At 39.2% G+C, this 57,671-nt stretch carries 53 protein-coding genes, 3 tRNA genes and 1 pseudogene; 14 read left to right on the forward strand and 43 right to left on the reverse strand.

From position 1 onward, the window contains the following. A tRNA-Val gene (locus tag ABN236_RS15005) sits at positions 1-76 on the reverse strand. 321 nt (positions 77-397) lie between these two features. On the opposite strand from ABN236_RS15005, the gene gltX reads away from it, so the two are divergent. From gltX to ABN236_RS15020, 3 genes are all read left to right on the forward strand, one after another. Further along, positions 398-1,816, forward strand: a complete 1,419-nt coding sequence (gltX, locus tag ABN236_RS15010) for a glutamate--tRNA ligase (RefSeq protein ID WP_088495079.1) — start codon at positions 398-400, stop codon at positions 1,814-1,816. A gap of 157 nt (positions 1,817-1,973) precedes the next feature. Further along, positions 1,974-2,049 (forward strand) — tRNA-Ala (locus tag ABN236_RS15015). Positions 2,050-2,076: 27 nt separating this feature from the next. Continuing rightward, a tRNA-Ala gene (locus tag ABN236_RS15020) sits at positions 2,077-2,152 on the forward strand. A gap of 64 nt (positions 2,153-2,216) precedes the next feature. Here the strand turns inward: ABN236_RS15020 and ABN236_RS15025 are convergent. Beyond that, positions 2,217-2,312: pseudogene (locus ABN236_RS15025) on the reverse strand (SDR family oxidoreductase); the annotation flags it as partial. 22 nt (positions 2,313-2,334) lie between these two features. Here ABN236_RS15025 and ABN236_RS15030 point away from each other — a divergent pair. Continuing rightward, entirely contained in the window at positions 2,335-2,580 is a 246-nt protein-coding gene (locus tag ABN236_RS15030) for a winged helix DNA-binding protein (RefSeq protein ID WP_349474399.1), read from the forward strand. 2 nt (positions 2,581-2,582) lie between these two features. Here the strand turns inward: ABN236_RS15030 and ABN236_RS15035 are convergent, their stop codons facing one another. The 4 genes from ABN236_RS15035 to zipA all read right to left on the reverse strand — a co-directional run bounded on the left by ABN236_RS15035 (position 2,583) and on the right by zipA (position 7,490). Next, positions 2,583-2,798 carry a DUF3820 family protein gene (locus tag ABN236_RS15035; RefSeq protein ID WP_023581656.1) on the reverse strand — a complete coding sequence of 72 codons (216 nt, stop codon included), beginning with the start codon at positions 2,796-2,798 and terminating at the stop codon, positions 2,583-2,585. A gap of 166 nt (positions 2,799-2,964) precedes the next feature. Further along, positions 2,965-4,149 carry a NupC/NupG family nucleoside CNT transporter gene (locus ABN236_RS15040; protein ID WP_069367879.1) on the reverse strand — a complete coding sequence of 395 codons (1,185 nt, stop codon included), beginning with the start codon at positions 4,147-4,149 and terminating at the stop codon, positions 2,965-2,967. A gap of 228 nt (positions 4,150-4,377) precedes the next feature. After that, positions 4,378-6,405 carry an NAD-dependent DNA ligase LigA gene (gene ligA, locus ABN236_RS15045; RefSeq protein ID WP_349474326.1) on the reverse strand — a complete coding sequence of 676 codons (2,028 nt, stop codon included), beginning with the start codon at positions 6,403-6,405 and terminating at the stop codon, positions 4,378-4,380. Between the two features lie 56 nt (positions 6,406-6,461). Beyond that, positions 6,462-7,490, reverse strand: a complete 1,029-nt coding sequence (zipA, locus tag ABN236_RS15050) for a cell division protein ZipA (RefSeq protein WP_088495076.1) — start codon at positions 7,488-7,490, stop codon at positions 6,462-6,464. A gap of 223 nt (positions 7,491-7,713) precedes the next feature. Between zipA and cysZ the strand changes: the two genes are divergently transcribed. Further along, a complete protein-coding gene (gene cysZ, locus ABN236_RS15055) occupies positions 7,714-8,484 on the forward strand; it encodes a sulfate transporter CysZ (protein ID WP_088495075.1) in 771 nt (256 codons plus the stop codon). Between the two features lie 114 nt (positions 8,485-8,598). Here the strand turns inward: cysZ and ABN236_RS15060 are convergent, their stop codons facing one another. Then, on the reverse strand, positions 8,599-9,129 hold the full coding sequence (locus ABN236_RS15060; protein ID WP_349474327.1) for a hypothetical protein: 531 nt from the start codon (positions 9,127-9,129) through the stop codon (positions 8,599-8,601). Between the two features lie 235 nt (positions 9,130-9,364). Here ABN236_RS15060 and cysK point away from each other — a divergent pair, with 235 nt between their 5' ends. The 4 genes from cysK (at position 9,365) to crr (ending at position 13,331) form a co-directional block, all read left to right on the forward strand. Further along, positions 9,365-10,318: a cysteine synthase A gene (gene cysK / locus ABN236_RS15065; RefSeq protein ID WP_088495073.1), complete on the forward strand. Its 954-nt coding sequence runs from the start codon at positions 9,365-9,367 to the stop codon at positions 10,316-10,318. Between the two features lie 331 nt (positions 10,319-10,649). Then, positions 10,650-10,907 carry a phosphocarrier protein Hpr gene (gene ptsH / locus ABN236_RS15070; protein ID WP_006533407.1) on the forward strand — a complete coding sequence of 86 codons (258 nt, stop codon included), beginning with the start codon at positions 10,650-10,652 and terminating at the stop codon, positions 10,905-10,907. A 137-nt stretch (positions 10,908-11,044) separates the two neighbouring features. Then, on the forward strand, positions 11,045-12,772 hold the full coding sequence (ptsI, locus tag ABN236_RS15075; RefSeq protein ID WP_109393009.1) for a phosphoenolpyruvate-protein phosphotransferase PtsI: 1,728 nt from the start codon (positions 11,045-11,047) through the stop codon (positions 12,770-12,772). Positions 12,773-12,821: 49 nt separating this feature from the next. After that, positions 12,822-13,331 (forward strand): PTS glucose transporter subunit IIA, encoded by a 510-nt coding sequence (gene crr, locus ABN236_RS15080; RefSeq protein ID WP_036935451.1) that lies wholly within the window; start codon positions 12,822-12,824, stop codon positions 13,329-13,331. Between the two features lie 343 nt (positions 13,332-13,674). Here the strand turns inward: crr and cysM are convergent, their stop codons facing one another. The 8 genes from cysM to ABN236_RS15120 all read right to left on the reverse strand — a co-directional run bounded on the left by cysM (position 13,675) and on the right by ABN236_RS15120 (position 21,253). After that, complete coding sequence (cysM, locus tag ABN236_RS15085; RefSeq protein WP_349474328.1) at positions 13,675-14,559, reverse strand: cysteine synthase CysM; 885 nt, start codon at positions 14,557-14,559, stop codon at positions 13,675-13,677. A 233-nt stretch (positions 14,560-14,792) separates the two neighbouring features. Then, positions 14,793-15,881: a sulfate/thiosulfate ABC transporter ATP-binding protein CysA gene (gene cysA, locus ABN236_RS15090; protein WP_349474329.1), complete on the reverse strand. Its 1,089-nt coding sequence runs from the start codon at positions 15,879-15,881 to the stop codon at positions 14,793-14,795. Positions 15,882-15,912: 31 nt separating this feature from the next. After that, on the reverse strand, positions 15,913-16,755 hold the full coding sequence (gene cysW, locus ABN236_RS15095) for a sulfate/thiosulfate ABC transporter permease CysW (protein WP_088495069.1): 843 nt from the start codon (positions 16,753-16,755) through the stop codon (positions 15,913-15,915). After that, a complete protein-coding gene (gene cysT / locus ABN236_RS15100) occupies positions 16,755-17,588 on the reverse strand; it encodes a sulfate/thiosulfate ABC transporter permease CysT (RefSeq protein ID WP_088495068.1) in 834 nt (277 codons plus the stop codon). The genes cysW and cysT overlap by 1 nt, the downstream gene beginning before the upstream one ends. Then, positions 17,588-18,607, reverse strand: a complete 1,020-nt coding sequence (cysP, locus tag ABN236_RS15105; protein WP_194950858.1) for a thiosulfate ABC transporter substrate-binding protein CysP — start codon at positions 18,605-18,607, stop codon at positions 17,588-17,590. Before cysP ends, cysT begins: the two co-directional genes overlap by 1 nt. A gap of 237 nt (positions 18,608-18,844) precedes the next feature. Further along, positions 18,845-19,741 carry a Dyp-type peroxidase gene (locus ABN236_RS15110; RefSeq protein ID WP_075670506.1) on the reverse strand — a complete coding sequence of 299 codons (897 nt, stop codon included), beginning with the start codon at positions 19,739-19,741 and terminating at the stop codon, positions 18,845-18,847. Positions 19,742-19,861: 120 nt separating this feature from the next. After that, on the reverse strand, positions 19,862-20,479 hold the full coding sequence (locus tag ABN236_RS15115) for an RpoE-regulated lipoprotein (protein ID WP_349474331.1): 618 nt from the start codon (positions 20,477-20,479) through the stop codon (positions 19,862-19,864). Between the two features lie 336 nt (positions 20,480-20,815). Next, entirely contained in the window at positions 20,816-21,253 is a 438-nt protein-coding gene (locus tag ABN236_RS15120; protein ID WP_075670504.1) for a GNAT family acetyltransferase, read from the reverse strand. A gap of 133 nt (positions 21,254-21,386) precedes the next feature. On the opposite strand from ABN236_RS15120, the gene hemF reads away from it, so the two are divergent. The 3 genes from hemF to ABN236_RS15135 all read left to right on the forward strand — a co-directional run bounded on the left by hemF (position 21,387) and on the right by ABN236_RS15135 (position 23,120). Continuing rightward, positions 21,387-22,295 (forward strand): oxygen-dependent coproporphyrinogen oxidase, encoded by a 909-nt coding sequence (gene hemF, locus ABN236_RS15125; RefSeq protein ID WP_349474332.1) that lies wholly within the window; start codon positions 21,387-21,389, stop codon positions 22,293-22,295. 175 nt (positions 22,296-22,470) lie between these two features. Beyond that, entirely contained in the window at positions 22,471-22,821 is a 351-nt protein-coding gene (locus ABN236_RS15130; protein ID WP_194950860.1) for a type II toxin-antitoxin system RelE/ParE family toxin, read from the forward strand. Then, positions 22,821-23,120: a helix-turn-helix domain-containing protein gene (locus tag ABN236_RS15135; protein WP_088495064.1), complete on the forward strand. Its 300-nt coding sequence runs from the start codon at positions 22,821-22,823 to the stop codon at positions 23,118-23,120. The genes ABN236_RS15130 and ABN236_RS15135 overlap by 1 nt, the downstream gene beginning before the upstream one ends. A gap of 54 nt (positions 23,121-23,174) precedes the next feature. On the opposite strand, the gene ABN236_RS15140 is transcribed toward ABN236_RS15135, so the two are convergent. From ABN236_RS15140 to trmJ, 23 genes are all read right to left on the reverse strand, one after another. Next, positions 23,175-23,516, reverse strand: a complete 342-nt coding sequence (locus ABN236_RS15140) for a hypothetical protein (RefSeq protein ID WP_227718986.1) — start codon at positions 23,514-23,516, stop codon at positions 23,175-23,177. A 191-nt stretch (positions 23,517-23,707) separates the two neighbouring features. Then, positions 23,708-25,198, reverse strand: coding sequence for a ribosome biogenesis GTPase Der (gene der / locus ABN236_RS15145; protein ID WP_349474333.1), 1,491 nt, complete (start codon positions 25,196-25,198; stop codon positions 23,708-23,710). A gap of 119 nt (positions 25,199-25,317) precedes the next feature. Then, on the reverse strand, positions 25,318-26,490 hold the full coding sequence (gene bamB, locus ABN236_RS15150) for an outer membrane protein assembly factor BamB (protein WP_349474334.1): 1,173 nt from the start codon (positions 26,488-26,490) through the stop codon (positions 25,318-25,320). Positions 26,491-26,504: 14 nt separating this feature from the next. Continuing rightward, a complete protein-coding gene (locus tag ABN236_RS15155) occupies positions 26,505-27,125 on the reverse strand; it encodes a YfgM family protein (RefSeq protein ID WP_088495062.1) in 621 nt (206 codons plus the stop codon). A gap of 10 nt (positions 27,126-27,135) precedes the next feature. Further along, on the reverse strand, positions 27,136-28,419 hold the full coding sequence (hisS, locus tag ABN236_RS15160; RefSeq protein WP_075670494.1) for a histidine--tRNA ligase: 1,284 nt from the start codon (positions 28,417-28,419) through the stop codon (positions 27,136-27,138). A 122-nt stretch (positions 28,420-28,541) separates the two neighbouring features. Next, entirely contained in the window at positions 28,542-29,663 is a 1,122-nt protein-coding gene (ispG, locus tag ABN236_RS15165) for a flavodoxin-dependent (E)-4-hydroxy-3-methylbut-2-enyl-diphosphate synthase (protein WP_088495061.1), read from the reverse strand. Between the two features lie 47 nt (positions 29,664-29,710). Then, entirely contained in the window at positions 29,711-30,679 is a 969-nt protein-coding gene (gene rodZ, locus ABN236_RS15170; protein ID WP_349474335.1) for a cytoskeleton protein RodZ, read from the reverse strand. Between the two features lie 74 nt (positions 30,680-30,753). Beyond that, positions 30,754-31,188 (reverse strand): hypothetical protein, encoded by a 435-nt coding sequence (locus ABN236_RS15175; protein ID WP_088495059.1) that lies wholly within the window; start codon positions 31,186-31,188, stop codon positions 30,754-30,756. A gap of 88 nt (positions 31,189-31,276) precedes the next feature. Further along, the gene (rlmN, locus tag ABN236_RS15180) at positions 31,277-32,458 is read right to left on the reverse strand and encodes a dual-specificity RNA methyltransferase RlmN (protein WP_023581631.1); all 1,182 of its coding nucleotides are present in this window, start codon (positions 32,456-32,458) and stop codon (positions 31,277-31,279) included. A gap of 156 nt (positions 32,459-32,614) precedes the next feature. Then, complete coding sequence (gene ndk / locus ABN236_RS15185) at positions 32,615-33,040, reverse strand: nucleoside-diphosphate kinase (RefSeq protein ID WP_023581630.1); 426 nt, start codon at positions 33,038-33,040, stop codon at positions 32,615-32,617. A gap of 345 nt (positions 33,041-33,385) precedes the next feature. Then, positions 33,386-35,707: a peptidoglycan glycosyltransferase PbpC gene (gene pbpC, locus ABN236_RS15190; RefSeq protein ID WP_349474336.1), complete on the reverse strand. Its 2,322-nt coding sequence runs from the start codon at positions 35,705-35,707 to the stop codon at positions 33,386-33,388. 48 nt (positions 35,708-35,755) lie between these two features. Then, the gene (locus ABN236_RS15195; RefSeq protein WP_502929628.1) at positions 35,756-40,843 is read right to left on the reverse strand and encodes an alpha-2-macroglobulin; all 5,088 of its coding nucleotides are present in this window, start codon (positions 40,841-40,843) and stop codon (positions 35,756-35,758) included. Between the two features lie 294 nt (positions 40,844-41,137). Beyond that, the gene (locus ABN236_RS15200) at positions 41,138-41,563 is read right to left on the reverse strand and encodes an enhanced serine sensitivity protein SseB C-terminal domain-containing protein (RefSeq protein ID WP_088495056.1); all 426 of its coding nucleotides are present in this window, start codon (positions 41,561-41,563) and stop codon (positions 41,138-41,140) included. Between the two features lie 27 nt (positions 41,564-41,590). Then, positions 41,591-42,886, reverse strand: coding sequence for an aminopeptidase PepB (gene pepB / locus ABN236_RS15205; RefSeq protein WP_349474338.1), 1,296 nt, complete (start codon positions 42,884-42,886; stop codon positions 41,591-41,593). Between the two features lie 280 nt (positions 42,887-43,166). Continuing rightward, complete coding sequence (gene iscX / locus ABN236_RS15210; RefSeq protein WP_006533441.1) at positions 43,167-43,361, reverse strand: Fe-S cluster assembly protein IscX; 195 nt, start codon at positions 43,359-43,361, stop codon at positions 43,167-43,169. A gap of 15 nt (positions 43,362-43,376) precedes the next feature. Then, positions 43,377-43,712 carry an ISC system 2Fe-2S type ferredoxin gene (gene fdx / locus ABN236_RS15215; protein ID WP_006533442.1) on the reverse strand — a complete coding sequence of 112 codons (336 nt, stop codon included), beginning with the start codon at positions 43,710-43,712 and terminating at the stop codon, positions 43,377-43,379. Between the two features lie 2 nt (positions 43,713-43,714). Continuing rightward, positions 43,715-45,565, reverse strand: coding sequence for a Fe-S protein assembly chaperone HscA (gene hscA / locus ABN236_RS15220; RefSeq protein WP_349474339.1), 1,851 nt, complete (start codon positions 45,563-45,565; stop codon positions 43,715-43,717). Between the two features lie 11 nt (positions 45,566-45,576). Then, positions 45,577-46,098: a co-chaperone HscB gene (gene hscB / locus ABN236_RS15225; RefSeq protein ID WP_088495053.1), complete on the reverse strand. Its 522-nt coding sequence runs from the start codon at positions 46,096-46,098 to the stop codon at positions 45,577-45,579. A 48-nt stretch (positions 46,099-46,146) separates the two neighbouring features. Beyond that, the gene (gene iscA / locus ABN236_RS15230) at positions 46,147-46,470 is read right to left on the reverse strand and encodes an iron-sulfur cluster assembly protein IscA (RefSeq protein ID WP_006533446.1); all 324 of its coding nucleotides are present in this window, start codon (positions 46,468-46,470) and stop codon (positions 46,147-46,149) included. Positions 46,471-46,559: 89 nt separating this feature from the next. Continuing rightward, positions 46,560-46,946: a Fe-S cluster assembly scaffold IscU gene (gene iscU / locus ABN236_RS15235; protein WP_023581622.1), complete on the reverse strand. Its 387-nt coding sequence runs from the start codon at positions 46,944-46,946 to the stop codon at positions 46,560-46,562. Positions 46,947-46,970: 24 nt separating this feature from the next. Beyond that, the gene (locus ABN236_RS15240; RefSeq protein WP_072063243.1) at positions 46,971-48,185 is read right to left on the reverse strand and encodes an IscS subfamily cysteine desulfurase; all 1,215 of its coding nucleotides are present in this window, start codon (positions 48,183-48,185) and stop codon (positions 46,971-46,973) included. Between the two features lie 68 nt (positions 48,186-48,253). Next, on the reverse strand, positions 48,254-48,748 hold the full coding sequence (gene iscR, locus ABN236_RS15245) for a Fe-S cluster assembly transcriptional regulator IscR (RefSeq protein WP_006533450.1): 495 nt from the start codon (positions 48,746-48,748) through the stop codon (positions 48,254-48,256). Positions 48,749-48,879: 131 nt separating this feature from the next. Next, positions 48,880-49,608: a tRNA (cytosine(32)/uridine(32)-2'-O)-methyltransferase TrmJ gene (gene trmJ / locus ABN236_RS15250; RefSeq protein WP_349474396.1), complete on the reverse strand. Its 729-nt coding sequence runs from the start codon at positions 49,606-49,608 to the stop codon at positions 48,880-48,882. A gap of 124 nt (positions 49,609-49,732) precedes the next feature. Between trmJ and suhB the strand changes: the two genes are divergently transcribed. Continuing rightward, positions 49,733-50,536, forward strand: a complete 804-nt coding sequence (suhB, locus tag ABN236_RS15255; RefSeq protein ID WP_023581619.1) for an inositol-1-monophosphatase — start codon at positions 49,733-49,735, stop codon at positions 50,534-50,536. Positions 50,537-50,601: 65 nt separating this feature from the next. On the opposite strand, the gene ABN236_RS15260 is transcribed toward suhB, so the two are convergent. The 4 genes from ABN236_RS15260 to glyA form a co-directional block, all read right to left on the reverse strand. Further along, positions 50,602-51,273 carry a CerR family C-terminal domain-containing protein gene (locus ABN236_RS15260; RefSeq protein ID WP_088495050.1) on the reverse strand — a complete coding sequence of 224 codons (672 nt, stop codon included), beginning with the start codon at positions 51,271-51,273 and terminating at the stop codon, positions 50,602-50,604. A 26-nt stretch (positions 51,274-51,299) separates the two neighbouring features. Beyond that, positions 51,300-52,568: a M24 family metallopeptidase gene (locus tag ABN236_RS15265; RefSeq protein ID WP_349474340.1), complete on the reverse strand. Its 1,269-nt coding sequence runs from the start codon at positions 52,566-52,568 to the stop codon at positions 51,300-51,302. A gap of 167 nt (positions 52,569-52,735) precedes the next feature. Next, positions 52,736-53,890, reverse strand: a complete 1,155-nt coding sequence (locus ABN236_RS15270) for a 3-phenylpropionate MFS transporter (protein ID WP_349474341.1) — start codon at positions 53,888-53,890, stop codon at positions 52,736-52,738. A 92-nt stretch (positions 53,891-53,982) separates the two neighbouring features. Continuing rightward, entirely contained in the window at positions 53,983-55,236 is a 1,254-nt protein-coding gene (gene glyA / locus ABN236_RS15275; protein WP_088495048.1) for a serine hydroxymethyltransferase, read from the reverse strand. 366 nt (positions 55,237-55,602) lie between these two features. On the opposite strand from glyA, the gene hmpA reads away from it, so the two are divergent. Then, positions 55,603-56,802 (forward strand): NO-inducible flavohemoprotein, encoded by a 1,200-nt coding sequence (gene hmpA, locus ABN236_RS15280; protein WP_349474342.1) that lies wholly within the window; start codon positions 55,603-55,605, stop codon positions 56,800-56,802. Positions 56,803-56,892: 90 nt separating this feature from the next. On the opposite strand, the gene ABN236_RS15285 is transcribed toward hmpA, so the two are convergent. Continuing rightward, positions 56,893-57,540 carry a hypothetical protein gene (locus tag ABN236_RS15285; RefSeq protein WP_349474343.1) on the reverse strand — a complete coding sequence of 216 codons (648 nt, stop codon included), beginning with the start codon at positions 57,538-57,540 and terminating at the stop codon, positions 56,893-56,895. Positions 57,541-57,671 lie beyond the last annotated feature (131 nt).

Genomic DNA, 57,671 nt, shown 5'->3' on the forward strand with positions numbered 1-57,671 from the left:
TGGTGGGCGGTATTGGGCTCGAACCAACGACCTCCTCCTTGTAAGGGAGATGCTCTACCAACTGAGCTAACCGCCCGTCGTGATGGGGTGCATTATAGGGATACTGCGCTATGAGTCAACGATTTTTATCAGTTTTTTATCGCGAAAATGATCGTTCGTTTTATTTTTAGTCAAGATGCTTTTTTTAGCACCATAAGTGACACAGCAATTAACCAAAGTAATCCCACAGATACTCTTCGTCAAACAAAAAATCATCAATTTGAAAATTTTATCTCTGTTAAAAGCTTAATGGCATTGAGGAATTAGCATCCAGTGATAAAATAAGGCAACCATTTCGTTTTTTTGATAATCACGATTACTTATCTATATATAAGTAAGACGTACAAAGGCAATCCCAATGAGTAAAATAAAAACCCGTTTTGCACCAAGTCCTACTGGCTATCTACATGTTGGTGGTGCGCGTACCGCACTTTATTCCTGGTTATATAGCCGTCACAATAAGGGCGAATTTGTACTGCGTATAGAAGACACCGATTTAGAGCGTTCTACACAGCCAGCCATCGATGCAATCATGGACGGTATGAATTGGTTAAATCTGAATTGGGATGAAGGTCCTTATTATCAGACTAAACGCTTCGATCGCTATAACCAAGTGATTGATCAAATGTTATCTGCGGGTACTGCATACCGTTGCTATTGTTCTAAAGAGCGTTTAGAGCAACTACGCGAAGATCAAATGGCGAAAGGTGAAAAACCTCGTTACGATGGTTGTTGCCGTGGTGGTAACCATAATCACAGTGCTGATGAACCTCATGTTGTGCGTTTCTTAAACCCACAAGAAGGTTCTGTCATTTTTGATGACAAAATTCGTGGTCCAATTGAATTTAGTAACCAAGAACTTGACGATCTGATTATTCGTCGTACTGATGGTTCTCCAACTTATAACTTCTGCGTTGTTATTGATGACTGGGATATGGAAATCACTCACGTTATTCGTGGTGAAGATCATATCAACAACACACCTCGCCAAATCAATATTCTCAAAGCATTAGGCGCACCAGTGCCTGAATATGCTCACGTATCAATGATTTTAGGCGATGATGGTAAAAAACTCTCTAAACGTTATAACGCAGTCAGCGTAATGCAATATCGTGATGACGGCTATTTACCAGAAGCACTATTAAACTACTTAGTGCGTTTAGGCTGGTCTCACGGTGACCAAGAGATCTTTACTATTGATGAAATGATTGAGCACTTCACTTTAGAAGCTATCAGTAAATCAGCAAGTGCATTTAATACTGATAAACTGCTTTGGTTAAACCATCACTACATCAATACACTGCCAGCAGAGAAAGTGGCTGTTCATTTAGATTGGCATATCAAACAACAAAATATTGATACCAGTAATGGTCCATCATTAGTTGAGCTGATCAAATTATTAGGCGAACGTTGCAAAACATTAAAAGAGATGGCTGAAAGTTGCCATTACTTCTATGTTGATTTCGAAACCTTTGAAGAAACTGCAGCGAAAAAACATTTACGTCCAGTTGCTCGTCAACCATTAGAAGTCGTTCGCGATAAATTATCAGCAATTACGGAGTGGACAGCTGAAAATGTTCACCAAGCAATTCAAGATACTGCTGACGAATTAGAAGTGGGAATGGGTAAAGTAGGTATGCCATTACGTGTTGCTGTAACAGGCGCAGGTCAATCTCCTGGCTTAGATGTTACCGTTCACGCTATTGGTAAAACGCGTAGCGTTGCTCGCATTAATAAAGCATTAGACTTTATTACTGAAAGAGAAAACCAAGCTTAATTTACTTATTAATCTTGCTTATTGAGAAAGATACATTCCTAAAGTAGGGAATGTATCTTTTTTTTGTACTCTTTTTCAGCAATCAATAAATAATGTGAGATTAACTGATTGACAGTATTGTGCTTGTTGCCTATTATCAAGCCCGTTCCAGTATGTTGGGGCTATAGCTCAGTTGGGAGAGCGCTTGCATGGCATGCAAGAGGTCAGCGGTTCGATCCCGCTTAGCTCCACCAATATACTTCTAGAACAATCCAATATGTGGGGTTATAGCTCAGTTGGGAGAGCGCTTGCATGGCATGCAAGAGGTCAACGGTTCGATCCCGTTTAGCTCCACCAGAATTTTAAGATCCTGAAGAGAAATCTTCGGGATTTTTTGTTTTCTATACCCCTTTATTTATTTCTATTGCGCAGTGTAACCCCCATCAATGGCATAAAATGCCCCTGTTGAGAAACTGCTCTCATCTGAAAGTAAAAATGCGACCGTTTTGGCGATTTCAAGACAAAATTTGTCGAAATTTATGCGGGGATTAAAATCTTTAGGATTTATTGCACAGTATCGTTCTGAAAAAGACAAGCGTGAGCTTATTACCCATTTAACTGATGAGGGTCACGCTTTTTTGGCAAGAGCGGCATTAGGACGAAAACAGAATGCTGAAAAAATAAGTGAATGCTTAACGCTCGGAGAACAAACATTATTTATTGAATTAAATCAGAAAATCATTAATGCATTAACACCTGAAAAATCAGGTATGGATAATGATTAACATCACCGCTTTAATGGTTTTAATAGCCCTTCGAGGCCTTCAATTTTAATCGCTAGGGTCATCTCCATGAGTTGACCAAGCTTACCTTCAGGAAACTCGCCCTTCTTTGCAAACCACAATAAATACTCTTCAGGTAAATCAACCAGCATACGCCCTTTGTACTTGCCAAATGGCATTTGTGTGTTTGCTATATCGATAAGGTGCTGTTTCTCTAACATGTTCTCTACCACGTCGTCATTGAAGGGATAAAACCGATTATAGGGTAATTTAAAGATAAAAAAAGCAGTACCCGAAGGTACTGCTTCATTTTCTGTCACTTGATTGGCAAGTGACTCTGTTTACATTGTTATTTTATTCACATGCTATCTGTTTTATCTTCAGAGATTAAACAAACAGACCTGCGATAGCTGCTGATAAGAAGCTAACTAATGTAGAACCGAACAGTAATTTCAGACCAAAACGAGAAACAACGTTACCTTGTACTTCGTTTAGACCTTTAATCGCACCTGCAACAATCCCGATTGAAGAGAAGTTAGCAAATGAAACTAAGAATACAGATAAGATACCTACAGAGCGCGGTGAAATTTCCGCAGCGATATCTTGTAAGCTACCCATTGCAACAAATTCGTTAGACACTAATTTAGTTGCCATAACACTACCAACACGTAATGCATCTTGCTCTGGCACACCAATTACCCATGCTAATGGATAGAAAACGTAACCTAAGCAATCTTGGAAACTAATACCGAAAATCATGCTGAAAATCGCATTCACTGCAGCGATTAATGCAATGAAACCAATCAGCATTGCAGCAACGATTAATGCAACTTTGAAACCGGCTAAGATGTATTCACCTAACATTTCAAAGAAGCTTTGACCTTCATGCAAATTACCCATTTGGATCTCTTCTTCATTTTCAACAGAGTATGGGTTAATCACAGAAAGGACGATAAAGGTACTGAACATATTCAGTACTAGAGCAGCAACAACGTATTTTGGATCTAACATTGTCATGTATGCACCAACAATCGACATTGATACTGTCGACATTGCTGTTGCAGCCATGGTGTACATACGACGCTGAGACATTTTGCCTAATACATCTTTATAGGCAATAAAGTTCTCTGATTGACCAAGAACTAGTGAGCTCACTGCGTTGAATGATTCCAGTTTCCCCATACCGTTCACTTTAGAAAGCACAGTACCGATAATGCGGATCACGAAAGGTAATACTTTGATATGTTGAAGAATACCAATTAATGCAGAAATAAAGATAATTGGACATAAGACATTCAGGAAGAAGAATGCTAAACCACCTTTCATCATGCCACCGAATACGAATTCAGTACCTTGTGCGGCATAACCTAATAAGTGATCAAATAATCCAGCGAAGCCACGAACAAAGCCTTCACCAACATCAGAGTTGAGGAAGAACCATGCTAATGCGATTTCAATAACTAATAACTGCACGATATAACGCAGACGGATCCCTTTGCGATTGTTACTCGCAACGAATGCTAATGCGCCAATAACGGCGAGTGCTAAAACGAAGTGAATGATAGAGGACATGCATGCTCCAAAAATAAAAATAAATCTTGTAGAGCATTTTATGTAACGCGTAACATTAGGATGTGACTATTGTCACAATCTCATGAAACCGCATACACACTATTTATTAAATAAGATAAGTCGATCACACTTTGGAAGTTACTTAAGAAACATTAAATGTAAATTTAGCTTAAGTAAAAATGCCACTGAGAAAGTTTTCCCAGTAGCATTTATTAAATAGTAGGATGATTATTTCGATTGATCAAGTAATCGTATCATTTCATCTTCATCGATAACGGTTATCCCTAATTCGTTAGCTTTCACTAACTTAGAGCCTGCCGCTTCACCGGCAATTACCATGTCGGTTTTTTTAGAAACACTTCCGCTCACTTTTGCACCTAATGCAACTAATCTGTCTTTTGCTTCATCACGCGTTAACTGTGAAAGTGACCCAGTTAACACAACGGTTTTACCTGCAAAAGGATTATCACCCGCCTCATGAGTTACAATAACAGGCGCTTGCCATGTAATACCGGCATCATTGATCAATTGATCAATAACCGTTCTATTGTGTTCTTCTTGGAAGAAATTAACGACATGTTTAGCCACAATATCGCCCACATCAGGAACGGATTTTAGTGCTTCAATATCTGCATTTCGTAATGCATCAAGCGTTGAGAAATGTGTTGTTAATCCACTGGCTGTTGCTTCACCCACTTCTCTAATACCCAGTGCATAAATAAAACGTGCAAATGTCGTTGATTTAGCCTTATCCAAAGCCGTGATCAATTTTTTAGCTGATTTTTCGCCCATTCGCTCCAAACCAGATAGGATTTTTTCATCTAAAAGGAAGAGATCAGCGGGTGTTTTAACATATTCTTTCTCAACCAGTTGGTCGATAATTTTATCGCCCATTCCATCCACATCCATAGCACGACGTGAAACAAAATGTTTAAGCGCTTCTTTACGTTGCGCACCACAAATTAAACCACCAGTACAACGTGCAACAGCTTCGCCTTCAATGCGCTCAACATCAGAATCACAAATAGGGCAATGTGTCGGAAAAATAATTTCTTGAGCATCATCTGGACGCTTTTCTTCAATCACACTGACAACCTGAGGAATAACATCACCTGCTCGACGAATAACCACAGTATCGCCAATGCGTATTCCTAAGCGTTCAATTTCATCAGCATTGTGTAATGTTGCATTACTCACAACAACACCTGCAACTTGAACAGGCTCTAAGCGTGCAACCGGTGTAATAGCACCTGTACGCCCTACTTGGAATTCGACATCTTTGATAATCGTCATTTGCTCTTGAGCTTGGAATTTATAAGCAATAGCCCAACGCGGTGCTCTTGATACAAAACCCAGCTCTTCTTGTAGTGCAATATCATCAACTTTGATAACAACGCCATCAATATCAAAACCTAAATTAGGACGAATTTCTTCCACATGGTGATAAAAATCAAGGACTGTTTTGCTACCTGTGCAAAGTTTTACCTTATCACTAACAGGTAATCCCCATTTTTTAAATTGTTGTAGACGCTCATAGTGGCTTGTAGGTAATTCACCACCTTCAAGTACACCAACGCCATAACAGAAAAAGGTTAATGGACGTTTTGCTGTAATACGAGGATCAAGCTGTCTTAATGAGCCAGCGGCAGCATTACGAGGGTTAGCAAAAACTTTTCCGCCTGTACGTCGCGCTTCCTCGTTTAAATATTCAAAGCCTTTTTCATTCATAAAAACTTCGCCACGAATTTCAATACGAGCAGGAATATCTTCACCGTATAAACGCAATGGAATAGCTTTAATTGTTCTCACATTCTCAGTGATATTTTCCCCTGTCGTACCATCGCCACGCGTTGCAGCTTGTACTAAAATTCCATTTTCATAAAGTAAACTAACCGCTAATCCATCTAATTTTAATTCACAACAGAAAGTGATCTCTTCATTATTTTTTAAACGATCACGTAAACGCTTATCAAAAGCTAAATAGCTTGTTTCATCAAAAGCATTATCTAAAGAGAGCATCGGAATTTCATGTCTCACTTGCTCAAATGCTGTCAAAGGTAAAGCACCAACTCGCTGTGTTGGCGAATCAGAAGTAATTAATTCAGGGTGTTCAGCTTCTAATGCTTTTAGCTCATTCATTAAGCGATCGTATTCAGCATCAGGTATTTCAGGTGCGTCCATGACATGATAGAGATATTCATGGTGACGTAGAGTAACGCGAAGTTTATCAATTTTTTGTTGAGTATTTTTATTCATGATTATCACCAAAGAAGAAAAACCCCCGCAAGCGGGGGCTTTTTTACAGACAAAAGCTATTGATTTAAATCCAGCGTCCTACGGATCCTAGATTTATAAAGCTCGATTTTTTGTGGCGTTAAGAGTTTACGTTCATCATCCAGCACAACACCACCTACATCAGATGCGATACGTTGCGCCGTAAGTAACATCAATTTAAAGTTTTGGTTAGCATCACCATAAGATGGCACCATCATAAACATTGATACACCTGGTGTCGTTAATTCAGCCATTGTATCAATATTAAATGTTCCCGGTTTCACCATATTCGCTAAACTAAACAAAACAGGTCCATTCGCTGTTGGATTGAGATGACGATGGAAAATATTCATTTCACCAAACTGGAATCCAGCTTGAATAATACTTTGCATCAATGCTTCACCATCTAGCATTTGACCATGATGTGCACTTACGTTTAGAACGATAACCAGCTCTTTCTCTGCTTCTGTTGCTTGCGGAGCAGATTCAGCTTTTGGCTCTTCAGCCGGAGCATGATGCGAAGCCTCAGTTTCAACAGGAGTCACATGAGCCGTTGTCTCTGAAATTGACGGCTCAAAACTCGCAGATGGGCTTACTGTATTAACGTGTGATTTTATTTCACTCGCAACATTAACCACTGGTGCTTGTTTTGGCTCATCCCTAACAATCGGTACAGGCTCTTTTTCAATAACATCAAAAACACCAAGGCTAGGCTCTTGTTGTAATGAAGTATCGTGAGAGTTCCCTTTAGTTTGGGTTTCAGACATTAATGGATCTCTATCTACCACTGAAATTTCGGGTTCATGTAGAGGCTCCGATTTTATCGGTGGCTCACTCTCCCGCTTTTCAGTAGAGGATAAAGTTGATGTCTGATGACTAGCCTCAGCATATTGTGGTTCGTCATCGTTCTCATCTGACTGATAATTCTGTTTCTGACGTTTTACTGGGCGATTACGGAAAAGCTTAGAACGCTCTTTTCGACCAATCCATAAGCCGTGTAATAACAAAGCTATGATTAAAATCGCACCAACAACGATTAATATCAGACGCAAATTTTGCTGCATCATTTCTATCTCTGTTGTCTTGAGGTTTAATAGCCACGTTGGCAAATATTACTTTTTACTAAGAGTATTTGCCAATGCTCATAAGTGCAAGCCAATACTTAATTTTCTTGTCACAAAGATACACACATCAATCTCTTATGCGCGTTTTTTAGACAATTCATGACTAGTAAGGCTGATTATCTCCCTATATGATACTAGCTTGCCCTCATTGGAGAGAATAGGAAGTATGACAAATTTGACAGAAACGAATAAAAATTTAAATGGATTTCATTATTTTGCTCTTGGTTGGCGTTTAATTACACGCAAAGGGCTGAAACGTTTTGTTATCTTACCCCTACTTGCCAATATTATTATTCTCGGAAGCGCCTTTTGGTGGTTATATGGTCAAATCGGTGGCATGGTCAATTGGATGATGGAAAAAGTTCCTGATTGGCTACAGTGGCTGAGTTATTTAATCTGGCCATTATCCGTTATTTTTATTTTATTGGTGTTTACTTATTTCTTTAGTACTTTAGCCAATATTATTGCTTCTCCGTTTAATGGATTGTTGGCTGAAAAATTAGAAGGTCAAATAACTGGCATTGCACCACCAGATACAGGTGTTGCAGGTATATTGAAGGATGTTCCACGTATTTTAAAACGTGAGTTAACTAAAATAGCTTATTATTTGCCTCGTGCTATTGTCTTGTTATTGCTCTATTTTATTCCTGCTATCGGACAAACTGTTGCCCCTGTTTTATGGTTTGCTTTTGGTGCTTGGATGATGGCAATTCAATATAATGACTTCCCATTTGATAATCATAAAATTTCATTTGCTGCCATGAAATCTTCGCTGAAACAAGACAAATGGAATAATCTTCAATTTGGTATGGTTATTAATATTTTTACCATGATCCCTATTCTAAATTTAGTCATCATGCCGGTTGCCATTTGTGGTGCAACCGCAATGTGGTGTGATCGTTATCGTAAACAACATGTACAAGACGGGCAGTGGTAAATTTAATTTAACAATGTATCGATAAATGAGAAAAACCCCGTTTTATTAAGACGGGGTTTTATTTTATCGTTTTTTTTCTAGATCGTGATTTGGTTTATTTAGTTATTGAGTGCATTACTCAATTAATGAACAAATATAATCTTTCGTTTCTTCCTTATCCATCGGCTCACGCTCATTAATGCCCATTTCAAAGATATTCAATGCACCATCTAATTTTTCCATAATCTCTTCATCATCTCGAATACAGAAAATATAAGCATTTTCAAATGGTGTGAGATCCACTAATCGTAACCCTTTCTCTGTCAAAAAGTGGTTAATATATTCAAGGTAAGGTAATTCATAAGGCAACATATAAGGGTCTACGCTCACCTCATCCCAATCAATATTTTCAACTTGAGATAAAATCAACGCACTCGGTGATTCAGGCAAAGAGATCTGCTCTAACGATTTTAAATCAGGAATATCACCAAAATATTCTGTCCACTCCACATAGTCCATTAATCCTTGAGCTGAGAGTGATTCATATAACCAATTAAGGACATCTTCTTGAGCATCGGACTCGGGTAAATTTTCACGCAAAGCTTGCGCGTCTAATTCAGGCACAGCGAGTTCAAGTGCACTAATCAACTCTTCAATGGTTTCCATTATGACCCCTGTATTTACAATAAACGTAGTTAAAAATAGATTATCAGCCATCAATATACTGTACATCTCTTGATTTATTAATTTGTGAATCGTCTCACTGACTCTTGATTAGAACCTTTTGGAATAAAAAGATGAAAAAGTTATAAGTATATTCATAAAGCTTATTTCCATCTTTAGCTTGATGGCGTATGGTAATTTCATCTGACCTTATAAAAATCATGTACCGAGGATAAAAATGAGCAAGATTTTCGAAGACAACTCGCAAACTATTGGACACACTCCCTTAATTCGCTTAAAGCATTTCGGAAATGGCAACATTCTGGCTAAAGTGGAATCTCGTAACCCAAGCTTCAGTGTAAAATGCCGTATCGGTGCCAACATGATTTGGGATGCAGAAAAGAAAGGTATTCTTAAAGAAGGCGTTGAACTTGTAGAGCCTACCAGTGGCAATACTGGGATTGCTCTTGCTTATGTTGCAGCGGCTCGTGGCTACAAATTAACACTAACCATGCCAGACACCATGAGTGTAGAACGTCGTAAATTACTCAAGGCATTGGGTGCTAATTTAGTGCTGACTGAAGGCGCTAAAGGTATGAAAGGGGCTATTGATAAAGCCAATGAAATTCGCGATAGCGATCCTAAGCGTTACCTTTTACTACAACAGTTTAGCAACCCAGCTAACCCTGAGATCCATGAAAAAACTACAGGTCCAGAGATCTGGAATGATACAGATGGTGAAGTCGCTGCGGTTATTGCAGGCGTCGGCACGGGTGGTACTATTACAGGTATTGGCCGCTATTTGAAAAAGACCCAAGGTAAAGCGGTAACAATGGTTGCAGTTGAACCAACAGGCTCCCCTGTTATTACACAAGCCTTAGCAGGTGAAGAAATTAAACCCGGTCCACATAAAATCCAAGGTATTGGTGCTGGTTTTATTCCTGAAAACCTAGATTTATCGTTGCTGGATCGTGTTATTCAAATCACTAACGAAGAAGCCTTTGATACTGCTCGTGAACTTATGACTAAAGAAGGTATTCTCGCAGGTATTTCTTCTGGTGCAGCGATTGCGGCAGCAGTAAAACTCGCAAAAGAACCAGAATTTGCAAATAAAGAAATCGTGGTTATTTTACCTTCATCAGGTGAGCGTTATTTAAGCACCCCACTTTTTGCTGACATTTCTGACAGCTAAATCGCGTCATCTCAATTGTAAAATATTTATTAAAAAAGCACCTTAATGGTGCTTTTTTTGTGGTAGAGATCAAAGTTTGTCATCCAGACAGGTGATTTATTTCTTCGAGTTTAGTATTTAATCAATTAATTATTTCGAAGGTCGAAATTAATCAGAAAATAACCGAGATGACAAAAACGAACTCTTTTATCTTTCTGAACACTATTTTTATCAGATGACGCTTTACGACTTAATATTATCTGATATTGCTACGCAAAGCAGGACAAATTCATCTACACTTACTAAGTCCTGACTTAATGTGAACAATTGAGTTATAAAAGGAAAAAATCCTATGTACCAGCAAGAAGTTACTATTACAGCACCAAACGGCTTACATACTCGTCCTGCAGCACAATTTGTAAAAGAAGCCAAAACATTCTCTTCTGATATCACGCTTATCTCTAGCGGTAAATCTGCCAGCGCTAAGAGCCTTTTCAAATTACAAACTTTAGGCTTAACCCAAGGTACTGTAGTGACTATCTCTGCTGAAGGCGAAGATGAAAAACAAGCTGTTGAAGCGTTAGTAAAATTAATGGCGGAATTAGAGTAATTCGCGGTTAAGCTTTAACTCAGTACTTATTCCCCTGAAACCATTCAGGGGAGTTAATCTCAATGATGATTTTAAAACAACAGTATTTTGCAATCCTATTCTTTTAAGATTATCACCAGCAAGTCGTAGGATAAATTATGATTTCAGGAATTTTAGCATCACCCGGTATCGCATTTGGTCAAACCCTTCTCCTCAAAGAAGAACCTATCATCATTAGCCAACGTAAGATCCAAAGTGATGAGATTGAAAATCAAATCGAACGCTTTAAAGACGGCCGTAACAAATCAGCACAACAACTAGAAATCATTAAAGAGCGTGCGGAAAAAAACCTTGGTGCGGATAAAGCCGAAATTTTTGAAGGCCATATCATGTTGCTAGAAGATGAAGAGCTAGAACAAGAAATTGTTACTCTCATCAAAAGCGACAAAAAAACCGCTGAAGCGGCAGTTCAATCTGTTATTGAAGATCAAGCAACTGCATTAGAAGCATTAGACGATGAATACCTAAAAGAACGTGCAGCTGACGTTCGCGATATTGGTAAGCGCTTAATGCGCAATATCTTAGAAATGCCAATTATCGATTTAAGCGCTATCTCAGAAAAAGTGATTTTAGTTGCAACTGACCTTACCCCTTCTGAAACTGCACAATTAAGTTTAGACAACGTATTAGGTTTTATCACTGACTTAGGTGGTAGAACATCCCACACTTCTATCATGGCTCGCTCATTAGAAATTCCAGCTATTGTAGGAACATCTAATGCGACACAAACCATTAAAAAAGACGATTATCTCGTTCTTGATGCGATTAATAACAAAATCATTATTAATCCATCAGATGAGGAACTTGAAACATTAAAAGCTATCAAAGAAGAGTACCTGCACGAAAAAGAAGAATTAGCAAAACTTAAAGACTTACCTGCTATTACGCTTGATGGGCATCAAGTCGAAGTTTGCGCTAATATTGGTACAGTTCGAGATGTTGCTGGTGCTGAACGTAATGGTGCTGAAGGTGTTGGTCTGTATCGTACCGAATTCTTATTTATGGATAGAGACTCTTTACCAACAGAAGATGAGCAATTCCAAGCCTATAAAGCGGTAGCAGAAGCTGTTGGAAGTCCTGCGGTCATTATTCGTACTATGGATATTGGCGGTGATAAAGACTTACCTTACATGAACCTACCAAAAGAAGAGAACCCATTCTTAGGCTGGCGTGCAATTCGTATTTGTCTTGACCGTAAAGAGATCCTTCATTCACAATTACGTGCTATCTTAAGAGCATCTGCTTTTGGTAAACTACGCATTATGTTTCCAATGATTATCTCTGTTGAAGAGATCCGTGCATTGAAAGCAGAACTTGAAATACTGAAAAGCCAGCTTCGTGAAGAAAAGAAAGCTTTTGATGAATCTATTGAAGTCGGTGTGATGGTAGAAACCCCTGCCGCAGCAGTAATGGCTCGTCATATGGCAAAAGAAGTTGACTTTTTTAGTATTGGGACTAACGATCTAACACAATATACTCTGGCTGTAGACCGTGGAAATGAGCTGATATCTCATCTATATAATCCAATGTCACCTGCAGTACTCAACCTGATAAAACAGGTGATTGATGCATCACATGCTGAAGGTAAATGGACTGGAATGTGTGGTGAACTTGCTGGAGATGAACGAGCAACATTGCTCCTTCTTGGCATGGGATTAGATGAGTTTAGTATGAGTGCTATTTCAATTCCTCGCATCAAAAAAGTGATTCGTAATGCGAATTACGATGATGCAAAAGCACTGGCAGAACAAGCACTTGCTCAGCCAACTGCAAAAGAATTGATGGACTTAGTAGAAACTTTTACTAAAGAAAAGACACTGTGCTAATCGCATTAGCCAGAGCCCGGTCCCAACTACAATAATTAGGAGAAGATTCATGGGTCTGTTTGATAAATTAAAATCACTGGTTTCAGAGGAAAAGAAAGGCAGTGGCACGATTGATATTGTTGCACCACTTTCTGGTGAAATCGTCAATATCGAAGATGTTCCTGATGTTGTTTTCGCTGAAAAAATCGTAGGTGACGGTATTGCTATCAAACCTGCTGGTAATAAAATTGTTGCGCCAGTTGATGGTACTATCGGTAAAATTTTCGAGACTAACCATGCTTTCTCTATTGAGTCTGACAACGGTATCGAGTTATTTGTCCACTTCGGTATCGACACTGTTGAACTGAAAGGTGAAGGGTTTAAACGTATCGCTGAAGAAGGTCAGCAAGTAAAAGTCGGTGATACTATTTTAGAATTTGACTTGGCTGTATTAGAAGAAAAAGCAAAATCAGTTCTAACGCCAGTTGTTATCTCTAATATGGATGAAATCCAAGGTTTAACCAAAATGACAGGCCCAGTTACTGTTGGTGAAACCGTTATTATTCAGATTAAAAAATAATCTTCTGTAATATTCTCTATTTAAACCGCCACCCATATGTGGCGGTTTTTTTATATTCAAAAACCAAAATACTCTAACTAATTCAACAATGTCCTTACTCTAAATAATTCAACAATGTTATTACTATAAATAATTCAACAATATCATTACTCTAAATAATTCAAGATGTAGCTAGGCGACAAGTGAAAGAGTCACTAGGAGCATACATAAGTATGTGACTGGCGCGAATGAGCGCAGTCAACAACGCTACAACTTGAAGTATGACGAGTAAATAAGTCGCTAGGAGCATACACAAATATGTGACTAGCGCGAATGAACGCAGTCAACAACGCTACAGTTTGAATTATGACGAGTAAACGCCTGTCGACAAATAACGATCACCCCTATCACACACAATCGCAACAATCACTGCCCCTGGATTTTCTCTTGCAACGCGCAGAGCGCCAGCAACAGCGCCTCCAGAACTCACACCACAGAAGATACCCTCTTGTTTGGCTAAAAGGCGCATCGTTGATTCTGCTTCGGTTTGTGACATATCTATCACGCTATCCACCAGCTCTTTTTTAAAGATGCCCGGCAAATAAGCAGGTGACCAACGACGAATACCTGGGATCTGGCTTTTTTCTTCAGGCTGAAGACCTATAACTTGCACGCTATCAGATTGTGTTTTTAAGTAACTTCCCACACCGGTGATCGTCCCTGTTGTTCCCATACTCGAAACAAAATGCGTAATACGACCTTGTGTTTGTTGCCAAATTTCAGGGCCTGTAGAAATAAAATGAGCTCTTGGATTATCTGGGTTATTAAATTGGTCTAATACCTTACCTTCGCCCTGATGTTCCATCTGTTGTGCGAGATCTCGCGCACCTTCCATACCGACTTCACGACTGACTAAAATCAATTCTGCGCCATAAGCTTGCATTGATGCTTGACGCTCTTTACTCATATTTTCAGGCATTAACAACTTTAAACGGTAACCTTTTACCGCTGCAATCATCGCCAAGGCAATACCTGTATTACCACTGGTTGCTTCAATCAGCGTATCACCCGGTTTTATTTCACCACGTAATTCCGCTTGTTCAATCATCGATAATGCAGCTCTGTCTTTTACTGAACCTGCAGGATTATTGCCTTCAAGCTTAACCCAGATTTCAGCGTCCACCTCTTGTGTTAGTCGTTGTAGTTTTACTAATGGTGTATTACCAATAAATTGTTCTAACCCTGCCACAATAAGTTCCTGCTCATTTGTTTGTCTGTATTAATGAAGAAATCACATTTAACTTATTAACGCAATAATATTAACGTAATTCGACAAGTCTCTTTGTTTTCATAGAAACCAAAACACCCATACCTAAAATAAGCATGGGTGAAAAATCGCGAAATAAAACGATAGATTAATAATAAAATTAGCAAAATCTGCCGTAAACCCTCAAACCCTCACCCAATACGGGCGGGAAGCAGTCACGCGGTATAGGCTAACGACACCGTATTTAAGGGAGTATCTCCCGTATATAAACGGGCTTGAGCACCTCCCATATAATAGGTATTTCCTTTTGTTGGTGCCGAAGAAATATCATTCCAAACCGCAGTAATCGGTGTTTCACTCCATCCTAGTGGCTGTAAAATCAACTGCCAATAATGCCCTTTTGGCGATACCTCAATAACCTTAACAGGCAATCGGCAAACACTGTTGGCATGTACACTTAATGCTATTTCCCAAGGACGTAAAAACACATCTACCGAACCTTGATAAAGCGGTGTCACCGATAATGGCAAGTGATATCCACCAATCTGTAATTGAGCACCATTAATTTCACCTTTTAGATGATTTACATCACCTAAAAATTCTAAAACAAAGCGACTTTGAGGTGATTGCCATACCTCTTGTGGTGTTCCTACTTGCTCTATTTTGCCATTCCCCATAATCACAATGCGATCAGCCACTTCCATCGCTTCTTGTTGATCATGAGTAACAAAGACACTGGTAAATTTAAGCTCTTCATGCAATTCACGTAACCAACGGCGTAATTCCGTTCTTACTTTGGCATCTAAAGCGCCAAAAGGCTCATCGAGTAATAAAATTTGAGGTTCAACAGCTAAAGCTCTTGCTAAAGCGACACGCTGTTTTTGCCCACCCGATAATTGTGCTGGATAACGTTGTGCTAAATGAGGCAATTGGATCATTTCTAACAACTGTTGTACTTTTTTATGAATAGCTTCTTTGTTAGGACGATCTCGTCGAGGCAATACCGTTAGACCAAAAGCGATATTCTCAAATACAGTCATATGGCGAAACAGCGCATAGTGCTGAAAAACAAAACCGACTTTGCGATCTCTAGCATGTAATCGGCTAACATCTTGCCCCTCGAAACAAATATTTCCTTGGGTTTGATGTTCAAGGCCAGCAATAATACGCAAAAGCGTTGTTTTACCTGATCCTGAAGGCCCTAGCAGCGCCACCATTTCACCTGAAGCCACATCAAGGTTGACATCATGCAACACTTCAGTGCGATCAAAATATTTTGTGACACTATTAATTTCAATACTCATATTTTGCCTCTACTTTGTGTAAATAATAATGTCATTGCTGACGAGCTAAATGCCATTGCAACGCACTTTTAAACATTAAGGTGAAGATTGCCATCATCGCGAGTAATGCAGCTGCAGTAAATGCACCAACGGTATTGTAATCTTGATGCAGTAATTCAACTTGTAACGGTAGTGAATAGGTTTCTCCACGAATAGCACCAGACACAACAGAAACTGCACCAAACTCACCAATAGCTCTGGCGTTGGTTAATACCACGCCATATAACAATGCCCAGCGAATATTCGGTAACGTTACTCGCCAAAACATCTTCCAACCGCTCGCTCCTAATAACACGGCGGCCTCATCTTCTTGACTGCCTTGGCTCATCATCACTGGTACCAGCTCTCTCACTACAAAAGGACAAGTGACAAACACCGTAACTAGTACCATTCCCGGCCATGAGAACATCAATTGGATATCAAATTGAGATAACCATTGCCCAGCCCAGCCATTGCTACCGTAAAAAAGCAGATAGAGTAATCCAGCAACCACTGGAGACACTGCAAATGGAATATCAATCAATGTCATTAATAGTTGGCGTCCCGGGAAACGAAAACGGGTGACAAGCCATGCCATACTGACACCAAACAACATATTGACAGGTACGGTGATTAACGCGATGAGTACGGTTAACCAAACCGCGTGTAACATGTCACTGTCCAATAAGTTCTCAGTAAATATTTCAATACCTTTTGAAAACGCGGTCATAAAGATCCACGCAATAGGCACAACTAAAAATAAAATGGATAACACAACGCCCGTAAGGATTAACCCCCACTTCACCCAATCAATTTGGCGACGATAAACAGAGCGTTGTTGCATAATATCTGACATCAATGCCCCCTCAACCGTTGTCCAAATCGGCTTTGTAATCCATTAATTGAAAACAGTAAGACTAATGAAACAAGTAAAATTACAGAAGCAACGGCACTTGCCGCAGGATAATCAAATTCTTGTAATCGAATAAAAATCATCAAAGAAACAACTTCTGTTTGCCACGCAATATTGCCAGCAATAAAAATAACAGCGCCAAATTCACCTAAACTGCGCGTAAAAGAGAGTGCGGTTCCTGCTATTAATGCTGGCGACAACTCAGGTAAGACAACCTTACGAAAAGTCTGCCAACGACTCGCCCCTAGCGTTTCAGCCGCTTCTTCATACTCAGGACCTAATTCTTCAAGAACGGGCTGAACGGTTCTTACAACAAAAGGCAAACTGGTAAAAGCCATCGCAACAGCGATACCAATCCATGTGTTGATAACTTTGATATCAAATTTATCCAATACAAAACCGTACCAGCCTTGTGTTGAAAAAAGTGTCGCAAGTGTGAGACCCGCAACAGCCGTAGGCAAAGCAAAAGGTAAATCCATTAAACCATCAAGTAGTTGTCTACCCGGAAAACGGTAACGAGTAATGATCCACGCAAGCAACATGCCGAAAACTGCATTAAAAATACTGGCAACGGCTGCTGCGAGTAATGTGACTTTATAAGCAGCCACAATTTGAGGGTGCGTTATCACCGCCCAATACTGGGACCAACTCATATCAGAAAGTTGTACAACCAGCGCACTCATTGGTAACAGTAAGATCAAGCAGGTATAAAACAGTGTTCCACCTAAACTTAATCCAAATCCCGGTAATACCCGTTTGCTGGTTGTAGTAAACATTATTGACGTCCTTGCGCTAACAACTTATCAAGCATGCCATCTGTCGTGAAATGTGTTTTCATCACGTTATTCCAGTCACCAAATACCTCTTCAATCGTAAATAATGACGTTGCTGGGAACTGTGCTGACTTTTGAGCCATAACCGCTTTATCATTTACGCGATAATTAAATTGCGTGATGATCTCTTGTGCTCTAGGACTGTATAAATAATTTAGATAGGCTTTTGCCAATGCTTCGGAGTCATTACGTTGAATATTTTTATCAATCCAAGCGACAGGAAACTCAGCTAGAATATCAATAGGTGGCACAATAACTTGATATTCATCTTCGCCATATTGTTGACGAATGTTATTAACTTCAGATTCAAAACTGATCAGAACATCCCCAAGCCCACGTTCGATAAATGAGGTGGTGGCGCCACGCCCTCCTGTATCAAATACCTCAACATTCTTGAGGAATTTCTTCATCGCTTCCTGCGTCTTTTCATCATTACCATAAGCTTTTTCAAAAGCGCCCCACGCGGCTAAATAAGTATAGCGACCATTGCCAGAGGTTTTAGGATTAGGGAAAACCACTTTGACATCTTCGCGCGTTAAATCTTCCCATGAAGTAATGTTCTTTGGATTTCCTTTGCGTACTAAATACGCCATAGTGGAATAATAAGGCGAGCTATTATTAGGAAGGCGTTGTTGCCAATCAGCAGGAATTAATTTGCCTTTATCATGCAAAATTTGCACATCTGTAACTTGATTATAAGTCACTACATCCGCGGGTAAACCTTGTAATATTGCAAGTGCCTGCTTAGATGAGCCTGCATGTGATTGTTTGATGGTGACTTTATCATCAGGATGTTGAGCATCCCATTGCGTTTTAAAATCGCTATTTAGCTGTGTGAATAGCTCTCTTGCGATATCGTAAGAGCTATTAAGTAATTGAGCAGCCCCAGCATAACTACTAACAACCAAAGACAATGCTGCGGTTGCTTGTAATGCAAAGGTTCTGATTGTGTTTTTCTTCATCAAAAGTACCCATCATTGTAAGTTTTGTTCTAATGGTTACTCTATCGACTTTATTTATAACAGTGTAGTTAGCTTTTGTTATTTGATATAACCATAAGCTATTAAAACTGAATAAAACTCAGGCTAATTAATTAAATTTGCATCAATTACTCTTAACATGAAAAAAATTCAGACAAAAAAGCCTGCTTTTAAAGCAGGCATTTCATTAATAAAAACGTATTTAGTACGAGATAATGATTACAGTGCTTTTAATACTTCATAAGAAGGTGCGAAGTAATAACTCCCTGTTACAGGTTTACTCATACGTAATAGGTCGTCATGTTTGCCATCTAATTCACCAAACATACTCAATAGTTGTTGTTCGATATTATATAAACGACCACAGTAAGCTAAGAAATATAAACCGTGTTTACCGCTTGCAGTACCGTAAGGCAGGCTGTGACGTAGAATGGCTAACTCTTCACCATCTTCTTCAATCACAACACGAGAAACGTGAGATGTAACATTACGCTCAGATTCATCAAGTTCAACACTGTCTTTTTTAGTACGACCGATCATTTTTTCTTGGTCTGATTCACTAAAACGAGCCCATTTCTTCAGATTGTGCTCATAACGTTGAACTAAAACATAACTACCACCAGCATCAACACCGTCATTAATCAGTGCAACGCCATAACGCTCATCATCTTGTGGATTTTCTGTACCATCAATAAAACCACTTAAATCACGTTCTTCTATCCAACGGAAACCATGGATTTCTTCTTCAACTTTGATTGCATCACCAAAAGCAGCAATTGCCGCTTGTGCTAATGAGAAATTCACATCATGACGCATAGATTGAATATGAATAAGAAGATCACGCTGTGTTGCAGGCGCTAAACCTTTACCTAAAGGACGAAAAGGTTTCAGCTCTGGTGCGCTGTTTTCATCGGAAAGTTTTTTCCAAAGATCAGAGCCAAATGCAACAACTGCGCCTAGTGATGCATCAGGAAATTGTTTTTGTAAATCAGATAATGATTGCATGAATTTCTGGCACCCTTCACGCAGAGCTTCTAATTCACCTACGACCATTGCTTCAATAAAAAGACCAAATTTACTATGTGCGACTAAAATGCCACTTTGTGCATGAGACATATTGCTTTCCTAATCAATAATCAAAACACCTAGAATGATGTTAATTATATCGAATATTTTTTCCTGAATATTTGCCTTTTAACAAAAATCGGACAGTCTGATTATAAAATCTTCCTTATTTTATAAGGAATAGCGTGAAGGCGATTTGTTCTGCCAAATAATTTGCGTTAATGTCCAGTTAGATAAAACTTCATCAGGTGGCATCAATCCATCAGGACCATCCCATTGACCACTGAAGACATAACTCACCGATTTAGCTTCTGTGGATTGGCATAAAATAGTTCTCAGTTTTTCATCTTTAGGGCCTTTGCTACATGCACCAAATGCTTTTTTATAGATATCTTTAAATGGTGTACCCATCGTTGTGCCCCAATCCGTCGTTGCTTTGGCATCAAAGACTTCTATTTTTTCAACAGTGCCTTTTTCTTTGCCATAGAAAGCCACTTGAACGTTCTTATCTTCGAGAGCTTGAACGACAACAATAATATCGCTACCTTGCATCTCCATGCCTTCACGATAATTGAAGCTACCACCTAGCTCATTTTTTATTTCACTTTCTGTTATTTTTGTTGAACCGGTGATATTTCCTAATCCATTGGCAGAAACAGTCAGCGTATTATTTGAAAACCAATTCATCTGATTTAGTGCAGAAAAAGACATTCCTCCCATGGATGAACAGCCACTTAATAGCAAAACACTTGTGCTTAAACACAAGGGTAACCAAAACTTAGGCATCATTTGTTTCTCCGTTAAACTTTTTCGTCACACATTAAAATAGATACTGAGGTTATTTAGCACACCTTATCTTACTCTTTGTATCACCTCAATCATCAGGCTAAAACAGTCGTGATAAGTCAGCATAACAAAATATCTACTGATTTTATCTTAGATAACCACATGAAAAGAAAGCCTAGTTACGACCATTAACAGAACATTTTGTTCCACAGAAAAGGTAATATCAGATTTTACGCATAAATTAAGGGGGGACAAACGTAAGAATAGTCACAAGGAAAAAAGAGATAAATAGAAAGGGGAAAAGAAATAACCCCTAAAAATCAGGGGCTTTAAATACAATTAGAGATCAAAATCCTGATCAACAATTAATCGCTTAGTATAAGTTGTGCTTTCTTGGTTTTGATCTTCATACAATAACTTCTCAAACATACAAATTGTTGCATCATTTTCTTCTGGTACAACTAATGTAATTTGAGGGCACCCTTTCGCTATCAGTTTTTTCTCTAATCGAGAGATCAATGCGTTCGCAATGCCTCTTCCTCGAAAATCTGGGTGAACGCCTAAATAGTATAAAGAGCCACGATGACCATCGTAGCCTCCCATCACACTACCCACAATCTCACCAGCCACTTCTGCTATCAAAAATAAATCGGGTGAGTGGTTTAATTTTCTTTCAATATCAATTTCAGGATCGTTATCAGGCGATATCAAATCGCAACGCTCCCAAAGTGTAATAATTGCCTCAAAATCATCTTGGCGAAATACACGTATTTCCATGGTTTTGCCCATTATCGGTCATATAAATCTGAATTTATTATCGCTTGTTTGGTTTATGAATCAACTTGAAAATGAGAACATAGACAATATGGAGTTCTATTTTTAATAAATATGATAAAAATTGTAGGTTATTATGAATTTACCTGATATTCATCGCGTTAAAGAGTTTTTCTTATCACTACAAGATACGATTTGTCGCTCTCTTGAAAACATAGACCAAAAAGCCACTTTTCAGCAAGATAACTGGGAAAGAAAAGAAGGAGGTGGCGGTCGTACTCGCGTTTTAACCAATGGCGCTCTTTTTGAACAAGCTGGCGTTAATTTTTCGCATGTTTATGGTGACACATTACCAAAATCGGCCACTGCACATCGCCCTGAATTAGCAGGTCGTCGTTTTCAAGCTATGGGTGTTTCATTAGTTATTCACCCTCTTAATCCTTATATTCCGACTTCTCATGCCAATGTCCGTTTTTTTATTGCTGAAAAAGACGGTGAAGATCCCGTTTGGTGGTTTGGTGGTGGGTTTGATTTAACCCCTTACTATGGATTTGAAGAAGATGTTATTCATTGGCATAAAGTTGCTAAATCAGTTTGTACGCCTTTTAGTGAAGATTATTACCCTCGTTATAAAAAGTGGTGTGATGATTACTTTTATATTAAACACCGCAATGAACCTCGCGGTGTAGGTGGCCTTTTCTTTGATGATTTAAATACCCCAGATTTCGACCACTGTTTTGAGTTTGTCCAACATGTAGGCCTTGGTTATCTTGATGCCTATTTACCTATTGTTGAAAAGCGCAAATCAATACCTTGGGGAGAGCGTGAACGTCAATTCCAACTCTACCGCCGTGGTCGTTATGTTGAATTCAATTTAGTGTGGGATAGAGGTACATTATTTGGCTTGCAAAGTGGCGGCAGAACAGAGTCAATCTTAATGTCTATGCCACCTTTAGTTCGTTTTGAATATGATTACGCCCCCGAACCAAATACCCCAGAAGCAAAGTTATACAGTGACTTTTTGATCCCAAAAGAGTGGGTATAGAGAAAATAAATCATTAACGATAAAGCCACATTATAAATGTGGCTTTTTAATACTCGATTCTTATCAATCCATTGAAATTATTACATAAAAATATTTTTATTAAGATTTTTATCATTTTAATTATAACTTAAAGGTTATATTTTATATGCTATTTACTGCTATAATGGATTGAAGAATGTGGGTAGTCATAACAAAATTGCCTTTTGAAGAATGGTTTGAAGTTCAACCAAATTATCTTCAAGACGAAATATTAGCTGTTCTTTGTGTTCTTCGAGAAAATGGGCCTCTTCTTGGACGCCCTTATGTTGACACTCTTTCTGGATCAAAATTTATGAATATGAAAGAGTTAAGAATACAAGTTAAAGGTCAACCTATTAGAATATGTTTCGCATTTGATAATTCTAGGCAAGCAATTATCTTATGTGCAGGTAATAAGAAAGGTCGAAATGAAAAACAGTTTTACAATAATCTTATAAAAACAGCAGATGAACAATTTCGTATTCACCTATCAGAATTGGAGGAGTGATGGCAACTTTAGATGAAATGCTGGCAAAAAGAACACCAGATAGTCGTAAAATAATTGAAGCTAGAGTTAAAGAAATTCAGCGTGAACTCACATTAGCGAAAATACGAGAAGAACTACATATATCTCAAACCCAGTTAGCAACTTCATTAGGGATTAAACAACCAGCTATCACCAAAATGGAACGTGTTGATAATGACCTTAAAATTTCAACACTTAAACGCTATGTTGATGCGATAGGTGGCAAGCTTGCAATTGATATCATATTACCTAATGGTGAAAAAATAGCCCTGAATTTATGATAAATACAGGGTATTTAGTCAATTTTTAACTTGTCTTGTTTAATTAACTTTTAGCTAATTAAACAGAAAAGCCAGTAGCCCTGTGACTTTATTTTTATTTTCCCACCCTTCTGCTCTCATACAAGTATTGAAATAGTCTTTGCGTTCCCATTCATTCGCATCAGAGGGGAAAGAGGCTCCAGAATTAGGAATATCTTTACCATTTACACGCATTGGTGAAAATGATGGCTGACTTGAAGCCACATATCTCGCAGGATATCGCGCATTGGCTTCTTGCATACACATATTTTTAGCGATATCTAAAGGAGATGGTGTGCTGGTGTTTGCTTCCCATTTTTCAGGTGTTGCACAAGCAGAAAGCATAAAAATTGATGCGATAATAATCTTTTTTTTCAATGTAATAGCTCTTTAAAACGAATAAGAATCAATTGCATTTTAAACTATTATTTGAAAAATTAAATTAATTTTTTATGAAATACAAAAAAGCCACTAATAACTGTAATATTGAAATAAACCATTGAATTATAGGTATAAAAAAGCCACATAAAAAATGTGGCTTTTTTGTTTAAATAAGAAAGTAAATTATCTTATTTCGATTTCTTCAAGTGCGACATTAAACGCTTACGTTTACGCATTTGAGAAACGGTTAATTTATTTTTCTTATCCGCATAAGGGTTTTCGCCCTCTTTAAATTGAATACGGATCGGCGTACCCATAACTTGCAGAGTACGACGGAAATAGTTCATCAAATAGCGCTTATAGCTATCAGGTAAATCAGTTACCTGATTACCATGGATAACCACAACTGGTGGATTATAACCGCCAGCGTGTGCATATTTCATTTTTACACGGCGTCCACGAACAATCGGTGGCTGATGATCATCTTCTGCCATCTTCATGATACGAGTCAGCATAGAAGTTCCTACACGACGCGTTGCACAGACATAAGCCTCTTGAATAGATTCAAAAAGATTACCCACGCCACTACCATGTAATGCAGAAATAAAGTGAACACGCGCGAAGTCAACAAAGCCCAGTTTAAGATCAAGCATTGCTTTAACTTGTTCGCGATCGTCTTGTGTCATGCCATCCCATTTATTGACAGCAATAACTAATGAACGACCGGCATTCAGGATATAACCTAATAATGAAAGATCCTGATCTGAAATACCTTCACGAGCATCAATAACCAGTAATGCAACGTTAGAATCTTCAATGGCTTTTAACGTTTTGATAACAGAGAATTTTTCTACTGTTTCTTTTACTTTACCGCGCTTACGAACACCCGCAGTATCAATGATGATATATTCTTTCTCATCACGTTCCATTGGGATATAGATACTATCACGCGTTGTACCCGGCATATCGTAAACAACCACACGATCTTCACCAAGCATACGGTTTGTCAGTGTTGATTTACCAACATTAGGACGACCAACAATCGCTAATTTTACTGGTAATGTAGAAGGATCGAAGTCGTCTTCTTCCTCTTCTAATGCTTGTGCTTCTTGTTCTGCTTCTAAAGCAGCCCAATAAGCCGCATTCTCTTCTTCTTCAGTCAGCTCTAGCTCTTCTTCCACCACTTTACCTGTAATTGGTAATAGTGCTTGTTCAATCAGTTGAGCAACACCACGACCATGGGATGCCGCGATAGGGAAGATTTCACCTAGACCTAAAGAGTAAAAATCTGCTAATGCAGTATCAATATCGATACCGTCAGTTTTATTCGCAACTAAATACGTTTTCTTCTCAACACCACGAAGGTGTTTTGCGATACCTTGGTCTGCTGGCATCAAACCCGCGCGTGCATCAACTAAAAACAGTACGATGTCGGCTTCTTGAATAGCCTGTAGCGATTGTGATGCCATATGGGTTTCAACACCCTCTTCAGCACCATCAATACCACCGGTATCAATAATAATAAATTCTTCGCCTTCTAACTCTGCTCGACCATATTTACGGTCACGGGTGAGGCCTGGAAAATCAGCAACTAATGCGTCTCTTGTGCGTGTTAGTCGATTAAATAACGTGGATTTACCCACGTTAGGGCGCCCTACTAAGGCAATAACGGGTATCATTTTTTGATGCCTCATAAAAATACAATCACGAACCTGATTGTATTTTACATGTAATTACTAAAAAGACGAAACGGCTCCTTTAAAGGAGCCGTAAAATAAATAGATTTGTCAGCAATTAATTACCGACTATAAAGATAAAGCTTACCGTCACGAGCTTGGATCATCAGTTTATCTTGTACCGCTTGAGGGCGGCTTAATAAGCCTGAACTGTTCACTTGGTTTTGTGCAATAAATTTACCTGTGCTGGTATCAATCCAATGGAGATAACCTTCTGCATCACCAACTACTAAATAGCCATCAAAAATAGCTGGAGCAGTTAAATTGCGATGCAATAAATCTTCTTGTGTCCATAATGTCACACCATCAGATTTACGAACAGATAAAACTCTGTCATTTTGGTCAACAAGGTAAAGATTATCACCTAATAGCACCATATCATTGACTGAACCTAAATCGCGTTTCCAAAGAATTTGTCCAGAACGCATATCAAGGCTAACTAAATTACCGTTATACGCCATTGCATAAACGGTATTTTCATCAATGATCGGTGTGATATCCACATCACTTAATCGGCTAATTTCAGTAGAGCCTTTAACTTGTGAAATATTTTGTTGCCAAATTAATTGTCCTTGAGAAAGAACAACTGCACTGACACGACCATTATCTGCACCAATGATAGCCGCACCATAAGCGACAGCAGGTGCAGACTCACCACGCAGAGATAATGATGGAGTATCTAAGTTAATAGTCCACGAAATCTCACCCGTTAATAAGTCAAGTCCTTGCAACATGCCGTTACTGGTATGAATAAGTACTAAACCATCACTAACAACAGGTTTTGAAATGGCTTCACCAGCAACATCGGCTTCCCAATCAATGGAGCCATCCTCAACGTTCAGTGCATATACTTTCGCTTTTTCAGTTCCCACAAAAACGCGAGTACCTGAAACGGTTAATCCACCAGAAAGTAATGCAGACTCATTGGATGAAAGAAAACCCGTTTTAATAGAGAGATCTTGTGACCAAAGCTCTTTACCTGTTTCTACCTCTAATGCTTTAACTAAACCATGGCGATCAGCGACATAAACAACTGCGCCATCCCATGTTGGTGACAAGTGAGAATAGTATTTACCAATACCATTTCCAACTGATTTGTCCCAAACAGCTCTAGGTGTAAATTGGCTCTGCACCTCAGGCAATGGAGACATTGTCACATTATCCTGTTCACTAGAACATCCTGCCAACAAAGCAGATGCTAGTAGACCAACCAGGAGAGTTTTACGCAGTTGCATGTCTGAAGATCCCTTTAATTGGATAAATTATTGAGTTTAAGTTCAACCAGTGAGCGAATAGCACCCGCATTTTCATCAGTTAATGCGCTACGATAAGCGGTTGTTGCACCTGCGTTATCGCCTTTTTTCGCTAAGACATCACCACGGATATAATTTTTCATTCCATTCCATGCTTTGCCTTTCACTTGCTCTAACGAAACTAAAGCAGCATCTGTTTTATCTAATGCTAATTGTACGCGAGCTAAACGAAGATTAAGCATATCTGCAAATGCATCATTTTTTACTTTTGCCACAGCATTAGTTAGATGGCGTTCACCATTAACTAAATCATTAGCATCGATAGCGATTTGGGCTAGTTCTAACGAAGCTAAAGCGCCATAGATATCATTTGTATCGGTAACAAATTTTTCAGCTAATGCAATATTTTCAGGTGTAGGCTTAGCAAGTGCCTCACTGACTGTTGCAAAAGCACCCGCACTTTCTTGCAGACGATTTGTTTGATGCGATTGCCAGTATTTCCAACCAAACACACCACCAAAACCAATAACCGCAGCTAAAACGATAGTTAAACCGTAATTTTTTACAAACTGTTTAATTGCATCAACTTGTTCGTTTTCGGTGCTATAAACTTCCACAAGTCTCTCCTTAACCTAATAACAGAGTCAATTGCTGAGCGAGCTCATTGCGAGCAACGATTGTTTGTTCCCCTGAACGCAAATCTTTCACTGCAACAGTGCCGGCATTAATTTCATCTTCGCCTAAAATCAACGCAATTTTAGCGCCTTGTTTATCAGCTCGCCCTAACTGCTTTTTAAAGTTACCATTACCGTGATTCGTCATTAAACGTAATGTTGGTAATTGATCGCGAATTTCTTCAGCCAGCATTAATGCTGCGCTTTGGCTCTTATCGCCAAATGAAGCAAGATAAACATCAGCCACATTGGTATCTGCAACAAATTCAGGGTTAACCGCTTGAACTAATAAGATCATGCGCTCCATCCCCATAGCAAAACCAACTGCTGGTGTTGGATGTCCACCAAGTTGCTTCACAAGACCATCATAACGGCCACCCGCACACACAGTTCCTTGTGAACCTAATGCGCTAGTTACCCATTCAAAAACCGTGCGGTTATAATAGTCTAAACCACGAACTAAACGCTGATTAACACGATATGTAATACCGACAGCATCTAATAAAGCACAAAGACCATCAAAGTGCGCTCTTGATTCGTCATCAAGATAATCGAAAAGTTCAGGCGCATCATTCAATAAAGTCTGAATTTCTGGATTTTTTGAGTCTAAAACACGCAATGGGTTAGAATACATACGACGTTTGCAGTCTTCATCTAACTTATCAACATGCTGCTCTAAGAAAGCCACTAACGCTTCACGATAATTAGCACGCGCTTCCAATGAACCTATAGAGTTAAGTTCTAATGTTACGTGCTCTGCGATACCTAACGCTTTCCACCAACGCGCAGTTAACATAATTAATTCCGCATCAATATCTGGACCTTGTAGACCAAACACTTCAGCACCTAACTGGTGGAATTGACGATAACGACCTTTTTGAGGACGCTCATAACGGAACATTGGCCCTAAATACCATAAACGTTGTTCTTGGTTATAAAGTAAACCATGCTCGATACCTGCGCGAACACAACCTGCTGTATTTTCTGGGCGTAATGTCAGGCTTTGGGCATCTTCACCACGATCGGTAAAAGTATACATTTCTTTTTCAACAACATCGGTCACTTCGCCAATTGCTCGCTGAAATAGAGGGGTATGCTCTACGATAGGTGTTCTGATTTCACTAAAGCCGTAACCCGCTAAAATTTGTTTTAGCGTATTTTCAATTTTCTGCCATACACGAGTGTCAGCAGGTAGATAGTCGTTCATACCACGAATGGCTTGGATTTTTTGTGCCACTTTTCTTCTCTAATAGTTATTAATTGATTGTTAGGCTGATTATAGAAGCGAAATCAATCAGTATTCAATGTGAAATCAATAGTAAAACTGGCTCATTGATTAATGAGCCAGTTTTTTGAGTATTATTTGTCCAATTGATTTATATTTATACGCATACTGTCATCAAGCATTGATGCCTTAGCGCGAATTTTCGCTTCTAATAAATCAATCATATTAACGTTATCAAGACGCTCTTTTTGTCTCACGCCATCTTCATAAAAACCACTGCGTGTTTTAGCGCCCGTTACACCTAACGTTGAAACTTCAGCTTCACCTGGTCCATTAACCACACAACCAATAATGGAAACATCCATAGGTGTGATGATATCTTCCAGACGCTGCTCTAATTCATTGACTGTTCCAATAACATCAAATTCTTGGCGTGAACACGTTGGACAAGCAATAAAGTTAATTCCGCGAGAGCGAATACGTAAGGATTTGAGAATATCAAAACCTACTTTAACTTCTTCAACCGGATCTGCAGCTAATGAAATCCTTAATGTATCGCCGATACCTTCTGATAATAAGATCCCAAGACCAATCGCAGATTTAACCGATCCTGCTCTTGCACCACCCGCTTCAGTGATCCCAAGATGCAGTGGCTGATCTATTTTTTTCGCTAATAAGCGGTATGAATCAACAGCAAGGAAAACATCAGAAGCTTTTACACTGACTTTAAACTGTTCAAAATTCAGCTTATCAAGGATATCTACATGGCGCATTGCTGATTCAACTAATGCTTCTGGTGTTGGCTCGCCGTATTTCTCTTGAATATCTTTTTCAAGTGAACCGCCGTTTACACCAATACGGATAGGAATATTGTTATGACGAGCGCAATCAACGACTTGGCGAATACGCTCTTCACTACCAATATTACCCGGATTGATACGTAAACAATCAACGCCATATTCAGCGACTTTTAATGCAATACGGTAATCAAAGTGAATATCAGCAACTAAAGGTACATTAACTTGCTGCTTAATTAATTTGAATGCTTCCGCAGCATCCATTGTCGGTACAGAAACGCGAACAATATCCACCCCTACACGTTCCAGAGACTTTATCTGGCGAACAGTCGCTTCTACGTCTGTCGTTCGTGTATTCGTCATCGACTGTACCGCGATAGGAGCACCATCGCCAATAGGTACATTACCCACATAAATTCGTGTCGATTTGCGACGAATAATAGGTGATTCTTTATGCATTGATTAATTCTCCCATGCTTCCATGCTTGCTCAAATGTGTAGTCAGATTAAGCGCTCGGCACTGTTATTTTTGCTATTTTTCCAGTAAAACGGCTTAAGTCAACTGATTCACCATTAAACTGTAAGCGAGTAACAGAAGGTGCGCCTATTTTTAGTTTATAAGGTTGCTCACCATCAAATTCCAAACGATCACCCGCTTTCTTAATACCATTAAATAAGACTTTATTTTGAGCATTACGAACTTCTAACCAACATTCACCATCAAACATAAGAACCAATTGATTCGCAATAGCAGGAGCTTCTGATGAGGTAGATTCTTGTGCTGAATTTGCACGAGAAGTTGTTGATGTTGTTAGAGGTGATACAGGTAATGGAACCGTTCTCACTTCTGTTGGTGCTGGTGACGTCGTTTCAGTCGTTGGCGATATAGCGACATTATTTGCCTGATTATCAGCTAATGGCGACGCAGGTACTTGTAAATTATCACCTTCAGATGTTGACGTATTATCTAAGGTTGCTAAAGGAGAATCTATCGTGTTGGTGTTTTCTTGAGTACTGTTTTGCCCTATGTCTTGAGATGCCATAGAGACTAATTCTTGTTGATCAGCCTGATGACCTTGCCACCACCAAACACCCACAAGAGCAACCATAACAATCAAAATCACCCATGTGAGTTTCATCAGCCAACCTTCACGTTTTTTATGACGTTTGCCTAATGAATAATTTTGTGTGGTTGTCATTCTAATTTGTTTGACAGGAGCTTGTTGGTCGATAAAACCAAGGATGTCTTTTTCAAGAACGCCGACTAACTTAGCGTAAGAACGCATATATCCGCGTAAAAATGTTGGTGCAATATCAGAAGAAACGGAGTCTGTTTCAATTTCGCGAACTGTTGATAACTTCAAACAAAGTCGATCAGCAACAGTTTGTTGTGTTAGCCCCACCTTTTCTCGTGCCTGGCGTAAAAGTTGACCTGCTGTTAATTTCACTTCTTCGGTTTTGTTTTCAGTATTCATTAGCAATCTAGGCACTGTGGCTATTGGATGTTTAACATTGATGAACTCGCAAAAGCACAAAGTACCTTAACGTATCACCGCGAATTTTTTGATATTTTATTATCACTTTGCTGACAGACCAAATAATCTGGCGGTATATCCTCAATTAACACACTATTATTGTTTAATAGTTTTTGTTCACAAAGGAAATTACCATAAAGCCTTAATACATTAACATTTACTGGCTTCGAGTTCATCGCTAATTTGTAATAATCTAACGCTTGAATAGAATTTCCCAATAACTGCGATGTTAACGCCATTCCTAAATTTGCATCGGAGTGATTTGGCATCACCGATAACACTTTTTGGAAATGATATTGCGCTATTTGATATTGTCTTTCAGCTAAATAAGCATCACCTAATTGTAAACGTGTAGACACTGCAACACGCTCTTGATTGGCTGATGATTGACAACCGAGTGTCAATAACATCAAGCCAATAGTTATAACTACTGATGATATCCTTATCATCGTCATATTCCTTAAATAAATTCATCCTTGTTCTCTCTACATCGTAATTATGTAATACACTTCACAAAGAAAGAGATATCCAACTGTATCAGACTGCTTTTACTGAAATTAGTTCACCTTGTTGGCGTTTTTTCAGTGTGCGTTTTGTACGGTCAATAACATCACCCGCTAATTGCCCACAAGCTGCATCGATATCATCGCCACGCGTTTTACGTACAATCGTCGTAAAGCCATATTCCATTAATACTTTAGAGAAACGGTCAATTCGGCTATTAGAACTACGTCCGTATGGCGCACCCGGGAACGGGTTCCATGGAATTAAGTTAATTTTACATGGCGTGTCTTTTAAAAGTTCAGCTAATTGATGAGCTTGATCTGTGCTGTCATTAATATGATCAAGCATGACATACTCAATAGTCACTCGCCCTTGGTTCGCATTTGATTTAGCAATATAGCGGCGAACACCTTCAAGAAACATTTCAATATTATATTTCTTGTTAATTGGAACGATCTCATCACGAATTTCATCAGTTGGTGCATGTAATGAAATGGCTAAAGCTACATCAACCGCATCACCTAGTTTATCTAATGCAGGTACAACACCTGATGTAGAAACAGTGACTCGACGTTTAGATAGACCAAAACCGAAATCATCCATCATGATTTCAAGTGCTGGAATAACATTATTTAAATTCAGTAATGGCTCACCCATTCCCATCATAACAACGTTAGTAATAGGACGACGGCCTGTCTCTTTTAATGAGCCAATAATTTTAGCGGCACGCCAAACTTGCCCAATAATTTCAGACACTTTCAAGTTACGGTTAAAACCTTGCTGTGCAGTTGAACAGAATTTGCACTCTAAAGCACAACCAACTTGTGAAGAAACACATAATGTTGCGCGATCATCTTCTGGGATATACACAGTTTCTACTTGTTGATCACCAACTTTAATTGCCCATTTAATCGTGCCATCTGTTGAACGTTGTTCTTCAGAAACTTCAGGTGCTTTAATTTCAGCAATTTCTTTTAATTTATTGCGTAACACCTTGTTGATATCTGTCATTTGATCAAAATCGTCATAACAGTAGTGGTACATCCACTTCATAATTTGGTCAGCACGAAAAGGTTTTTCGCCCATAGAGACAAAAAGCTCACGCATCTGTTTACGATTTAAATCTAACAGATTAATTTTAGTTTTTTGATTCACAGTATTTTCTTTAGAAACAGCGACAGAAGCGCTTGGCGCTGGGGTGGTAGATTGGGTCATGACATTGCCTCGTTGTTACACTATGCGGCCTGCATTAGCATTGATGCTAATGGGATACTTATATATTTGTATAATTAAACAATAATAAAAAACGCCCTGTTAATTATCAAACAGGGCGTCGCATTGTACTGTTTTTCGCGTAGAGATGCTAATAAATTAGCGCGCGCAAACTTCGTTTTCAGTGAAGAAGTATGCAATTTCGCGAGCAGCAGAAGCTTCTGAATCTGAACCGTGTACCGCATTTTCAGTAAAGCTATCAGCGTAGTCAGCACGTAATGTACCCGCTAATGCGTTGTCTGGATTAGTTGCACCCATCAGATCACGGTGACGTTGGATCGCGTTTTCGCCTTCTAACACTTGAACCATGATTGGGCCCGAAGTCATAAATTCAACTAAACCGTCAAAGAAAGGACGGCCTTTGTGTTCTTCATAAAAGCCTTCAGCTTGTTCGCGCGTTAAATGCAGCATTTTAGCACCAATAATGCTAAAACCTGCGCTTTCAAAACGGTGATAGATAGCACCGATAACATTTTTTTTCACTGCATTTGGTTTGATAATAGAAAATGTGCGCTGAATAGCCATGTCTTACCTCTAAATTATTTTATTAATGATAACTTTTGTTATCTCTTTTATCGCAGATCATGGAAAAACGAATCAAAAACCGCATTCCCTGCAAAAAATAGTGCTCGATTATAGGAGGATAAAAATGAATTGCACAGATTGAATATCCTTTTTTTTTAAAAAACTGTGGCAAAAAAGTTATAAATTATCGATCTAATCACATTTTTGACGGTTTCCATGTTCAAACTTGAAAATAAGAATAAAAAAAGAACCGAAATGAAACACAATAAATAGTCTCTTTATCTTTATCAGAAAAACTATTTTAGTGAAAAATCACTCAGTTCTCGTTTATTTTATCGTTTTAGTTTAACGAAATATAAAATTAACCATATCCGTTTGACCACTTAGATCAAGTACTGAAAGTTGGTATTTACCTCGTTTCTCTAATAAATAGGAGAATGTTTCTCCGTTTTCTGTTTTACCTATTTGCTCACCATTTAAAAACCACCATTGCGTACCACTTCCACCTTGCGTAGAAACGGTTATTTCAAGATTAGTTTCGCCGGGTAATGGCCTTAATAAATCACCAGCACGGATACCCGAGATAAACAGAGGAATGATATCTTCTTTAATTGGTGGGCAAGTGTCAGAAATCGGTGGCAGTCGTTTTACTCTGCGCTCTTTTTCAGGTAACCATGCTTCTAATGCTATCGGCCACAAGGCGATATCTTTTAACTCTGCATTAGGGCAATTAGGTCCCGTGCGTTTACCTTCATTATCTAACCAAATTTTTTCGTTGATCCCCAAAATACCTTCTTGGCTATCATTTAACAAAGTTGGCGGAATGGTGTTATCTAAGATCCAGCTTCGACGACTGACTCTACAGTTGCTATCTTCTTTAGGTAATGCCTTACCTGTCGGCCAACAGATAGTAGCTGCTGTTACACTACTAGGGCGTAAATCTGTTGGTGGTCTTTGTTTATTTTGATAGAAGTAGCCCGTTAATAAGTTATTGACCTGATTCATAATAGGGACGGCTGTCGCAAAACCAAACTGCCCTGCAACAGGTGTTCCATCGGGTCTACCTACCCAAACGCCAATGGTATAGCGCGCATTCACACCAATAGACCATGCATCACGATAGCCATAACTTGTCCCTGTTTTCCAAGCTAAAGGAACAACGGGTGAAATTGCGCTATCTGGGCGAGGTCTGGCTTCCCCGGCTAAGATACGCCTAATAATCCATGCTGATCCTTGAGACATCAACACTCGGTCTTCTATTATTTGTTCTGGTTTAAAACGTAACGGTGCTGTTTTCCCTTGCCTTGCTAATGCGCTAAAGGCAGAAACAAGCTCATCCATTCGCGTTGCAGTTCCCCCTAAAATCAGTGCTAAATTTGGCTCAGAACCATAAGGGAATCGCATTTCAAGATGATTATGACGTAATTTTGCCGCAAATTTCTTCGCACCATACACTTCGATAAGTTGTACCGCTGGCAAATTTAAAGAGCGACTTAATGCTTCACTGGCACTAACCGCACCATTAAAATCGGAGTCAAAATTGCCGGGGCGATAATTATCAAATCGACGAGGAACATCTTGTAAGAGTGATTCAGCATGAATAAGCCCTTCATCTAATGCAAGTGCATAAATAAATGGCTTTAATGTTGAACCTGGCGAGCGCCATGCACTGATCATATCGACATGACCAAAGCGCGAATTATCATTAAAATCGGCAGAGCCAACATACCCTTTCACACTCATATCCGTATGATCAACAACTAAGATGGCTAAGGATGTTTTATCCGCTAATTGGTACTTCCATTGATTAGCAATATCTTCGAGTTGTCGTTGAATATTGATATCAATCGTTGTTGTAATAACAGGCTCTCGCTTTTCGTTATACATACGACGAGCCAGTAATGGCGCTAATTGTGGTGTTTGTCTTGGAGCTAATAAAACCTGCTCTTCCTTGATTTCATCAACTTTTTCTTGTGACCATATTTGATATTCTGCCAGTCTATCTAATACTTTATCCCGAGCAGCTTGAGCGCGTTCAGGGTATCTATCTGGCCGTAAACGACTTGGCGCTTGTGGCAATACCGCCATTAAAGTCGCTTCTCCTGCAGATAAATCAGCGGGTGATTTACCTAAATAAGCCCAGCTTGCTGCACCAATACCTTCTAACGTACCGCCAAAGGGTGCTCTATTGAGGTAAATCTCCAGAATTTCATCTTTTGAGTAATACCACTCTAATTGCAGGGTGCGCCAAAGCTGTTTGATTTTACCCCCTAAAGTACGGGAGTGAGGATCAATAAGGCGCGCCACTTGCATTGATAGCGTACTTCCACCTGACACAATTCTTCCTGAGCTTAGGTCTTGCCATGCTGCCCGTAATATCGCCATCGGATTAACACCGGGATGTTGATAAAACCAGCGATCTTCATAAGTAATTAAGGCTTCTAAATATTCAGGAGAGACATCAGTGAGTTTGACATGATAACGCCATACCCCTTCTTTATCGGCAAAGCGCCAAAGAGGTGTACCATCTTGCGCTGTAACAATAGTCGCAATTTGAGGTTCAGGATCAGGAAGGGGCCAAATTTTATCTGCGATCCAGACTAAAATAGGCGTTGCTAGCAAAAAAATAATGATAACAGCAATAAGCCGTTTATATCCTAGTTTCATTCAATCACTCAAAGGAAAAAGCCCTTTCCGAAGAAAGGGCTACAAGACTTAAGGAACAACGTCAATCTTGGTTTCTGTTGATCCTATTGCACGCCAGTAAGGCACATACATAGATTCAACTTGTGGTGGTGGTACTTGATAGCTACCCGGTGTTACTGCTCTTGCTAAATAGAGCAATGTTGTTGGGCGATATTTATCAACAGAGATAGCAGCAACAAATCTATCATCACGGTATTCGAGATGTTTGATATTGGCTTGTCCCATATCGTCGATAAATTCCTGCAAGTCTGCTGCACTATCACTTAAGCTTGCACTACTTGATGCTAAGTTTTGGTTTTCGATTTCAAGACCCGCAGGTAATAAATCAACAACTAATGCATCAGGTACGTCTCTATCAGCAGAAACTTCCAGTTTAACCACCAGCATTTCACCACTTTGTAAGCGATTAGGATGAACGCGGTTTCCTTTCAAATCATAGTAACTACGATGAACATTTAATACATTACTATAAGGAGCAGGAGCAACTTTCGGATAACCCACGATATTCATACGAGAATAAATCGCAGCGCCACCACGGTTATTTAGCTCTAAGCCTTCTTGTAATTGTGCTGATGTTAATGTCTCATTGACTGCACGATCGCTACTGATTGCAGGGACTTGACGATTAACAGCGACTTCCCAAGGCTGTTCTGCCATATTAATAAAGAAGCGTCCAGCAAGGTATAACGAGTTACTTTCTTGGGTTGAGAACCATTCACGGCTTGTTAAGTTATCAGATAGTGCAATCACACTTGCATCACGAGATTGTGTTTCAAGGTTATTTTCGCTTAACAGTGCAATAATTAATGCTTGGTCACGAATGGTGCTACCGTAATCACCCAATCCATAATTATATTTACGTGTTGTTGTTACACCTTCAGCAATCAAGCTTTCAGCGCGGCTGCTATCACCCATTAATTTTAATGCGATACCCAACTGAACTAAAGCTAAGCCACTTCCAGCTTGATTACGCTCAAGATAGAGACGACGTAATTCACCTAAAGGTGCTTTTTGCTGATTTGCTAAGACTAATGCAGCATAAGCTCTTGCTGAGAACCGCGCAGCATCTTGGTTAACGGCATATTCATAGTTAACTAAGTTTTTATCTTGTAAATAACGTAATAAACGATCGTTCGCACGTTTTAATGGATCAGCAGGAACTGAGTAACCTTGTTGTGACGCACGGAATAAGAAGTCGGTCGCATACGCAGTTAACCAATATTCTTCACGTCCACCTTGATCCCATAAAGAGAACCCACCTTCTGATTTTTGCATCGTCAGCAGATGAGCAATACCTTTCTCAATAGCTACTTTTCTATCAGCATCAGTTTGCGTTTTAATTCCCAACTGTTTCAACTCTTTTTCTGTTGAATACAGTGAAGGATAAAGCCCACTAACTGTTTGTTCTAAGCAACCATAAGGATAAGCAAACAGCTCTCTAACATAGCGTGCCACCTGCAACGGAGGACGACTTGTCAGTAATAATTCACCTTCAAGCGTTGAGCTATTAAAGCGACTTAAAATTTCTGATGGTAAACGCCAAGTATCACCATCTTGCAATGTACTTGCATAGTGAATAGTTTCTGCAGGGAATGCAGGGCGAACACCAATATTCCATGTATTGTGGTAAGGTTTAATCTCTTCACCCGGTACTTTAATACCATAAATAGACAGTGAGAATTCACCTTGTCCAAAGCCATGTTTCGCTTTTACTGGGATCTGAATTTGAGTACGTTCACCTTTCGTTAGCGAGACAGTTTTGCTTTCAGCGCCACCTAATCCCACCAAACCTGAAGCGGTATAATTTAAGGTAATAGATTGAGCGTCATCCGTTAGATTAGTTAAATCTAAAGATAAAAGTGCATTATCACCACCAGCCATAAAGCGAGGTAATGAAAGCTGAGTCACTAACGGGGCAGCAATAACAACTTTACCTTCTTGGCTACCAAATTTATCCGCAGTCCAAGCTTGCGCCATTAAACGAACTTCGCCATTAAACTCAGGGATAGGTAAAGAAACTTCACCCTCACCTTGTGCATTTAATTTTACTGGAGCCGTTTGTTGAGCAATGATTTGCACATCAGTTAATGGTTTTTTACCACCACGAGATAATGCTGCGGCTTCACCACCATCACCGCCAAAGCGCAAGTTAGCTAAACGCCCTTGCCCTTCAATTAATTGCCCGTAAACATCATATTGGTCGATGCTATAACGTTTACGACCAAAGAAAGCATCGTAAGGATCTGGCGTTTTATACTCTGTGATGTTTAAAACACCAGTATCAACCGCAGAAACCAATACATTAATATTTTCAGGTAATGGCTGACCTGCAACTGGATTCGCTTTAATACGGATTTTTAAATCTTGGTTAGGGCGAATTTTTTCCGGTGCATCAAGTGAAATATCAATACGACGGTTTTTATCCTGCAATGGTAAATGCAAAATACCCACAGCACGTTTTACTGTCGCCTGTTTTGACGTATCTCCCGGTCTTACGACAACAGAAGTCAGATAGAGATCATGCCTTGCCCACTCTTTATTAATAGGCACTTCAACATCAAGCCCTTTTTCTGGCACATCAATCTCTTGCCACCATAAAGGCCCATTACTTGATTCTAGTAACACATAACCTTTACCCGGATGAGGTGCAACGATGTTTAACTTAACTTTTTCACCCGGTAAATAACCTTCTTTATCCAGTTTAAGCTTAACTTGGTCTGGTCTTACCGCACCTGTTCCACCCGTGTTATCCATCCAAGAATAACCTGCCCAGAAACGTAGGCTACTGACTAATTCTGTTTTAGGATCGACAACTTCGATACGATAAGAGCCCCATTCAACAGGGAATGCCACTTTTGCAGTGCCATCTTTCGCAATCTTGATTGTTTGCTCATCCATTTGCAGATCTTTTTCGTTATAGCCAGATTCCCAGCCATTAGAACTAGACCAACGCCAGTAATAATCATGACGTTCATAGATAAATTTCACTTTAAGATCGTTAGCAGGTAGTTTCTTACCATCTTGGTCTGTATAGACAATTTCAAATTCAGCCATTGAATTTTCATCAACGCTATAACCTGATTTATATTTGTCCGTCCGATAGTCATAGACTTCTTTTTTAGGGAAGACTGGGCGAATACCAGCAAGATGAGTGGCAGGCCAAACAGCTTGTTGATAACGGCGAGTAACAGGGCGTCCGCCAGCTTCAAGTAAACTTGCTTGTAAAATAATATTGATAGGTGATTTCAGCTCTTCATAGCGTTCACTATCAACATTCACTCCACCTTCACCATCAGAGTCTAAATTAAGTTCAAACTCATCCAGTAAACGGCTGAAGTTTTCATCTTTTACAGCACCAAATTCATAGCCCGGTAATTTACTGACAGCTTCACGAGAGGCTTTTAAGAAAACTTGCCCTTGTAAGCGATTATCGGCAGCTGGTGCGCCATAAAGATAGCGACCCTTAATGTCAAAATAAGCGTCATTACCGCTTAGTATAATTCCTTTCTTACCCGTGATTTCTAATGCCATACGTTCTGGCATAAAATCTTCGACCTGAAACTCATAGAAACGAGGAGTACCATCGCCTACATCAAAACGTAAGGTACGTGTACCCGTATTTTCATCCGCAGGAATAACTAATTTTAATTGGTAAAGTCCGTTCTCGGGTTGCCAAACAAAACTACGAGAAACTTGCCCGTCTGTTTTAAGTAGATCAACTTTAACAGGTTGCTCTTTAATAGGATTACCATCACCATCACGTAGCAATGCATTAACGATTAATGTTTCACCGGGACGATAGAGATCGCGAGGACCAAAAGCAAAAAATTGTTTGCTATAACCTTGTGGTCCACCAATATCAAACTCAGAAAGATCAAGCGCAGGTTTACGCAAATCAATCATACTGGTTTGCCCATCACGAATAGCCATTAATAAACGTGCTTTATCACTTTTCTCAAGTGTGGCATGTCCTTGACTATCGGTTTGCGCTTTAGAAATCAAGCCACCTTTTTCATCTAATAGGCGAATTTCTACTTTATCTAACGCAGAACCATTTTTAAGTGATTGGGTGAAGATATCTAACGTATCAAGATAACTGTGCATTGACAGCCCGATATCACTAAATGTGAATACTGTTGCTGGCACTGTATAAGAGTATTTACCCGCTTGTTGCATAACCGCAATGTAGGCACCTTCTTTTTTTAAGGCATCTATCGATTTTAGCGGTAACAATACGTTTTCACGGGTATTTGTTTCTGTGTTTAATTCGAAGCGACCGGTATAAACCAAATCAGCTTGGGATAGAAACTCATCTGATTCCCAATAGTTAATATTGGAACGACTTTCCCATTGCGTTAAGAATTGAGCGAGTTGCTCATCTTTAACACGGAAAAAGTTTACGTCAACTTGCCCCACATTTAACGCAGTAATCGGTAGGCCTTCAGCTGCTTCAAGTGGCAATAACGACCCTTTACTGGTAAAGCCAACAGATGGGAAAATTTCTTCTGTCGTAAATTTTTGGCTAAAAGGTGTCGTTAATGTACGTTCATTAATACCTTTGATTTTTTCATCAATTGTTAAGTTTAATTCTGTTGATGGAGGTAAATGGCGGAAACGCAATTCCATTAAGTTATCAGATAACTCCCACGCACCTTCTAATTTCCCTTTTTTGGTATCAACAAGATGAATAACATCATCAAACTTTTGGTCAGGATCAAGTGGTACAGAGAAAGTCACAACCATAGTACTCGCACCATCACGTTGTAACTCTGATGCATCTAATACGGTGACTTCTTTGCCTGCAAAACGCATTGCCAACTCATCACGGACTTCTTTGCTTTTTAATGCAGTTTCGTTATTCGTTTTTGTTGTAACTGCAGGTTTTTCGCTTGTTTGAGTCGTGGTGCCTGATGTGCTCTGAGCAGCGTCTTTTTGCTCGGCAACTTGTGTATTTTGCGTCTTATCCGCAGATGATGTGTTTTCATCTGCTTTGTCATCACAGCCCATAAGAGCTAATGCTGATGCCAATACAACAGCAAGAGAGCTCCAACGATAACCTCTCTTTTCTGTATATTGTCTAAATTGGTTTTGGTTCATATCCATTTCCTTTAATTCAACCCCTGAATAATGCGATGTTTTATGCAGGCAGAGATAATATATGTATTTCTTCATTCTAATAAGATAAAAAATAACGAGATTAGCTATTTTTTATCGCGTAAAACAAAATAATTTACAACACGAAATCACCTTATTTTTACTTTAAAAACAAAGCCTATCTAAAACAAAGCGTTATATAAAAATGCAAACGATTTGCTAATTTAGTCAATTTTCTATTATAAGGTAAAAAAAAGCGATATCTGATGAGATATCGCCTAAATTTAGAGGGCTGAATTAACTATCCAGATTAACTATCGGGATACCTTTTCTTAAGAATCCTCCAAGTTTGCGTTGATAAAAAGGTGATACATGGTGGATCATAAAATGACTTACACCTTTTTCATCTTTATCCACAAAGCAAAAATCTAGTGATTGCCCTTCTTCTAAATATTCAAAAGCTGATTCAGCCGCTTGAGGGAGTATTTGCGCAATCGCCTCTTCTTCACCCGTTATTTCTAAACCAATAAGATAAAACGACTCTTCATTATCTTGCTCCTGAGCATTAACAATAAAGGCACGGCGGATCGGTTTATGTTCACCAAAAAATTCGCTAAGTGCGGTTGTTAATTCTTCAGGTTGTGGCTCTAGAACGCTTAACTTTAAAGAAGAACCTTCAACAGAAACAATTTCTTGTGTCTCAAATTGTTCAGATACACCCATTACAAACTCCAAATCAAATAACGTTTATTATTTTGCTTTTGCTAATAACAGATTCGCGATAGAACGCACACCGTAACCCGTAGCACCTGCTGCCCATTGTTCTACAGAAGATTTTCTGTACGTTGCTGAACAATCAATATGTACCCAACCTTTTTTGTAGTCAGTCACAAAGTGCGATAAGAATGCAGCAGCTGTACTTGCACCCGCAGTATGAGAAGGTGCGGCAATATTGTTTAAATCAGCGAAGCTAGAAGGTAATTGGCTACGATGGAAATCTGCTAATGGCAGACGCCAGAACAATTCATTTTCTTGTTCAGCACTAGTCAGTAACTCTGCTGCTAATTTATCATCAAAGCTCAATACAGAGTGGTAATCATTACCTACTGCAACTTTAGCAGCACCTGTTAATGTTGCTGCATCGATAATCAACTCTGGTGCAATATTGCTTGCATCAATTAAACCATCCGCTAAAACTAAACGGCCTTCAGCATCGGTATTCATGATTTCAACTGATTTGCCATTACGGTAACGGATAATATCACCTAATTTAAAGGCATTACCGCTGACCATGTTATCTGCAATGCACAGCAGTAGTTTTACGCGTTTATTTAAACCACGAGTAACCGCTAATGCTAAAGCACCCGCTAACGTTGCTGCACCACCCATATCGGCTTTCATTGAATTCATAGATGATGAAGGTTTGATGCTATAACCACCTGAGTCAAAAGTAATACCTTTACCAACTAAGCAAGCAAATACAGGAGCATTACTATCTTTGGTTGGGTTGAAATCTAATGCTAAATAGACAGGGTCACGAGAAGAGCCGCGACCAACTGTATAGATACCTGCATAGTTTTGATCGCGTAGATCAACGCCTTTGGTGATCTTATAGCTAATATCTTCTTTATCAAGACCACAGAAAAGATCAACCGTGCGTTGTGCCAGTTGTTCTGGTCCTAATTCTTCTGCTGGTGTATTGATGGTATCTCTAACCCAATCAACGATGCGAATACGTGATTCTAGTTCGTGTTTATCAGCATCATTTAATTGTGGCCATTCGATTGAACGAGCGCCTTTAGGTGCTCTAAAACCTAACCAGAAAGCCCAACTACGTTCTAAATCCCAGCCGTCGCCAACAAGTGCAACATTACGAATGCCTTGACTATCAACTTTACGTCCACCGCGCTGAATAGCGCCTAAACGGTTTTCTTCCGTTAAGTGGATTGTCATGCCGGTTTCGCTAGTGCTAATTAGTGCTTTTTCACCCCAACATGCAGCAGCAGGTTCATTTGACAGCATGATAGACATAATTTGTTTATTCATTTATTGTCTCACTTATTATTACTGGTGGCAGTTAACCTATTCAGACTACCAGATATTTAGCGTTTAGCGTGATCAATTTACTGCAAAAACCAAGAGGTCACCATTATCATCCAGTGATCTTCCGTATTTACATGATATTCCTCGAAGAAGATCGCATAACAAAATATCTCTACTCCCCTCTTTATGGTTATTTTTAAATCACTGACAAGGTGGAATGTAAAAGGTCATAATGCAAAAAGACCGGCAATAAGCCAGTCTTTTAAGTTTACGGTGTCGTCAATTATTCAAATTCATCAAGCCAAACAAGTAAAATAGCTTCAAGAATTTTTTCATTGGATTTCTGTGGATCATCATCAAAATCTTCTAAATCACAAATCCACTGATGCATATCAGTAAAGCGTACTGTTTTAGGATCAGTGTCAGGGTAAAGATCAAATAACGCTTCCCCTATTTCACGCGTGTCACTCCATTTCATGCTCGACTCCTAAAATTAATGCTCTCTTGCGTGGTTAATCGAATATTTAGGGATCTCAACAACTAAATCTTCGTCAGTCACTTTTGCTTGGCAACTTAAGCGGCTTTCAGGCTCTAAACCCCACGCTTTATCTAACATGTCGTCTTCAAGCTCAGAGCTCTCTTCTAGTGAATCAAAACCTTCACGCACTACACAGTGACAAGTTGTACATGCACAAGACATTTCACAAGCATGTTCAATCTCGATACCGTTGCGTAATGCGACATCTAGAATAGACTCACCTTCTGTTGCGTCAACAACAGCACCTTCAGGGCACAGTGTGCTATGGGGTAAAAATACAATTTTAGGCATAGTTATATCTCATCCACAGAATGACCTGCCAACGCTTGTCGAATAGATGAATCCATACGACGCGCTGCAAAATCCTGAGTTTGCTTATCCAGTAGTTTAATCGCGTTTTCAATAGCAACAGGATCTGTTCCTTCAACGCTCTCTATTAAGGTATCTACAACTTTGTCGATAGCCGTTTTCTCATCTTCATTTAACAGATGAGCATCTTCTTCTAATGCTGCGGTTAAACTTTCTAACACACGAGCTGCTTCGACTTTTTGCTCGGCTAAACGACGAGCTTGTAAATCTTCTTGGGCATTTTCCATCGAAGATTGGATCATCTTAGCGATTTCAATATCACTAAGACCATAAGAAGGCTTGACCTGTACTGAGGCTTCAACACCCGTTGATTTTTCCATCGCACTAACACTAAGTAAGCCATCAGCATCAACTTGGAATGTGACACGAATATGTGCGCCACCCGCAGCCATTGGCGGAATTCCACGCAGTGTAAAACGAGCAAGAGAACGACAATCGCTCACCATTTCACGCTCACCTTGGACAACGTGAACACTCATTGCGGTTTGACCATCTTTGAATGTCGTAAATTCCTGTGCTCTGGCAACAGGAATAGTGGTATTGCGAGGGATCACTTTCTCAACTAATCCGCCCATTGTTTCAAGGCCAAGAGAAAGAGGAATAACATCCAGCAATAGCATTTCACTATCCGGTTTATTACCCACCAAAATATCAGCTTGGATTGAAGCACCAATGGCAACTACTTTATCTGGATCAATTGAAGTTAAAGGTTCACGTTTAAAATAATCACCAACCATTTGACGAACCAATGGTACACGTGTTGAACCACCAACCATAACCACTTCTAAAACTTCATCTATTTCAACATCTGCGTCTTTTAATGCGCGGCGAACAGATAATAGTGTACGCTTCACTAATGATTGAATTAATGATTCAAACTCAGCTCGAGTGATCTCACCTTTCCATCCATTAATGTTGATATCCGTAACATCATTATCACTCAATGCAATTTTAGTTTCTGACGCAACATCCAGTAATTGACGTTGTAATACAGCATCTTTTTGATGTCCAAAACCAGCACGTTCTCTTATCCAATCTGCCAGCATCATATCAAAATCATCGCCACCTAACGCGGTATCACCGCCAGTCGCTAAGACTTCAAAAACACCTTTAGTTAAACGAAGAACAGAGATATCAAAAGTACCACCACCTAAGTCATAAACAACGATGGTGCCTTCTTTTCCTGAATCTAGACCATAGGCAATAGCAGCTGCTGTAGGTTCGTTTAATAAACGTAAAACATGCAAACCAGCACGACGAGCGGCTTCTTTTGTGCCTTGACGTTGAGCATCATCAAAATAAGCGGGTACAGTAACAACAACACCATCAAGTTCGCCACCTAATGATTGTGTTGCACGTTCAGCCAATGTTTTTAAGATGTCAGAAGAGACTTGAATAGGATCAACAATACCTGCCGCTGTTTTGATCAGCGGTAAACCATTGTCATTTTCATGAAAATGATAAGGAAGGTTTGGATAACGGCTTGTCACATCACTCAGTGAGCGACCCACCATTCTTTTAATTGAGCTTATCGTGTTAGCAGGATCTTTTTCTGCTTCTTTTTTAGCATTCCAACCAACGTTGATATTATCAACTTGATACTGCACGACAGATGGCAATAAATAGCGACCTTCGTTGTCAGAAAGCGCTTCGGCTTGCCCACTACGTACAGTGGCAACTAATGAGTGTGTCGTACCTAAATCAATACCCGCTGCAAGCCGGCGCTGATGCGGTGCAGGCGTTTGACCTGGTTCACTAATTTGTAATAATGACATAACTATTTCCCTTAAAAACCATCAAACAAGCGTTCTTCAAGTTGTTCTACTTGCTCTTTTAATTTCGCGAGAAAACGTAATTTTCTCACATTATCTGCAGCAACATCCCAAGTTTGATCCTCTAGCGTTTTGACCATTTCATCATGGCGTACTGTGTACATTTTTTCTAAACGCGCAGAAAAATCGGCTAACAAACTTTCGGCTTCAGCACTGTGTTCGATGTTATCCAGCTCTTCACGTAATGTGAGTTGCTCCATTAAAAAAGCAGTATCGTGCATCGTTTGTTGCTCATTAGCAATATCGATACCGTGTAATGAGAGCATGTATTCAGCTCTTGAGAGTGGATTTTTTAAGGTCTGATAAGCCTGATTGATGGTTGAAGCAAGCGAGATTGCTTGAGCCTGTTCTTTTTCAGACTGACCTGCAAAACGATCTGGGTGATATTGACGCTGCATATCTTGATAACGTGTAGCAAGTTGCTGTTTATCAATATCAAAACGATTAGGCATGCCTAATAGTGTGAAATAGTCCATACATCTACTCTTGGATTAATTAACGTTAATACTGTGTTTTAACACAAATTACACAGTGAAGCTTTCACCACAACCACACTCATTCGATACATTTGGGTTGTTAAATTTAAAGCCTTCGTTTAATCCTTCTTTGACGAAATCAAGCTCTGTTCCATCTAAATAGACCATGCTTTTACCATCAACGATAACTTTCACACCTTTGTCTTCAAAAACAGTATCTTCGTCATTGATGACATCAGCAAACTCAAGAACATAAGCCATTCCAGAACAACCGGATGTTCTTACGCCTAAACGTAAACCTTCACCTTTTCCACGGTTAGATAGGAAAGAGCGAACACGATTAGCGGCGGATTCTGTAAGGGAAATTGACATGGCACACCTCACTCATAAAGAACGAAAGCGGATACTGAAAAAAAGTTTCAGCATCCGCCAATATTTTATTTTTTTATTATAAAAGACAATTACTTGCCTTGGCGTTTGCTTTTATAGTCTGCAATCGCTGCTTTTATTGCATCTTCTGCAAGAATTGAACAGTGAATTTTCACTGGTGGTAATTCTAATTCTTCGGCAATTGCTGTGTTCTTAATAGATTCGGCTTCATCTAATGTTTTGCCTTTCATCCATTCTGTTACCAGTGAACTTGATGCAATTGCTGAACCACAACCATAAGTTTTAAAACGCGCATCTTCAATTACGCCATTATCGTCAACTTTGATTTGCAGTTTCATAACGTCACCACAAGCAGGTGCGCCAACCATACCACTCCCTACAGTAGGGTCATTATTATCAAATGATCCCACATTACGAGGGTTTTCATAATGATCAATTACTTTATCGCTATAAGCCATGATTTAACTCCTGAAAACGTCTGATTAATGGTGAGACCATTCGATACTGTTGATATCAACACCTTGTTTATGCATATCCCAAAGTGGAGAAAGATCACGTAAGCGACCAATTGCACTGTGGATTTGTTCAATTGCATAATCTATTTCTTCTTCTGTGGTGAAACGACCCAGAGAGAAGCGAATAGAACTGTGTGCAAGTTCATCAGTTAAACCTAACGCACGCAGTACATAAGAAGGTTCTAAACTTGCTGAAGTACAGGCTGAGCCTGAAGAAACAGCAAGATCTTTCAGTGCCATCATTAATGATTCACCTTCAACATAGTTGAAGCTCACATTAAGAATGTTTGGCGCAGTGTGTTCTAAAGAACCGTTGATATAAACTTCTTCGATATCTTTAATGCCATTCCATAAACGCAAACGTAATTCGTTTAAGCGTTTAGTTTCATCAGCCATTTCTTCTTTCAAAATACGGTAAGCTTCGCCCATACCCACAATTTGGTGAACGGCTAATGTACCTGAACGCATACCACGCTCATGTCCGCCACCATGCATTTGTGCTTCTAAACGAATACGTGGTTTACGACGAACATAAAGTGCACCGATACCCATAGGACCGTAAACTTTATGCGCAGAAAGAGAAAGTAAATCAACTTTTAACTTAGAAAGATCAATCGGTAATTTACCAACGCTTTGTGTTGCGTCTACATGGTAAATAATACCTTTACTACGGCATAATTCACCGATAGCAGCAATATCTTGTACAACACCAATTTCGTTATTTACATGCATGATAGAAACTAAAATAGTGTCTTCACGCATCGCTTCTTCAAGCTCTTTCAGGTCAATTAGACCATCACTTTTTGGTGCTAAATAAGTGACTTCAAAACCTTCACGCTCAAGTTGACGACAAGTGTCTAAAATGGCTTTATGTTCGGTTTTTGAAGTGATGATGTGCTTACCTTTTTTCTGGTAAAAGTTAGCAACACCTTTTAGTGCGAGGTTATCAGCTTCAGTTGCGCCTGATGTGAATACGATTTCACGAGGATCTGCACCGATTAAATCAGCAATCTGATTACGTGCAATATCAATAGCTTCTTCTGCTTGCCAACCAAAACGGTGTGAACGAGAGGCTGGGTTACCAAAAATGCCATCAATAGTCAGGCATTGCATCATTTTTTCAGCAACTCGTGGATCAACAGGAGTGGTTGCTGAATAATCTAGATAAATGGGTAATTTCATTGCTCACTAACTCCAAAGACGACGGATCTTCTTTAATAATTTTGTTTTTGCCTACCTAGAGATCGCCGTTAAACTCGCATATTAACAATGGTTTCTTGTAAACGACCATTAATAGCATGGCGTTTTTCATTGTCTTGACGATCGGCGACATCCATAACCTCTTCGTTATTTACTAACTCTTCAAGGCTGATACTGCTTAGGAAACTGGTTATACGATCACTTAAATCACGCCACAAAGTATGAGTCAGGCAACGATCGCCACCTTGACAACCTTCTTTGTTACCCTGACAACGGGTAGCATCGACAGATTCATCAACCGCAGAAATAACTTGAGCAACAAAAATTTGTCCTGCATCACGACCTAATAAATAGCCGCCACCAGGACCACGAACACTTGCGACTAATTCATTTTTGCGCAAACGTGAGAAAAGCTGCTCAAGATAAGAAAGGGAAATCCCTTGACGCTCTGAAATATCAGCGAGGGGGACAGGGCCTTGCTGTGAATGCAATGCAACATCAAGCATTGCAGTAACTGCGTAACGCCCTTTTGATGTCAGTCTCATAACAAATACTCCGTGGTGAACAATAATCAAATTGTGTCATTCCCGAGTAATTTAGTCAACTATTTATCCGAGTGTTTTAGTCAAGTATTATACTCAGCCAAAAGTTGACTTAAGTTAATCAACTTTGCCCTCTATTTCTTAGCCCATTTCTCAACTGACGTCAGGATGCCACGTAAGATATGAAGCTCTTGTGTTTCTGGGCGCGCACGCGTAAATAGACGGCGTAAACGGCTCATCACTTGTCCCGGATGTTTAGGACGAATAAAACCAGATTCATTAAGCACCTGCTCTAAATGAACGTAAAAACGTTCTATATCATCTGCTGGTGGATAATCAATCTCTGATGGGCCATTTTCCTCTTGTTTTTCTTCTTGGGCAAGTGCTGCCATACGAATTTCATAACTAACAAGCTGAACAGCCATCGCTAAATTTAAAGAACCATATTCTGGATTAGTTGGAACATACAGATGAAAATCACATTTTTGTAATTCTTCATTAGTTAAACCTGTGCGTTCGCGGCCAAAAATAACAGCAACAGGCTTATTTTTAGCTTCCATAACACAACGCTCACCACATTCACGAGGTGCAAGCATTGGCCAAGAAAGTGTACGGCTACGGGCGCTTGTTCCTATGACTAAACCACAGCCTTCAATCGCTTCATCGATACTATTAACAATATGTGCATTGCCAATAACATCACTTGCACCTGCTGATAGGGCAATAGAATGTGAATCTGGTTTTTCTTTTGGATTAACAAAATAAAGATTGGTTAATCCCATGGTTTTCATAGCACGAGCTGTAGAGCCCATATTGCCTGTATGCGAGGTTTCTACAAGGATGATGCGAATATTTTCTAACATTGATTTCTTGTTAATTGCTTTGTGATCCATCTATTTTATCACAATTGTAGCCAGAAACACGAATGCCTGTTATACTCTCGCACGTTTTTTATCCCCGTTCTTTAACATCTTGTGGAAGATAACCATGCATCCGATGCTGAATATTGCCATACGTGCCGCACGTAAGGCTGGTAATTTAATCGCCAAAAATTACGAAAATCCTGAATCTGTAGAAACTAATCAGAAAGGTACCAATGATTTTGTCACTAACGTTGACCGTGACGCAGAACAAGCAATCATTGAAATCATCCGTAAATCTTATCCAAAACACACCATTATTACGGAAGAAAGTGGCGAGTTACTCGGTGAAGATCACGACATACAATGGGTTATTGATCCACTTGATGGCACGACTAACTTCATTAAACGTCTTCCACACTTCTCTGTTTCTATTGCTGTACGCATTAAAGGCCGTACTGAAGTGGCTGTTGTTTACGATCCTATGCGTAACGAATTATTCTCAGCCGTTCGTGGTCAAGGTGCACAGTTAAATGGTTATCGTCTACGTGGCTCTAACGCTCGCGATTTAGACGGTGCAGTTCTTGCGACTGGTTTCCCATTCAAAAGCAAACAACATTCAGCTGCTTACATGAATATGTTAGGTAAACTGTTTGTACCTTGTGCTGATTTCCGTCGCACTGGTTCAGCAGCTTTAGATTTAGCTTATGTTGCAGCTGGCCGTGTCGATGGTTTCTTTGAGATTGGCTTAAAACCTTGGGATTTCTTAGGTGGCGAATTAATCGCTCGTGAAGCAGGTGCTATCGTTTCTGACTTTACTGGTAATCATGGCTACCTACAAACAGGTAATATTGTTGCAGGTAATCCACGTGTTGTCAGAGCATTATTAGCTGAAATTCGTAGTGAATTAACAGATGCATTAAAACGTTAATTTCGTTGATACGAATAAAATATATACAAAGAAAAAGACCATAATATTATGGTCTTTTTTATTACCTACTGATTTATTGTTAATAGTGCATTTACTGATAATTGGCTAATTTCTTGGGCTATTTTATCTAATAACTGCGATGTCATTTCCTGTTTATCAATACGTAATAAAAATGCTTTTCTCGCGATCACAAACCCAAGTATTTGCCCAATAACGGCATGAGCACGAATAGTAGTCGTTAATGTGTCACTCTTTTTATCGATTAATTCGATAAGATGAGATAATCGTAAATGAAAAGGCTCAATTAAATTACGATAAATCAGCTCATAATTTTCAGTTGGTTCCAGTTGCTCACGTAAAATCAACTGACTGTAATAATGGCGTTCAGGTGCTAATAAAGCGCGCGTTAATCCTGAGACTAATAAAGGGATCAGAGAAGCAAGTAATTCACGATCTAACTTATTTTCTTTTAATAAAAACTGAAGCTTATTATCAAATTGGTCAAAATGAATTTCTGACGCTAATTCTGTCGCAATATATTGAATAACGGCAGTATAAACGCCTAGTTTTCCACCAAAATGATAAGGAATTGCTGATTGATTAACACCAGCATCCTGCGCAAGTTGTCTCGTTCTCAACCCACTAATTCCGTGTAGTGCAAAAAGCTTAATACCTTCTTGTACTAACTTTTCTTGAGTCTGTTCTGTACTTATCGCGGTTTTACTGGTGTTTTTCATTGTTTATTAACTATTTATTATTAGGCTTATAAATCAGCCCGCATTAATTGTGTTGAGTTTGAATTTAACTCAATCCCTTTACTTTTACCAACTACAACCGTACCACCTAAGTTACATAAGTGATGACCAAAGCCACAGTTAGGCTCAAACGCAAACGTCATGCCCTCTTGTAATACAAGCTCTCGACCCGGGTTTGGTAATCGTTCAATTTGTTTATAACGACTCGCCAATGGTAATGATTCGATACCCGGAGCAGTACCAAAACCAATAGGTCCATAAGGATTGATGCTATGGATAAGTGGATGCACATGCCATCCCCCTGATTGTAATAATGGTTTTTCCATTAAATCAACCACTTCACCAAAAGTAACGCCCGCCTTTAAATGCTCAACACCTATTTCATAACATTCGCGAGCAACCAAAGCGGCTTTTTCTAAATTTTCATGAATTTTACCCACTGCAACAGCAGCTTGGTGTTGTGTTTCATACATTCCATATAAAGCGAAAATTTCTGATAACACAATATCACCCATTTGAATTTCACGAGGTGCTTGTGAGCGATATTGCCAAGCAGGAGGACCCCAACCGATATATTCAGAGCCTGAACCCATTAGAATTTCAGCCGTAAACCCACCTCTGGATAAGCAAGTTGCAGTAATAGCAGCCGCAAGATCAGCTTCTGTCGCCCCAGGTCTGGTTGTGACGCGCATTGCTTCACTCATTGCTTCACCAATAGCGGCGGCATATCTTACATGTGTCAGTTCTTCTTCACTTTTAACGGATGCACGTTTAAAGAAATCACGATAAACACAGCTAAATTTCGCATAAGGGAATGCATCCTTAATACCGTTTAGAGTATTAAATGGCATTGCACCATCAAAATAGAATGGAGGATAAGGCTCTAAGCCAATAACACCAATATGTGCATTTTGCTGCACACCCATTTCTTTTAGTAATTGAGCAATATTACGCCCTGTTTTTCCTACAACAAGATTATCTTCATCAATCCACTGCAAATCACCACGTAGCTTTGCTTGCATATGATCGGCGATCATCATTGGTGCAAAAGTGACTATCAATGGTTTTTTATCTTCATGAAAAATAACAACCGATCCTAGTCGGTCATTTGTAAAATAGTGATCAATACAAAATGGTGCCGGCGCGGCGGATTCTCTATCACCATAGATAATCAATGTATCTAACTGATTATCTCTCATAATATCTCTAGCTAACTGCCAGCGTCTGTCTCTTTCTTGTAAAGAAAAACTGGCTGGGATCACTGATTTATTGTTCATAACAATACCTTTTTCATATTCATTCATTTGAATGAATTAAATCTAAACCTAATATTTAGAATGGTCAATTATTCGCTTGATCAAAAAATGCGCTTTTAAAGGAGAAAATAAAAAGATCTGCAATATCAAGGGACATTACAGATCTTAATTTTTATAAAATAGAGAAATTAGGTATTTTGAGGTTGTACTCTTGGTCTGATAAACATAGCAGGGATCGTTAATGCTGCCATTAACCAGAAGATCAATGACTCTTGATTAGGAAGTTTTTCATACAACCAACCAGAGACAATGGTCATGATCGCAATACTTCCACCCATCGCCAAAGCCGAATACACCGCTTGTAGACGAATAATTTCGTGCTCTTGACGTGCACTAATAAAGCGCATTGCCGCTAAATGGCACACCGTAAACGTACCACTATGTAAGATTTGAACAACAATAAGTGCGGGTAATGCGGTAAAACTCCCCATTAACCCCCAACGTAAAAGCCCAGCAAAAGCAGAAAGTAAGAGTAGATTTCTTGCGCTCCAGCGGCGGAATAAACGATGGCTGAGCATAAAAACAACCACCTCTGAAACCACACCTAATGACCAAAGATAGCCGATTGTTGCGGTGTCATACCCTGCTTTTTCCCAATAAAGTGCACTAAAACCATAATAAGCAGCGTGCGCACCTTGCAGTAAAGAGACACACAACAGAAAACGCCAAACTGGCCCATCTGAAATGAGTTTCATAAAAGACACATTGTTGTGTTCTGCTTTTTTCACTTTACCCTGTGGCATAACTTTAGGGCGGAGCATAGATGTCAGGAATAGTGCTAAAGTACTGGCAATCAATCCATAAAGAATAATGGGATGTCCAAAAGCATCAATTAAAACACCTAGCAATGATGAGCTAATAATAAAAGCGATTGAGCCCCAAACGCGGATTTTCCCATAGTCAAAAGGAAACTGTTTTTGCCACGTTCCAGCTAGAGAATCCCCTAAAGGCACCATCGGTGAAAAGAAAACGTTAAATCCTGTCATTACAAAGAATAACCATGCCCAATGGCTACCCATCATAAATGCAACAGTAAAAAGTAATGAGAGAAAAGCAAACAATCTCAATGCAGTAATAAGTTTTGACGGATCCTTTACCGCAGGCGTTAAAATTAGGCTACCAACAAAACGTGCGGTTAAACCTACACCTAATAACAGACCTATCATTGCAGGATCGACACCCTCACCTTTTAGCCATATGGACCAAAAGGGTAAAAAGATGCCGTATGAAAAGAAATAGGTAAAATAATCTAAGGCAAGCCACAATGTTGATGGAATAACCATCCAATCCCCCATTTTTAAGATGCAAAAAAACCCGCCAAGAACAAGTTCTCGAAGCGGGCTTGTACAACGGGTTTTATTATATCGTTACAAACTTATGCGTAAACTGGAAATTTAGCGCAGATATCCAAGACTTTTTGTTTCACTTTCTCAATGTTCGCTTCATCATTGATATTATCAAGGACATCACACATCCAACCGGCTAATTCACGAGCTTCCGCTTCTTTAAAACCACGACGTGTAATCGCTGGAGAACCGATACGAACACCAGAAGTTACAAATGGGCTACGTGGATCATTTGGTACGCTGTTTTTGTTAACAGTGATATTTGCACGACCCAGTGCAGCATCTGCATCTTTACCTGTAATATCTTTATCAACTAAATCTAATAAAAACAGGTGGTTTTCAGTTCCGCCAGACACTACTTTATAACCGCGATCTAAGAAAACTTCTACCATTGCTTTCGAGTTTTTAGCAACTTGTTGCTGATAAACTTTAAATTCTGGCTCCATAGCTTCTTTTAATGCAACCGCTTTACCTGCAATAACATGCATTAAAGGGCCACCTTGAGAGCCAGGGAATACAGCAGAGTTCAGTTTTTTATAAAACTCTTCATCGCCACCTTTAGCAAGGATAAGACCACCGCGTGGACCTGCTAAAGTTTTATGGGTTGTTGTTGTAACAACATGTGCATGAGGAACAGGGTTAGGATAAACACCTGCTGCAACCATACCTGCAACGTGAGCCATATCAACAAATAAGAATGCACCAATGCTGTCTGCGATTTCGCGCATTTTAGCCCAATCAACCAGACCAGAATAAGCAGAGAATCCGCCAATGATCATTTTTGGTTGATGTTTTTTAGCTTGAATAGCGATATCTTCGTAGTCAATTTTACCTGATTCATCAATACCATAAGGTACGATGTTATACAGTTTACCAGAGAAGTTAACTGGTGAACCATGAGTTAAGTGACCGCCTTGTGCTAGGTTCATACCTAAAACAGTATCACCTGGTTTTAACAATGCCATATAGACAGCGGCATTCGCTTGAGAGCCTGAGTGAGGCTGTACGTTAGCGTAATCTGCACCAAATAATGCTTTTGCACGATCAATAGCCAGTTGCTCTACAACATCCACATACTCACAACCACCGTAGTAACGTTTACCCGGATAGCCTTCAGCATATTTATTTGTCAGCTGAGATCCCTGCGCCTGCATAACACGAGGGCTGGTATAGTTTTCAGAAGCAATAAGTTCGATGTGCTCTTCTTGACGAGTCACTTCACCTTCCATTGCATTCCATAATTCTGGATCGTAATCAGCAATATTCATTTCACGTTTTAACATTCACATCTCCTGACTCAGCTAACTTCACTAAAGACAAACTCCCATGCGGGAGAAAGAATGGCATACAGTGTAAACTCTTTTTCTTCATTGAGATAGCCCCTAATGAAAAAATACGCAATCGTTTGCCATCCAACTATAACAGCACATTATTACTTTTTAACAACCCAATTTTATCCTGTACTTATTCCCCTTTTTGAGGCACATCTCGCCTTATTTTGCAAACACCCCGCATCATTCTCTAAGAATTGAGATTTTTTGTTAAAAAATAAAAACAGAGATTTACAAAATAATCAAAAAGAGATAAGTTGCATACAAAATGCAATTTATAAAAATTCACAATAAACTGAAAATCTTTCAGGAGCAATTATGTTAGATGCACAAACTATCGCGACAATTAAATCAACCATTCCCCTCATTGCTAAAACGGGTCCTGCATTAACCGCCCACTTTTATGACCGAATGTTTTCTCGCCATCCAGAATTAAAAGATATTTTCACCATGAGCCATCAAAGCAGTGGTGCACAACGCGAAGCCTTATTTAATGCGATATGCGCTTATGCAACGAACATTGAAAACTTAGCCACCATTTTGCCTGCCGTTGAGAAAATTGCACAAAAACATGTCAGTTTAAATATTCTTCCTGAGCACTATCCCATCGTCGGTGAAAATTTATTAGCAACAATTGATGAGATGTTTAGCCCTGGGCAAGAGGTGTTAGATGCTTGGGGAGCAGCTTATCAAGTATTGGCTGATGTCTTTATCAATCGTGAAGAACAAATTTATCAGCAAAAAGAACAAACAAGCGGCGGTTGGAGAGGATTACGAAACTTTAAAGTTAAACATAAAGTAAAACAAAGTGATGTCATTACCAGTTTTGAATTAGAGCCAGAAGATGGACTTTCTGTGACTCCTTATCAAGCTGGACAATATTTAAGCCTTTATATCCGTGATGAGCGCCTTGAAAATCAAGAAATACGTCAATATTCATTAACTCAATCATCAAATAATAAAACCTATCGCATTGCAGTAAAACGCGAAGATAAAGGTATTTTATCGAATTTTCTTCATGACCATATTCAAGAAGGTGATACTTTACAAGTTGCCGCACCAGGGGGCGATTTCTATTTAGATGTATCTCCAACAACACCCGTAACCTTAATTTCAGCTGGTGTGGGTTTAACGCCAATGTTGTCTATGTTGCACACACTTTCAACTCATCAAGCTAATATTAATTGGTTACATGCGGCTGAACATGGTGGCGTTCATGCGTTTAAAGATGAGGTTAATCAAGTCAGCAATCAACTTTCACACTATCAACAAGCGATATGGTATCGCACACCACGCACTGAAGATGTACAAAATAAAGATTATCAATTCGAAGGTTTAATGACATTAAAACAAGTTGAAGATTGGTTAGCTATTCCTGATATGCATTTCTATTTTTGTGGCCCATTACCTTTTATGCAATCTGTTGCTAAACAACTTATGGAACTGGGTATTAATAGTGAAAAGCTTCATTATGAATGTTTTGGTCCTCATGCTGTTATTACACAAGACTTACAATAAAAATACCTTCATTAACGTTCAATTTTAAATTGAATAAAAAAAGCGCTGGTTATATTTATCAGCGCTTTTCTTGGTTATTTCACTACCTTTTTATGGTCGATATTTATTTTCAATCGCAGCGGGAATAACATGATCTTTGGCAGAAAAACCATACCAAATAACACTAATTAAACAGAGCGTATAACCAAATAATTCACTGCCCTCTTCCACCATATTTTTAACGGCGCGGTTATAATCCTCACCCAATAATTTATGCCAAAGTATTCCCATGCCAAATAGACGAGAGAACAATAAAACACATAATAAACCAGCAACTAACATCCCATGGCTTGGGTGAGTAATGAAATGAATTAAGCCTTTTAACGTTCTTTTACCTTCTCTAATTGCAATAGCAATACAAATAAATGTCACCGTTAGAGCAAACCAAACCCAAGATCCGTGTGCAATCTGATCAAAAACACCATCTAACTCACGAATTAAAATACACAAGAAAAAGCCCATAATAAGCGTGAACGCTCCCCGTTGTTCACTGTTCTGGCATGCTTTAATAAAAAAGAATAAGCAAATAATGGCGACGATGATTTCTTGACCTAATTCAGTTACTGACGTTTCAGAAATACCATTATCAAGAACTAAAATATCAAGAAAAATAAATCCCGTTGTGATAGCGATTAACACTGCTGCACATAAAAATAAAGCGAGACGCTTTAATAAATAATTAAACACTATTTTGCCCATACCTTAATAATTTTTTAATATGATGATAATAACTTTCCTCAAAAGTTATTGAATAACATTTTGTGCCTTAAAGTTCATAAAAAATAGTAAAATAAATTGTTCAGTATCTTCAATAGACTTGCATAAGATAT

Source organism: Proteus sp. fly-1013, from assembly GCF_040140245.1.
GTDB lineage: Bacteria > Pseudomonadota > Gammaproteobacteria > Enterobacterales > Enterobacteriaceae > Proteus > Proteus mirabilis_B.

Bases quoted from the DNA above. Each gene is read 5' to 3' on its own strand.
- cysK (WP_088495073.1), top strand. From the start codon at position 9,365: ATGAGCAAGATTTTCGAAGACAACTCGCAAACTATTGGACACACTCCC.
- ABN236_RS15135 (WP_088495064.1), top strand. From the start codon at position 22,821: ATGGCAACTTTAGATGAAATGCTGGCAAAAAGAACACCAGATAGTCGT.
- ABN236_RS15120 (WP_075670504.1), bottom strand. From the start codon at position 21,253: ATGGAAATACGTGTATTTCGCCAAGATGATTTTGAGGCAATTATTACA.
- ptsI (WP_109393009.1), top strand. From the start codon at position 11,045: ATGATTTCAGGAATTTTAGCATCACCCGGTATCGCATTTGGTCAAACC.
- hscB (WP_088495053.1), bottom strand. From the start codon at position 46,098: ATGGACTATTTCACACTATTAGGCATGCCTAATCGTTTTGATATTGAT.
- ABN236_RS15195 (WP_502929628.1), bottom strand. From the start codon at position 40,843: ATGAACCAAAACCAATTTAGACAATATACAGAAAAGAGAGGTTATCGT.
- ispG (WP_088495061.1), bottom strand. From the start codon at position 29,663: ATGCATAAAGAATCACCTATTATTCGTCGCAAATCGACACGAATTTAT.
- ABN236_RS15240 (WP_072063243.1), bottom strand. From the start codon at position 48,185: ATGAAATTACCCATTTATCTAGATTATTCAGCAACCACTCCTGTTGAT.
- hemF (WP_349474332.1), top strand. From the start codon at position 21,387: ATGAATTTACCTGATATTCATCGCGTTAAAGAGTTTTTCTTATCACTA.
- bamB (WP_349474334.1), bottom strand. From the start codon at position 26,490: ATGCAACTGCGTAAAACTCTCCTGGTTGGTCTACTAGCATCTGCTTTG.
- ABN236_RS15260 (WP_088495050.1), bottom strand. From the start codon at position 51,273: ATGAAAAACACCAGTAAAACCGCGATAAGTACAGAACAGACTCAAGAA.
- ABN236_RS15035 (WP_023581656.1), bottom strand. From the start codon at position 2,798: ATGTTAGAGAAACAGCACCTTATCGATATAGCAAACACACAAATGCCA.
- trmJ (WP_349474396.1), bottom strand. From the start codon at position 49,608: ATGTTAGAAAATATTCGCATCATCCTTGTAGAAACCTCGCATACAGGC.
- iscU (WP_023581622.1), bottom strand. From the start codon at position 46,946: ATGGCTTATAGCGATAAAGTAATTGATCATTATGAAAACCCTCGTAAT.
- ABN236_RS15265 (WP_349474340.1), bottom strand. From the start codon at position 52,568: ATGAACAATAAATCAGTGATCCCAGCCAGTTTTTCTTTACAAGAAAGA.
- hscA (WP_349474339.1), bottom strand. From the start codon at position 45,565: ATGTCATTATTACAAATTAGTGAACCAGGTCAAACGCCTGCACCGCAT.
- ABN236_RS15060 (WP_349474327.1), bottom strand. From the start codon at position 9,129: ATGGAAACCATTGAAGAGTTGATTAGTGCACTTGAACTCGCTGTGCCT.
- iscA (WP_006533446.1), bottom strand. From the start codon at position 46,470: ATGTCAATTTCCCTTACAGAATCCGCCGCTAATCGTGTTCGCTCTTTC.
- hmpA (WP_349474342.1), top strand. From the start codon at position 55,603: ATGTTAGATGCACAAACTATCGCGACAATTAAATCAACCATTCCCCTC.
- ABN236_RS15285 (WP_349474343.1), bottom strand. From the start codon at position 57,540: ATGGGCAAAATAGTGTTTAATTATTTATTAAAGCGTCTCGCTTTATTT.
- rlmN (WP_023581631.1), bottom strand. From the start codon at position 32,458: ATGACCCAATCTACCACCCCAGCGCCAAGCGCTTCTGTCGCTGTTTCT.
- zipA (WP_088495076.1), bottom strand. From the start codon at position 7,490: ATGATGCAGCAAAATTTGCGTCTGATATTAATCGTTGTTGGTGCGATT.
- ndk (WP_023581630.1), bottom strand. From the start codon at position 33,040: ATGGCTATTCAGCGCACATTTTCTATTATCAAACCAAATGCAGTGAAA.
- cysP (WP_194950858.1), bottom strand. From the start codon at position 18,607: ATGAAGAAAAACACAATCAGAACCTTTGCATTACAAGCAACCGCAGCA.
- ABN236_RS15030 (WP_349474399.1), top strand. From the start codon at position 2,335: ATGCGGGGATTAAAATCTTTAGGATTTATTGCACAGTATCGTTCTGAA.
- ptsH (WP_006533407.1), top strand. From the start codon at position 10,650: ATGTACCAGCAAGAAGTTACTATTACAGCACCAAACGGCTTACATACT.
- cysT (WP_088495068.1), bottom strand. From the start codon at position 17,588: ATGTTTACTACAACCAGCAAACGGGTATTACCGGGATTTGGATTAAGT.
- suhB (WP_023581619.1), top strand. From the start codon at position 49,733: ATGCATCCGATGCTGAATATTGCCATACGTGCCGCACGTAAGGCTGGT.
- fdx (WP_006533442.1), bottom strand. From the start codon at position 43,712: ATGCCTAAAATTGTATTTTTACCCCATAGCACACTGTGCCCTGAAGGT.
- pepB (WP_349474338.1), bottom strand. From the start codon at position 42,886: ATGAATAAACAAATTATGTCTATCATGCTGTCAAATGAACCTGCTGCT.
- cysW (WP_088495069.1), bottom strand. From the start codon at position 16,755: ATGTCAGATATTATGCAACAACGCTCTGTTTATCGTCGCCAAATTGAT.
- iscX (WP_006533441.1), bottom strand. From the start codon at position 43,361: ATGAAATGGAGTGACACGCGTGAAATAGGGGAAGCGTTATTTGATCTT.
- ABN236_RS15130 (WP_194950860.1), top strand. From the start codon at position 22,471: ATGTGGGTAGTCATAACAAAATTGCCTTTTGAAGAATGGTTTGAAGTT.
- rodZ (WP_349474335.1), bottom strand. From the start codon at position 30,679: ATGAATACTGAAAACAAAACCGAAGAAGTGAAATTAACAGCAGGTCAA.
- ABN236_RS15270 (WP_349474341.1), bottom strand. From the start codon at position 53,890: ATGGTTATTCCATCAACATTGTGGCTTGCCTTAGATTATTTTACCTAT.
- pbpC (WP_349474336.1), bottom strand. From the start codon at position 35,707: ATGAAACTAGGATATAAACGGCTTATTGCTGTTATCATTATTTTTTTG.
- gltX (WP_088495079.1), top strand. From the start codon at position 398: ATGAGTAAAATAAAAACCCGTTTTGCACCAAGTCCTACTGGCTATCTA.
- crr (WP_036935451.1), top strand. From the start codon at position 12,822: ATGGGTCTGTTTGATAAATTAAAATCACTGGTTTCAGAGGAAAAGAAA.
- cysZ (WP_088495075.1), top strand. From the start codon at position 7,714: ATGACAAATTTGACAGAAACGAATAAAAATTTAAATGGATTTCATTAT.
- ligA (WP_349474326.1), bottom strand. From the start codon at position 6,405: ATGAATAAAAATACTCAACAAAAAATTGATAAACTTCGCGTTACTCTA.
- cysA (WP_349474329.1), bottom strand. From the start codon at position 15,881: ATGAGTATTGAAATTAATAGTGTCACAAAATATTTTGATCGCACTGAA.
- ABN236_RS15040 (WP_069367879.1), bottom strand. From the start codon at position 4,149: ATGTCCTCTATCATTCACTTCGTTTTAGCACTCGCCGTTATTGGCGCA.
- iscR (WP_006533450.1), bottom strand. From the start codon at position 48,748: ATGAGACTGACATCAAAAGGGCGTTACGCAGTTACTGCAATGCTTGAT.
- ABN236_RS15175 (WP_088495059.1), bottom strand. From the start codon at position 31,188: ATGATAAGGATATCATCAGTAGTTATAACTATTGGCTTGATGTTATTG.
- ABN236_RS15115 (WP_349474331.1), bottom strand. From the start codon at position 20,479: ATGATGCCTAAGTTTTGGTTACCCTTGTGTTTAAGCACAAGTGTTTTG.
- ABN236_RS15110 (WP_075670506.1), bottom strand. From the start codon at position 19,741: ATGTCTCATGCACAAAGTGGCATTTTAGTCGCACATAGTAAATTTGGT.
- ABN236_RS15200 (WP_088495056.1), bottom strand. From the start codon at position 41,563: ATGGGTGTATCTGAACAATTTGAGACACAAGAAATTGTTTCTGTTGAA.
- der (WP_349474333.1), bottom strand. From the start codon at position 25,198: ATGATACCCGTTATTGCCTTAGTAGGGCGCCCTAACGTGGGTAAATCC.
- glyA (WP_088495048.1), bottom strand. From the start codon at position 55,236: ATGTTAAAACGTGAAATGAATATTGCTGATTACGATCCAGAATTATGG.